This window comes from Pseudorhodobacter antarcticus (assembly GCF_900110135.1).
Taxonomy (GTDB): domain Bacteria; phylum Pseudomonadota; class Alphaproteobacteria; order Rhodobacterales; family Rhodobacteraceae; genus Pseudorhodobacter; species Pseudorhodobacter antarcticus.
Window position 1 is genome coordinate 56,987 of sequence record NZ_FOCO01000002.1, and the last position, 55,246, is coordinate 112,232.

Annotated in this window: 62 protein-coding genes and 1 tRNA gene (2 of these 63 cut by a window edge); 39 read left to right on the forward strand and 24 right to left on the reverse strand. The window is 60.4% G+C overall.

Annotation, left to right across the window (positions count from 1 at the left end; translation table 11 throughout):
- The 3 genes from BMY36_RS01255 to BMY36_RS01265 all read right to left on the reverse strand — a co-directional run.
- Nucleotides 1-282, reverse strand: partial view of a UbiH/UbiF family hydroxylase gene (locus BMY36_RS01255; RefSeq protein WP_050518786.1) — the beginning only. 918 nt of this gene lie to the left of the window's left edge; only the first 282 of its 1,200 coding nucleotides appear in the window; the start codon lies at nt 280-282; its stop codon lies off the left edge, out of view.
- Nucleotides 283-347: 65 nt separating this feature from the next.
- A complete protein-coding gene (locus BMY36_RS01260) occupies nt 348-587 on the reverse strand; it encodes a hypothetical protein (protein WP_050518785.1) in 240 nt (79 codons plus the stop codon).
- A gap of 92 nt (nt 588-679) precedes the next feature.
- Nucleotides 680-1,327, reverse strand: a complete 648-nt coding sequence (locus BMY36_RS01265) for a pyrimidine 5'-nucleotidase (RefSeq protein ID WP_050518843.1) — start codon at nt 1,325-1,327, stop codon at nt 680-682.
- Nucleotides 1,328-1,430: 103 nt separating this feature from the next.
- Here BMY36_RS01265 and BMY36_RS01270 point away from each other — a divergent pair, with 103 nt between their 5' ends.
- Nucleotides 1,431-2,066 (forward strand): GntR family transcriptional regulator, encoded by a 636-nt coding sequence (locus BMY36_RS01270; protein WP_050518784.1) that lies wholly within the window; start codon nt 1,431-1,433, stop codon nt 2,064-2,066.
- Here the strand turns inward: BMY36_RS01270 and BMY36_RS01275 are convergent.
- The gene (locus tag BMY36_RS01275) at nt 2,063-4,006 is read right to left on the reverse strand and encodes a glycosyltransferase (protein WP_082224772.1); all 1,944 of its coding nucleotides are present in this window, start codon (nt 4,004-4,006) and stop codon (nt 2,063-2,065) included. The two genes, BMY36_RS01270 and BMY36_RS01275, sit on opposite strands and share 4 nt — an antisense overlap.
- 152 nt (nt 4,007-4,158) lie before the next feature.
- Entirely contained in the window at nt 4,159-5,325 is a 1,167-nt protein-coding gene (carA, locus tag BMY36_RS01280) for a glutamine-hydrolyzing carbamoyl-phosphate synthase small subunit (protein ID WP_050518783.1), read from the reverse strand.
- Between the two features lie 181 nt (nt 5,326-5,506).
- Between carA and BMY36_RS01285 the strand changes: the two genes are divergently transcribed.
- Complete coding sequence (locus BMY36_RS01285; RefSeq protein WP_050518782.1) at nt 5,507-5,965, forward strand: GatB/YqeY domain-containing protein; 459 nt, start codon at nt 5,507-5,509, stop codon at nt 5,963-5,965.
- Nucleotides 5,962-6,354 (forward strand): hypothetical protein, encoded by a 393-nt coding sequence (locus tag BMY36_RS01290; protein ID WP_050518781.1) that lies wholly within the window; start codon nt 5,962-5,964, stop codon nt 6,352-6,354. The genes BMY36_RS01285 and BMY36_RS01290 overlap by 4 nt, the downstream gene beginning before the upstream one ends.
- Before the next feature lie 17 nt (nt 6,355-6,371).
- Here the strand turns inward: BMY36_RS01290 and BMY36_RS01295 are convergent, their stop codons facing one another.
- From BMY36_RS01295 to lipB, 5 genes are all read right to left on the reverse strand, one after another.
- Nucleotides 6,372-6,884 (reverse strand): DUF2244 domain-containing protein, encoded by a 513-nt coding sequence (locus BMY36_RS01295; protein ID WP_050518780.1) that lies wholly within the window; start codon nt 6,882-6,884, stop codon nt 6,372-6,374.
- Between the two features lie 42 nt (nt 6,885-6,926).
- Nucleotides 6,927-7,439 carry an AmiS/UreI family transporter gene (locus BMY36_RS01300; protein ID WP_050518841.1) on the reverse strand — a complete coding sequence of 171 codons (513 nt, stop codon included), beginning with the start codon at nt 7,437-7,439 and terminating at the stop codon, nt 6,927-6,929.
- Nucleotides 7,440-7,610: 171 nt separating this feature from the next.
- Nucleotides 7,611-9,287 carry a cytochrome c oxidase subunit I gene (gene ctaD, locus BMY36_RS01305; protein WP_050518779.1) on the reverse strand — a complete coding sequence of 559 codons (1,677 nt, stop codon included), beginning with the start codon at nt 9,285-9,287 and terminating at the stop codon, nt 7,611-7,613.
- Nucleotides 9,288-9,443: 156 nt separating this feature from the next.
- On the reverse strand, nt 9,444-9,857 hold the full coding sequence (locus BMY36_RS01310; RefSeq protein WP_050518778.1) for a c-type cytochrome: 414 nt from the start codon (nt 9,855-9,857) through the stop codon (nt 9,444-9,446).
- A gap of 121 nt (nt 9,858-9,978) precedes the next feature.
- Entirely contained in the window at nt 9,979-10,638 is a 660-nt protein-coding gene (gene lipB / locus BMY36_RS01315; RefSeq protein ID WP_139193903.1) for a lipoyl(octanoyl) transferase LipB, read from the reverse strand.
- A gap of 190 nt (nt 10,639-10,828) precedes the next feature.
- On the opposite strand from lipB, the gene BMY36_RS01320 reads away from it, so the two are divergent.
- A tRNA-Leu gene (locus BMY36_RS01320) sits at nt 10,829-10,915 on the forward strand.
- Between the two features lie 69 nt (nt 10,916-10,984).
- Here BMY36_RS01320 and BMY36_RS01325 read toward each other — a convergent pair.
- On the reverse strand, nt 10,985-11,722 hold the full coding sequence (locus BMY36_RS01325) for a transglutaminase-like domain-containing protein (protein ID WP_244888650.1): 738 nt from the start codon (nt 11,720-11,722) through the stop codon (nt 10,985-10,987).
- Nucleotides 11,723-11,960: 238 nt separating this feature from the next.
- Between BMY36_RS01325 and dut the strand changes: the two genes are divergently transcribed.
- The 4 genes from dut (at nt 11,961) to BMY36_RS01345 (ending at nt 15,168) form a co-directional block, all read left to right on the forward strand.
- Nucleotides 11,961-12,416 carry a dUTP diphosphatase gene (dut, locus tag BMY36_RS01330; protein WP_050518776.1) on the forward strand — a complete coding sequence of 152 codons (456 nt, stop codon included), beginning with the start codon at nt 11,961-11,963 and terminating at the stop codon, nt 12,414-12,416.
- A gap of 74 nt (nt 12,417-12,490) precedes the next feature.
- Nucleotides 12,491-13,558: a HesA/MoeB/ThiF family protein gene (locus tag BMY36_RS01335; protein WP_050518775.1), complete on the forward strand. Its 1,068-nt coding sequence runs from the start codon at nt 12,491-12,493 to the stop codon at nt 13,556-13,558.
- A 42-nt stretch (nt 13,559-13,600) separates the two neighbouring features.
- Nucleotides 13,601-14,374, forward strand: a complete 774-nt coding sequence (locus tag BMY36_RS01340; RefSeq protein WP_050518774.1) for a transporter substrate-binding domain-containing protein — start codon at nt 13,601-13,603, stop codon at nt 14,372-14,374.
- Nucleotides 14,374-15,168, forward strand: coding sequence for an amino acid ABC transporter permease (locus BMY36_RS01345; protein WP_050518773.1), 795 nt, complete (start codon nt 14,374-14,376; stop codon nt 15,166-15,168). The genes BMY36_RS01340 and BMY36_RS01345 overlap by 1 nt, the downstream gene beginning before the upstream one ends.
- Here BMY36_RS01345 and BMY36_RS01350 read toward each other — a convergent pair.
- The gene (locus BMY36_RS01350) at nt 15,165-16,064 is read right to left on the reverse strand and encodes a DMT family transporter (RefSeq protein WP_050518772.1); all 900 of its coding nucleotides are present in this window, start codon (nt 16,062-16,064) and stop codon (nt 15,165-15,167) included. The two genes, BMY36_RS01345 and BMY36_RS01350, sit on opposite strands and share 4 nt — an antisense overlap.
- The gene (locus BMY36_RS01355) at nt 16,049-16,930 is read right to left on the reverse strand and encodes a LysR family transcriptional regulator (protein ID WP_050518839.1); all 882 of its coding nucleotides are present in this window, start codon (nt 16,928-16,930) and stop codon (nt 16,049-16,051) included. The genes BMY36_RS01350 and BMY36_RS01355 overlap by 16 nt, the downstream gene beginning before the upstream one ends.
- 319 nt (nt 16,931-17,249) lie before the next feature.
- On the opposite strand from BMY36_RS01355, the gene ffh reads away from it, so the two are divergent.
- The 10 genes from ffh to BMY36_RS01405 all read left to right on the forward strand — a co-directional run bounded on the left by ffh (nt 17,250) and on the right by BMY36_RS01405 (nt 24,148).
- The gene (ffh, locus tag BMY36_RS01360) at nt 17,250-18,752 is read left to right on the forward strand and encodes a signal recognition particle protein (RefSeq protein ID WP_050518771.1); all 1,503 of its coding nucleotides are present in this window, start codon (nt 17,250-17,252) and stop codon (nt 18,750-18,752) included.
- 9 nt (nt 18,753-18,761) lie between these two features.
- The gene (locus BMY36_RS01365; RefSeq protein ID WP_139193897.1) at nt 18,762-19,055 is read left to right on the forward strand and encodes a chorismate mutase; all 294 of its coding nucleotides are present in this window, start codon (nt 18,762-18,764) and stop codon (nt 19,053-19,055) included.
- 58 nt (nt 19,056-19,113) lie between these two features.
- Nucleotides 19,114-19,491, forward strand: coding sequence for a 30S ribosomal protein S16 (gene rpsP / locus BMY36_RS01370; protein WP_050518769.1), 378 nt, complete (start codon nt 19,114-19,116; stop codon nt 19,489-19,491).
- 15 nt (nt 19,492-19,506) lie between these two features.
- Entirely contained in the window at nt 19,507-20,139 is a 633-nt protein-coding gene (bluB, locus tag BMY36_RS01375) for a 5,6-dimethylbenzimidazole synthase (RefSeq protein WP_074818360.1), read from the forward strand.
- Nucleotides 20,139-20,654 carry a ribosome maturation factor RimM gene (gene rimM / locus BMY36_RS01380; RefSeq protein ID WP_050518768.1) on the forward strand — a complete coding sequence of 172 codons (516 nt, stop codon included), beginning with the start codon at nt 20,139-20,141 and terminating at the stop codon, nt 20,652-20,654. Before bluB ends, rimM begins: the two co-directional genes overlap by 1 nt.
- Nucleotides 20,655-20,700: 46 nt before the next feature.
- Nucleotides 20,701-21,579: a hypothetical protein gene (locus BMY36_RS01385; protein ID WP_139193898.1), complete on the forward strand. Its 879-nt coding sequence runs from the start codon at nt 20,701-20,703 to the stop codon at nt 21,577-21,579.
- Nucleotides 21,580-21,620: 41 nt separating this feature from the next.
- Nucleotides 21,621-22,457 (forward strand): tRNA (guanosine(37)-N1)-methyltransferase TrmD, encoded by an 837-nt coding sequence (trmD, locus tag BMY36_RS01390; RefSeq protein WP_082224771.1) that lies wholly within the window; start codon nt 21,621-21,623, stop codon nt 22,455-22,457.
- A gap of 49 nt (nt 22,458-22,506) precedes the next feature.
- Nucleotides 22,507-22,896, forward strand: a complete 390-nt coding sequence (gene rplS, locus BMY36_RS01395; protein ID WP_050518766.1) for a 50S ribosomal protein L19 — start codon at nt 22,507-22,509, stop codon at nt 22,894-22,896.
- Nucleotides 22,893-23,114, forward strand: coding sequence for a 50S ribosomal protein L31 (gene rpmE, locus BMY36_RS01400; RefSeq protein ID WP_050518765.1), 222 nt, complete (start codon nt 22,893-22,895; stop codon nt 23,112-23,114). Before rplS ends, rpmE begins: the two co-directional genes overlap by 4 nt.
- 224 nt (nt 23,115-23,338) lie before the next feature.
- Nucleotides 23,339-24,148, forward strand: coding sequence for a division plane positioning ATPase MipZ (locus BMY36_RS01405; protein WP_050518764.1), 810 nt, complete (start codon nt 23,339-23,341; stop codon nt 24,146-24,148).
- Nucleotides 24,149-24,357: 209 nt separating this feature from the next.
- Here the strand turns inward: BMY36_RS01405 and BMY36_RS01410 are convergent, their stop codons facing one another.
- Nucleotides 24,358-24,732, reverse strand: a complete 375-nt coding sequence (locus BMY36_RS01410) for an ArsR/SmtB family transcription factor (RefSeq protein ID WP_050518763.1) — start codon at nt 24,730-24,732, stop codon at nt 24,358-24,360.
- Between the two features lie 217 nt (nt 24,733-24,949).
- Between BMY36_RS01410 and BMY36_RS01415 the strand changes: the two genes are divergently transcribed.
- The 5 genes from BMY36_RS01415 (at nt 24,950) to BMY36_RS01435 (ending at nt 27,494) form a co-directional block, all read left to right on the forward strand.
- A complete protein-coding gene (locus BMY36_RS01415; protein ID WP_050518762.1) occupies nt 24,950-25,297 on the forward strand; it encodes an AtpZ/AtpI family protein in 348 nt (115 codons plus the stop codon).
- The gene (locus tag BMY36_RS01420; RefSeq protein WP_050518761.1) at nt 25,290-26,039 is read left to right on the forward strand and encodes a F0F1 ATP synthase subunit A; all 750 of its coding nucleotides are present in this window, start codon (nt 25,290-25,292) and stop codon (nt 26,037-26,039) included. Before BMY36_RS01415 ends, BMY36_RS01420 begins: the two co-directional genes overlap by 8 nt.
- 42 nt (nt 26,040-26,081) lie before the next feature.
- A complete protein-coding gene (locus BMY36_RS01425; RefSeq protein ID WP_050518760.1) occupies nt 26,082-26,318 on the forward strand; it encodes a F0F1 ATP synthase subunit C in 237 nt (78 codons plus the stop codon).
- A 74-nt stretch (nt 26,319-26,392) separates the two neighbouring features.
- Entirely contained in the window at nt 26,393-26,935 is a 543-nt protein-coding gene (locus BMY36_RS01430; protein WP_050518759.1) for a F0F1 ATP synthase subunit B', read from the forward strand.
- A 4-nt stretch (nt 26,936-26,939) separates the two neighbouring features.
- Nucleotides 26,940-27,494, forward strand: a complete 555-nt coding sequence (locus BMY36_RS01435; protein ID WP_050518758.1) for a F0F1 ATP synthase subunit B — start codon at nt 26,940-26,942, stop codon at nt 27,492-27,494.
- Nucleotides 27,495-27,553: 59 nt separating this feature from the next.
- Here the strand turns inward: BMY36_RS01435 and BMY36_RS01440 are convergent, their stop codons facing one another.
- The 3 genes from BMY36_RS01440 to BMY36_RS01450 form a co-directional block, all read right to left on the reverse strand.
- Complete coding sequence (locus BMY36_RS01440) at nt 27,554-28,321, reverse strand: FadR/GntR family transcriptional regulator (protein ID WP_050518757.1); 768 nt, start codon at nt 28,319-28,321, stop codon at nt 27,554-27,556.
- Between the two features lie 124 nt (nt 28,322-28,445).
- The gene (locus tag BMY36_RS01445; protein ID WP_139193900.1) at nt 28,446-29,090 is read right to left on the reverse strand and encodes a YiaD family glycine zipper/OmpA-like lipoprotein; all 645 of its coding nucleotides are present in this window, start codon (nt 29,088-29,090) and stop codon (nt 28,446-28,448) included.
- A 114-nt stretch (nt 29,091-29,204) separates the two neighbouring features.
- A complete protein-coding gene (locus tag BMY36_RS01450) occupies nt 29,205-30,071 on the reverse strand; it encodes a methylated-DNA--[protein]-cysteine S-methyltransferase (protein ID WP_050518756.1) in 867 nt (288 codons plus the stop codon).
- 122 nt (nt 30,072-30,193) lie between these two features.
- Here BMY36_RS01450 and nth point away from each other — a divergent pair, with 122 nt between their 5' ends.
- The gene (gene nth, locus BMY36_RS01455; protein WP_050518755.1) at nt 30,194-30,838 is read left to right on the forward strand and encodes an endonuclease III; all 645 of its coding nucleotides are present in this window, start codon (nt 30,194-30,196) and stop codon (nt 30,836-30,838) included.
- On the forward strand, nt 30,835-31,827 hold the full coding sequence (locus tag BMY36_RS01460; RefSeq protein WP_050518754.1) for an adenosine kinase: 993 nt from the start codon (nt 30,835-30,837) through the stop codon (nt 31,825-31,827). Before nth ends, BMY36_RS01460 begins: the two co-directional genes overlap by 4 nt.
- Before the next feature lie 186 nt (nt 31,828-32,013).
- On the opposite strand, the gene BMY36_RS01465 is transcribed toward BMY36_RS01460, so the two are convergent.
- Nucleotides 32,014-32,832: a sulfotransferase family protein gene (locus tag BMY36_RS01465; RefSeq protein WP_050518753.1), complete on the reverse strand. Its 819-nt coding sequence runs from the start codon at nt 32,830-32,832 to the stop codon at nt 32,014-32,016.
- A 147-nt stretch (nt 32,833-32,979) separates the two neighbouring features.
- Between BMY36_RS01465 and BMY36_RS01470 the strand changes: the two genes are divergently transcribed.
- The 3 genes from BMY36_RS01470 to BMY36_RS01480 all read left to right on the forward strand — a co-directional run bounded on the left by BMY36_RS01470 (nt 32,980) and on the right by BMY36_RS01480 (nt 35,496).
- Nucleotides 32,980-34,557 (forward strand): DUF5928 domain-containing protein, encoded by a 1,578-nt coding sequence (locus tag BMY36_RS01470; protein WP_050518752.1) that lies wholly within the window; start codon nt 32,980-32,982, stop codon nt 34,555-34,557.
- Nucleotides 34,558-34,560: 3 nt separating this feature from the next.
- A complete protein-coding gene (locus BMY36_RS01475; RefSeq protein ID WP_050518751.1) occupies nt 34,561-34,938 on the forward strand; it encodes an HIT domain-containing protein in 378 nt (125 codons plus the stop codon).
- Between the two features lie 93 nt (nt 34,939-35,031).
- A complete protein-coding gene (locus tag BMY36_RS01480; protein WP_050518750.1) occupies nt 35,032-35,496 on the forward strand; it encodes a DUF1203 domain-containing protein in 465 nt (154 codons plus the stop codon).
- Nucleotides 35,497-35,509: 13 nt separating this feature from the next.
- Here BMY36_RS01480 and polA read toward each other — a convergent pair whose 3' ends face one another.
- From polA to BMY36_RS01500, 4 genes are all read right to left on the reverse strand, one after another.
- Complete coding sequence (gene polA, locus BMY36_RS01485) at nt 35,510-38,287, reverse strand: DNA polymerase I (protein WP_074818363.1); 2,778 nt, start codon at nt 38,285-38,287, stop codon at nt 35,510-35,512.
- A 63-nt stretch (nt 38,288-38,350) separates the two neighbouring features.
- Entirely contained in the window at nt 38,351-39,013 is a 663-nt protein-coding gene (locus BMY36_RS01490; RefSeq protein ID WP_050518749.1) for a DUF2459 domain-containing protein, read from the reverse strand.
- 4 nt (nt 39,014-39,017) lie between these two features.
- Entirely contained in the window at nt 39,018-39,200 is a 183-nt protein-coding gene (locus BMY36_RS01495) for a zinc-finger domain-containing protein (RefSeq protein ID WP_050518748.1), read from the reverse strand.
- Between the two features lie 242 nt (nt 39,201-39,442).
- Nucleotides 39,443-40,021, reverse strand: coding sequence for a DUF1285 domain-containing protein (locus BMY36_RS01500; protein WP_050518835.1), 579 nt, complete (start codon nt 40,019-40,021; stop codon nt 39,443-39,445).
- A gap of 85 nt (nt 40,022-40,106) precedes the next feature.
- Here BMY36_RS01500 and BMY36_RS01505 point away from each other — a divergent pair, with 85 nt between their 5' ends.
- The 4 genes from BMY36_RS01505 to BMY36_RS01520 are packed head-to-tail and all read left to right on the forward strand — an operon-like array spanning nt 40,107 to nt 46,863.
- Nucleotides 40,107-41,141, forward strand: coding sequence for an AAA family ATPase (locus BMY36_RS01505; protein ID WP_050518747.1), 1,035 nt, complete (start codon nt 40,107-40,109; stop codon nt 41,139-41,141).
- Nucleotides 41,138-42,022, forward strand: a complete 885-nt coding sequence (locus BMY36_RS01510) for a DUF58 domain-containing protein (RefSeq protein WP_050518746.1) — start codon at nt 41,138-41,140, stop codon at nt 42,020-42,022. Before BMY36_RS01505 ends, BMY36_RS01510 begins: the two co-directional genes overlap by 4 nt.
- Nucleotides 42,022-44,790, forward strand: coding sequence for a DUF4159 domain-containing protein (locus tag BMY36_RS01515; protein WP_050518745.1), 2,769 nt, complete (start codon nt 42,022-42,024; stop codon nt 44,788-44,790). Before BMY36_RS01510 ends, BMY36_RS01515 begins: the two co-directional genes overlap by 1 nt.
- Nucleotides 44,791-46,863 carry a DUF7408 domain-containing protein gene (locus BMY36_RS01520; protein ID WP_050518744.1) on the forward strand — a complete coding sequence of 691 codons (2,073 nt, stop codon included), beginning with the start codon at nt 44,791-44,793 and terminating at the stop codon, nt 46,861-46,863. It abuts the gene before it with no gap.
- Here BMY36_RS01520 and BMY36_RS01525 read toward each other — a convergent pair.
- The gene (locus BMY36_RS01525; RefSeq protein ID WP_050518743.1) at nt 46,860-47,558 is read right to left on the reverse strand and encodes a DUF599 domain-containing protein; all 699 of its coding nucleotides are present in this window, start codon (nt 47,556-47,558) and stop codon (nt 46,860-46,862) included. The genes BMY36_RS01520 and BMY36_RS01525 overlap by 4 nt on opposite strands.
- Before the next feature lie 141 nt (nt 47,559-47,699).
- Between BMY36_RS01525 and BMY36_RS01530 the strand changes: the two genes are divergently transcribed.
- The 7 genes from BMY36_RS01530 (at nt 47,700) to BMY36_RS01560 (ending at nt 54,325) form a co-directional block, all read left to right on the forward strand.
- Nucleotides 47,700-49,130, forward strand: coding sequence for an FAD-linked oxidase C-terminal domain-containing protein (locus BMY36_RS01530; RefSeq protein ID WP_050518742.1), 1,431 nt, complete (start codon nt 47,700-47,702; stop codon nt 49,128-49,130).
- Nucleotides 49,131-49,289: 159 nt separating this feature from the next.
- Complete coding sequence (gene glcE, locus BMY36_RS01535) at nt 49,290-50,402, forward strand: glycolate oxidase subunit GlcE (protein ID WP_050518741.1); 1,113 nt, start codon at nt 49,290-49,292, stop codon at nt 50,400-50,402.
- A gap of 2 nt (nt 50,403-50,404) precedes the next feature.
- Nucleotides 50,405-50,698, forward strand: a complete 294-nt coding sequence (locus BMY36_RS01540) for a hypothetical protein (RefSeq protein WP_050518740.1) — start codon at nt 50,405-50,407, stop codon at nt 50,696-50,698.
- Nucleotides 50,699-50,701: 3 nt separating this feature from the next.
- Nucleotides 50,702-51,991 carry a glycolate oxidase subunit GlcF gene (gene glcF / locus BMY36_RS01545; protein WP_050518739.1) on the forward strand — a complete coding sequence of 430 codons (1,290 nt, stop codon included), beginning with the start codon at nt 50,702-50,704 and terminating at the stop codon, nt 51,989-51,991.
- Nucleotides 51,992-52,053: 62 nt separating this feature from the next.
- Nucleotides 52,054-52,878: a trypsin-like serine peptidase gene (locus BMY36_RS01550; protein ID WP_139193901.1), complete on the forward strand. Its 825-nt coding sequence runs from the start codon at nt 52,054-52,056 to the stop codon at nt 52,876-52,878.
- Nucleotides 52,875-53,729, forward strand: coding sequence for a trypsin-like serine peptidase (locus BMY36_RS01555; RefSeq protein ID WP_050518738.1), 855 nt, complete (start codon nt 52,875-52,877; stop codon nt 53,727-53,729). The genes BMY36_RS01550 and BMY36_RS01555 overlap by 4 nt, the downstream gene beginning before the upstream one ends.
- A 113-nt stretch (nt 53,730-53,842) precedes the next feature.
- Nucleotides 53,843-54,325, forward strand: coding sequence for an Hsp20 family protein (locus BMY36_RS01560; protein WP_050518833.1), 483 nt, complete (start codon nt 53,843-53,845; stop codon nt 54,323-54,325).
- Nucleotides 54,326-54,373: 48 nt separating this feature from the next.
- Here the strand turns inward: BMY36_RS01560 and BMY36_RS01565 are convergent, their stop codons facing one another.
- On the reverse strand, nt 54,374-55,246 hold the 3' portion of the coding sequence (locus BMY36_RS01565; protein WP_050518737.1) for a 5-guanidino-2-oxopentanoate decarboxylase. The gene runs 687 nt beyond the window's last position; 873 of the gene's 1,560 nt are visible here — the last part of the coding sequence; its start codon lies beyond the right edge, outside the window — the gene reads right to left on this strand; the stop codon is at nt 54,374-54,376.

Genomic DNA, 55,246 nt, shown 5'->3' on the forward strand with positions numbered 1-55,246 from the left:
CACTTCACCCGGCGCGCCGCCGGCATCGACGATGCGCATGATTTGCAGGGCGGCGGCATGGGGGGACAGGCGGTCCCACAGGCCGATATCGCGGAAAAGTTGCACGGATGGCATTAAAAACGCCGTGCTGCGCAGGTCCGCGCCTGCCGCATCGCGCGCGGTGACGGGGGGTGTGGGGTCGACGCACAGCACCGAAAACCCAGCGCAGCCAAAGGCTGACGCGGCACAAAGCCCCGCCACGCCGCCGCCAGAAATCAAGATATCGATGTTTTGCCGGATCATGTCATGCCCCTGTTTTGCCCTCTACAGATAGGGCGATTTTGGGCATTCGTCCAACGGTCAAAACGTCACCCTTGGGTGATGGCGATAAAGAGGACGAACATGATGGGCACCAGCATGAGCGCGGTCATGGTCAGCGCCACGAGGCCCCATGTTTTCACCGCAATCACGACCAAGGTGACAAAAATGGCCAGCGCGTAATAAATGCTGTCCTTGTCCTTGGCGATATCGCGGGCGATTTGGCCGATGATGGGCACGGCGTAAAGCAAGCGCAGGCCCAGTGGCGCGCGGCGGGTCTGTGGTGTCATCGCAATCCTCCTGTAATCATATATTTCATATGGAGGATTGCGCGCGCCACAGGATAGGGCGGTTTGACGCGGCGTGGCGGTCTGTCGCAGTATCAGGCGGTAAGGCGGGCCAAAAACGCGGTCAGATCATCGGTGTGATGATGGATATATTCGGCGGTTTCGGCGTCTGGGGTGACGTGAACAGTGCGCATGCCCAACGCGTGGGGGGCAGCCAGATTGCGGCTGTCATCTTCAAACATCGCGCCGATTTGGGGGTTGAGGGCGTCGATGGCAAAAATCGCCTCGAACGCGGCGCGGTCGGGTTTGGGGCGGAAATCGGCGTGTTCGACGCCGTAAACCGCATCGAACAGATTGGACAGGCCGCGCGCCGCAAGCACCCGTTCGGCATAGGGCGCAGAGCCGTTGGTATAGACGATGCGCCGACCCGGAAGCGCGCGGATATGGGCCGCAAGTGCATGATCTTGCTGCAAATGATCTAAATTTATGTCATGCACATCGACCATATAACGCGTGGGGTCCATCCCATGTTCGGACATCAGCCCGGCCAAGGTGGTGCCGTATTTTGCCCAATAATGGCGGCGCAAACGGTCCGCCTCAACGCGGTTCACGTTGATGGTGTCCATCACGAATTGGGTCATGCGCACCTCAATCTGATCAAACAGACGGGCGGCGGGGGGGTAGAGTGTGTTGTCCAGATCAAAGACCCAAGCGCGGACATGTGTGAAATCATCTTTTGGCATTTGCGCAAGGTAGGGGGCATCGCGGCGCTTTGCAATGCGTTTGCGGTTGACTGTGGCGGCCCCCCCGGTAACCTGCATTTGTGTAACTTTTGAAAGAGAAGCCGTGCAAAAAGACGCCTATACCATGATCCTTGAGGCGATTGACGCTGGTGTTTACAAACCCGGGGATCGTTTGGTCGAATCGGAGCTGGCGGATCGGTTTGGCGTGTCGCGCACCCCGGTGCGTGAGGCGCTGCAGCGGTTGGAAACGCAATCCATGCTGACGCGGGATGGGCGCAGTTTGATCGTGGCATCGCTTGATCACAACCAATTGGCGGAACTTTATGCCGTGCGGACCGAGTTGGAAGGGCTTGCAGCCCGTCTTGCCGCACGTCACGCAACGCCTGAGGAAATGCGCGTGCTACGCGGCATGGTGGATGAGGATATGGCGCTGCTGGGCGGTGATCCGCGCGCGTTGAGCCGGGCAAACAAACGGTTTCACAAGCAAATCCATCTGGCATCGCACAATCGGTTTTTGGTGCAGCAATTGGATTTGGTGCATCGATCGATGGCGTTGATGGCAACCACATCCTTTGCTGCCGAAGGGCGCGATGCGATGGGGTTGGCCGAGCACAATGCGATTGTGCGCGCGATTGAAGCGCGTGACGGTGAGGCGGCATATCAAGCGCTGCGCGGGCATATTTCACAAGCGTTTGAAACCCGGTTGCGGATTGATGCGGGTGAGGTGAAAACCCGTTAACGCAGGCCTGCTTGGTCGATATGCCCGGTCTGGTCGAAATGGCCGTGGCTGGTTTTGTCCCAGTAAAACGGGTTTGTCACCATTTCCCACGCCGCCTTGTACGAGGCGAGCGCGCCGAGCGGAAAGTAAAAGTTCAGCGTTGGCACCCAAAACCAGCTGAGTTTGTGGTTGGTCATGCGCAGCGCCATGATGGTGACGGTCAGGTTAACCACCTCTGTCAACAGATAGAGCCCGATCAGAATGTGCATCATCAAAGGCGAAAGGGCGGCAGCCAGCGGGTGCGGCACCCCCAAAGGCACAAGCCAAAAGGACCACAGCACCGGGGCCAGCATAAACTGCGACAAGGTGCAAAGGAACAGAATCTGAAAGCCAAAGAATTTGCGCGGCCCGAGTTGGCGCCACAGCAGGGCAGGGTCGCGCATATGGACACACCACGTCATCATATAACCTTTGAGCCAGCGCGACCGCTGTTTGACCCAAGGCAAGGCGCGGCAATTCGCCTCCTCATACGTTGTGGTTTCCAAAATCTCGGCGCGGTAGCCGTGGCGGGCAAGGCGCATGCCCAGATCGGCATCCTCCGTCACGTTGTGCGAATCCCAGCCGCCCAACTCCTCTAACGCGGCGCGGCGGAAAAACAGGGTGGTGCCGCCAAGGGGAATGGCCATGCCAAGCCGTTGCAGACCGGGCAGGATGATGCGGAACCACGCAGCATATTCCATTGTAAAACAACGCGATAGCCAGTTGGTGCGCGGGTTGTAGAAATCCAAGACCCCTTGCAGGCAGGCGACATCGGGCCCGCGCTGGTAAAACCGGTCCACCACTTTGCGGATTTGGGCGGGTTCGGGGGCATCCTCGGCGTCATAAACCCCGATGATGGAGCCGCGACACAGATCAAGCCCGAAATTCAGCGCGCGGGGTTTGGTTTTCAAAGGTCCATCGGGGACCACGACCACACGCATCCACGGCGGCAATTCCACGGCGCGCAGGGCGTCGCGGGTTATGGCATCCTCCTCCTCTACCACCAAAAGGATGTCGAGGAGGTCGCGGGGATAATCCAATTGGTCCAAGCGGCGAATGAGGCGGGGGGCGATCTTCCCCTCTTTGAACAAAGCGACCATGATCGAGACGGTGGGCAAGCGCGCGATGATAGGGGCGGGGGGCGGCGGATCGCGGTGGCGAAGGCTTGCGAAAATGGCGCCAGCGCGCAGCCCCGTGGATAGGGCGAGTGTTACGGTCGCCCAAAAGGTAAACGCCAAAGCGACCGTGTTGGGCGACAACCACAGGCCAAGGACCGCCACCAACATCACCAGCGCCACCTTGACGGCAAGACCATCCTTGCCCCAGTCCCGGCAGCTTTCGGAGGCGCTGACGCGGGTTTCGGCGGCGTGGTTCAGCACCGCTGATCGCGCTTTCATCACCGCCGTTTGGATTTGTGACGCGGGCGCAAGCGCCATGATGACGTGGCCATAAACGCTGTATAGCCATTTGTAATGACGTGCGAAATCTTCGGGGTACGCAGTTGCGATCACCACGGCCTTGCCCGCTTGGCGCCAAGGGATCAACCCTTCGCGCAGGCAGGCTGCGGCACCGATTTTGTCAATCAAGCGCGGGTCGGGGGCGGCGGTCAGGGGGTCAACCAAGCGGACGTTCCAGTGGCGTGCTTGCGCTTTATACAGCGCGCTTTCAGTGATCAACTGGCGCGACAGCAAAATGTCGCACAGCCGCCCGCGATGACGTTTTTGCAAGGACAGCGCCAGCACCAGCGCATCGGGCGTGATTAACCCATCGCGCAGCAGGGCGACCCCCAGGCTGCGAACGGACGGGGCCGTAACCGCAATTTTGCGCCCGCCGCCCGGCAATTGCGTGACATGTGCGCCTGTATCCAGCGGTGCGATCTGTGCTGCGCTGTGGGCGGCAAAAATGGGACGTGCTGCTGTCATAAGACCCCCGGACTGGGGTTCAGATTTGGGTGACAAGGGTTAACAACGGGTTAACCACAGAGTTTTCCACAGATTTTTGGAAAATTGTCCACAAGTCATTTCAAGGCATGGTGGTACGGCAAATGCTTGTCACCACATCTAGATCAGCCATTTCAGGTAGAACGCCGCGCCTTCATCGCCTCAGCGAATCGGTCAAACAGGTAATAGCTGTCTTGGGGGCCGGGGCTGGCCTCGGGGTGGTATTGCACGGAAAACACGGGTTTTCCGGTCAAGGCGATGCCGCAATTGGAGCCATCAAAAAGGCTGACATGGGTTTCGCGCACGCCGGCAGGCAGGGTTTGGGCATCAACGGTAAAGCCGTGGTTCATCGAGGTGATTTCGACTTTGTTGGTGTCGTAATCTTTGACCGGGTGGTTTGCGCCGTGGTGGCCGTGGTTCATCTTGATGGTTTTGCCACCCAATGCCAAGGCAAGCATTTGATGCCCAAGGCAAATTCCGAAAATTGGAATATCGGCGGCCAGCACACCTTTGATCATGTCCACGGCATATTCGCCCGTGGCCGCGGGGTCGCCGGGGCCATTGGACAAGAACACACCTTCGGGGTTCAGGGCCAACACATCGGCGGCGGTGGCGGTGGCGGGCAACACGGTGACATCGCAACCAGCCGAGGCCAAGCAGCGCAAGATGTTGCGTTTTGCGCCAAAATCGACGGCCACCACGCGCAACCCATCGCCTGTGCGTTTGGTATAGCCGTCAGGCCAAGCCCACCGCATTTCATCCCAGCGATAGCTTTGCGCGCAGGTGACATCGCGGGCGAGGTCCAACCCCTCCAGCCCGCGCCAAGCGCGCGCAGCGGCGACCAGCGCCTCAATATCAAACACACCGTCTGGATTGTGGGCCAGTGCCACATGCGGCGCGCCTTGTTGGCGGATCGCGCGGGTTAGGCGGCGGGTATCAAGGCCGCCAATGCCGATGCGGCCCTTGGACAGCAACCATTCGGTCAATTCCGAGGTGGCGCGCCAATTTGACGGCTCGGTCGGGTCCCATTTCACCACCATCCCAGCGGCAACGGGCTGGGCGGTTTCATCATCTTCATCCGTCACGCCAGTGTTGCCGATATGGGGGAAGGTAAAGGTCACGACCTGACCCGCATAGGAGGGGTCAGTCATGATTTCCTGATATCCGGTCATGGCGGTGTTGAACACCAGTTCGGCCACCGTTTGGCCCGTGGCACCAAAGCCGCGCCCAAAGAACAAGGTGCCATCGGCCAGCGCAAGGCAGGCGGTGGGTTTATCGGTGTGGGGCGTGGAATGGGACATGGTACGACTCTCTGTGGCCGGATTTTGCGGACACTACGGGGCAGGGCGCGCGGGGTCAAGGCGTGGGGTGAAATGGTATATGTAGCAATTTCAATAGCTTGCGAAAATAACCGCCCGTTGCCCTTGGATTGGCTTCGGGTTAGGGTAACGAAATGCTGAAACCACTGGAAAGATCACAACCATGACTTTGCGCGATCGACTGCAAGCGGCGCTGAAAGATGCGATGCGGGCCAAAGAGGTGGAGCGGCTGTCGACGCTGCGCCTGATCAATGCGGCCATCAAAGACCGTGAGATTGCGCTGCGGGGCACCGGGGCGGAGGAAGTGGTATCGGAGGCGGAGATCACGGCGATCTTGTCCAAGATGGTGAAGCAGCGCCAAGAAAGCGCGCGAATTTACGAGGAAGGCGGGCGGTTGGAGCTGGCCGAAAAGGAATTGGCCGAAATCAAAGTGATTGAGGAATATTTGCCGCGCCAATTGGCGGGCGCAGAGGTGGATGCAGCGATTGCAGCGGCGATTGCGGCAGCGGGTGCGGCGTCCATCCGTGATATGGGCAAGGTGATGGCAGTGCTGAAGGCCAAGCACACCGGACAGATGGATTTTGGCGCGGTCGGGCCACGGGTGAAGGATATGTTAAATTGAGCGGTCGGATTGTTTTAGCGGCGGTGCTGGTGCTGTCGGGATGTGTGGCAAACAGCGTGGGGCAAGCGCTGTACCCCGGCGCGCAATCGTTTTCTTATGCGGCAGCGGCGACAGGTTCCACCAACACCTATGCTTGTGCGCCGACAGGGCCGGGTGGGGCGACCCCACAATTGCGCGCGCAGGCCATGCATCGGTTCTTTGAAACCGAAAGCGGCCGATTTGCCGATGCGCAGGTGGCGGAGATGATGAAAACCGCCGGCAGCGCGACCGAGGCGCAGATGCAGGCGGGCGGCGCGCGCCTGGATGCGGCGACGAATGCGTTTGCGGACCGGATGTTTAAAGAAGGCGACACGCGGTTTAAATGTGTTTTGGCTGCGACTGACAGCTGACGGTTTAGGCCGACAGGTTAGGCTGGCACGGTTTGCGCGTTGTGATCTCGCAGGGCTTGGCGCAATTCGCGGGCAAGGGTCACGCGTTCCTCCTCAGACAAAAACGCGCCCAGTTCCACCTCTCGGGGGCCGCCCGACAGGGTGATGTATTCCGGCACAGGCCCGCCCTTTGCGTGCAAATCGACGCGGACCCAATGGGGATTCGCCTCCCAAGTTTGTCGTTTGCCGTGGGGGCCTTGGCGGGTTAGGTGCAGTCGCGCACCGTCAAATGTTAGGGTTTCCAGAATATCGCCGTCGCGGTAATTGCGGTCCAACGCCCAATACATGCCGCCAATCGCAATGACAAAAAACGGCAGCAACCCCCACAGCACGGGCGACCCGAGAATGGCGAGCAGGGGCAGCGTGATCATAAGTGCTGTCACGCCGATAAACCCCACAAACCCGCGCTTTGGCAAGGATCGGTAGGGCCAAAGGTGCAGCGCCTTTGGTGCCTTTGCGGGCGTGTCGGTGGGGGTCCATTCATACGGCATGCCGGACAGATAGGGCGCGGATGGCAGGCTGGAAAGGGGAAATTATGACCAGCCGTTCAACAAAAGCCACCCCGGTGCCCAAGCGGTTGCGATGCCGCAAAACAAGGTGAACCACGCGGTGGCGCGCTGGATGGGGCGACCCAGCGCCAGCAGCAGAAAGTAAAGCAACCACAGCACCGCCCATGCCGCCCAACACAGGGCAATCCAATGGGCAAAAGGGGTGGTGGCCACGGCCCAAGTTTGCGCCGCGACAGGGGTGACAGTTATCGCCACAAACAAGCTGAACCAGCCAAGGCCGCGCCCGTCAAAACCGAAAATGCGGTTGGCCGCGACCCAGATATAGGTGGTGGAGAAAAGGAGGGTGAGGGCGGCAGCCTTTACCGATGCAAGGTTGGCATCCGCACCAAAGGCCAAAGCGCAGGCGACAGCCACGGTGATGGCTGCGGTGATAATATTGATCACCGCGATTTCGCGGTCACCAATCCGGCCCAGCATCCAGATGCCATTTAAGGACAAGACCGCACCGACGAAAAGAAAGGATAATCCGGTCAGCATGATGGGGTCTATGTGCAAGGATGCGCCTGCGCTTGTATAATCTGTGCGCAAGCCGCGCAATAGCTGCATTATTTTTAAGCAGTTTCTTGAATTTCGCGTAAATGCACGGCAGATCATATGCAAAAGGCCCCGGAAACTTCCGGGGCCTTTGTTCGTGTTAGGTCTGATGGGTTAGTGGGCGTGGCCCTTGTCCCAATCGGACTGTTTTGGCAACTGCTCGAACGTGTGTTCGGGCGGTGGGCTGGTCAGGGTCCATTCCAGCGTGTCTGCATATTCATTCCAGTAGTTGTTTTCGGTCACGCGTTTGCCAAAGCGCAGCGTGTAGATCACAATACCGATAAAGAAGATGAAGGACGCAAAGGACAGGAAGGCCCCAACGCTCGACCAATAGTTCCACTGGGCAAACGCCTCCGGGTAGTCGATGTAGCGGCGCGGCATGCCCTGACGGCCCAAGAAGTGCTGGGGGAAGAACGTCAGGTTGGAGCCGATGAACATCATCCAGAAGTGCAGTTTGCCTGCCCATTCCGGGTACTGACGCCCCGACATTTTGCCAATCCAGTAATAGACGCCCGCAAAGATCGCGAACACCGCGCCCAAGGACATCACATAGTGGAAGTGCGCCACGACGTAATAAGTGTCATGATACGCGCGGTCAATGCCAGCCTGCGACAGCACAATTCCGGTAACCCCGCCCACGGTGAACAGGAACAAGAACCCGAACGCCCAAAGCATGGGTGTTTTCATCTCAATCGAGCCGCCCCACATGGTGGCGATCCAGCTGAAGATTTTAACACCCGTTGGCACCGCGATAACCATGGTTGCCAGCATGAAGTAGGATTGCTGGGTCAGCGACATACCGACCGTGTACATGTGGTGCGCCCAGACGACAAAGCCCAGAACACCGATGGACACCATCGCGTAAACCATTGGCAAATAACCAAAGATCGGCTTGCGCGAGAAGGTTGCGATAACGTGGCTGATGATACCGAAACCGGGGATGATGATAATGTACACTTCTGGGTGGCCAAAGAACCACAAGATGTGCTGATACAAAATCGGGTCACCGCCGCCTGCCGGATCAAAGAAGGTGGTGCCAAAGTTACGGTCGGTCAGCAACATGGTGATTGCGCCCGCCAGAACCGGCAGCGCCAGCAAGATCATCCAAGAGGTGATGAAAATCGACCATGCGAACAACGGCACTTTGTGCAGGGTCATCCCCGGCGTGCGCATGTTCAGGAACGTGGTGATCATGTTGATTGCGCCCAAGATCGACGAGGCACCCGACAAGTGAACCGCGAAAATCGCAAGGTCCATCGAATACACGTCTTTGTTCTGGGTCGACAGGGGCGGGTAAAGAACCCAACCCACGCCCGCACCGTTTTGGCCTTCGCCACCCGGCACCAACAAGGACGCCACAGCAAGCGAGGTGCCCGCCACATACATCCAGTAGGACAGGTTGTTCATGCGCGGAAAGGCCATATCCGGCGCGCCGATTTGCAACGGCATGAAATAGTTGCCAAACCCGCCGAACAGCGCGGGGATCACGACGAAGAACATCATCAAGATGCCATGTGCGGTGATCATCACGTTCCAAAGGTGCCCGTTCGGGGTACAGACATCACCCGTGGCCGCGGCGGTAAAGCGCGCGCCTTCGAGGCACATGTATTGCACACCGGGGTGCATCAGTTCCATCCGCATATAAACGGTGAACATAACCGAAATCAGGCCAACAAGGCCGCCGGTGAACAGATACAGAATCCCGATATCTTTGTGATTGGTGGACATAAACCAGCGGGTGAAAAACCCGCGTTCGTCATGTTCGTGGCCATGAATGGCTGCGTCGGCCATGCCTGCCTCCCGCTTGAATTGATATTTCCGGCGCACGCAAATCAACAGATTCCCGCCGCCACTTGTACTGATGTTCTAGGATGCCCAAGGGGCCACGGCAATTGTAGACTTTGACGTAGATCCAGAAAAACTACGTCAAAGTCGCTATTTAGGGTGTCAGTTTGTCGCAGCCGATACGGAAACCAGATAGGCGGCGATATCTTCGACGCCTTTGGCCAGTTTGAACGACATTTTGGATTTGGCCCCGGAATCGCCCGTCACCTCAACCAAAAACTTTTTGGGATCAGCGGTGTAGGTGACAAGATTTGCCTCGTCCCAGACCAGACCTGCGGCACCAGCAGCCACCAGCGATTCGCCGTATTTGAAATCGGTGGTGCCTGCGGTGCGGCCAATCACGCCGTACAGGTTGGGCCCGGTTTTACCGCCGCGCACAATCACAGTGCCATCGGCCGCCACAACTTCGTGGCAGGATTTGCATTTGTTGAATTCTTTTTCGCCTTTTGCGGCATCGGCGGCAAAGGCGGGCGCGGCCAGAACGAGCAGGGCTGCGGCAATCATTGGCAGTTTCATAAAGCTATCCTTTTTGGACGGGTCTAACAATTTTCAGGCCTTTGTTTACCTTATTTTTCGCGCCCTTGCCAGTGGGCAACCTGTCGCGTTGACCCTGAGGGGGGCCGGGCTAACGCGCCCATCAGGATGGGGGGGCAAAGGCGGGCGCAAAGGCGTGGCGCAGGGCTGTGTCCACATCATTCATCGTCACGGGCAGGCCAAGGTCCACAAGGCTGGTGACGCCGTGATCTGTGATGCCGCAAGGCACGATGCCGGAAAAATGCGACAAATCAGGGTCCACATTGATGGAAATGCCGTGAAAACTGACCCAGCGGCGCAGTTTTACGCCAACGGCTGCGATTTTATCCTCGGCCGCTTGCCCATCCGGGCCAAGGCGGTCTGGGCGCGCCACCCAAACACCGACGCGGCCCGTGCGTCGTTCGCCGCACACGTTAAAATGGGCCAATGTGCCAATCACCCAGTTTTCCAGCGCGCAGACAAATTTGCGCACATCGCGGCCGCGTTTGTTCAAATCCAGCATCACATACACCACGCGCTGGCCGGGGCCGTGATAGGTATATTGCCCGCCGCGCCCGGCCACATGCACGGCAAAGCGGTCGGGATCGACCAGATCGGCGGCCTGCGCGCTGGTGCCTGCGGTGTAAAGGGGGGGGTGTTCCAGCAGCCAAATCGCCTCGGGTGCTGTGCCGGCGGCAATGTCGGCCACCCGCGCCTCCATCGCGGCCAAGGTTTCGACATAGGGCGCAAGCCCGTCAATCCAGCGCCATTCCACCCCGTCGATCATCTGATGTGCCGCGCTGTTCACGCCAAAATCCTTTACGCTTTGCCGTTGTGCAATCGTTAAAGGCTGGCCCACCCGGTTTCAAACGAAATCGGACCTACGGGCTGTTGGCCGCACCCCCTGCGGGTGGTGCAAAAAATCAGCTTGAGATCCCGCACAGCAATCGCTAAGACGCGTCCAGTCAAGGCTTGCGGTCGTGGCGGAATTGGTAGACGCGCAGCGTTGAGGTCGCTGTTCTTTAATCGGAGTGGGGGTTCGAGTCCCCCCGACCGCACCAGACTGTTTCCTGAAATATGGCCATCCCCTGAACATGGCAACCCGGCAGCGTTTTTTGACGCAGCGCGCTTTATTGCGGCGTCACAGTCACCGTTTTGCCAATCATCTGCGCCCAGTGTTCGGTTTCCATGAACGACACATCGCCCGCATCTTGACCCACCGCGATTATGGCTAGGCCTGATGCCATGCTCATCCCTGTCGCATCAATCAAATGCCATGCGCCGTCCAGCCAAACCTGCGCCACGGCATGAAAATCGGGCGGATCAACCGCCACGCCGTAAACAGAGGCATAGCGCGCCGGAATTCCTGCCGCCCGCGCCATGCAACACAGCACATGCGTGAAATCCCGGCAAACCCCAGCGCGCGCGGTGTAGGTGTCCATCGCCGTGGTTTCGCCGTTGGAACTGCCGGGCACATAGGCAATGGTCGCCGTTATCCAGCGCGCGATGGCTGCGATTTTCGCGCCCCCCGCCAGCGCACCAAACTGGTGTTCCGCAATGTCGCGGAACTGGTCCGATGGGCAATAGCGCGAGGGGTGCAGGTAGGGTGCAACATCATCGGGCAGCGCGTTTACGGGGCTAGCCGCAAGCGCGTCCCAAACCACATCAGGGCGGGTGATGTGCAGCATGGCGCGGTAGTGCAGATGAAACGATTGCCCCGGCACCCGAACCTGCAGGGGGGCCGATTGCGCGCGGTGCAGCGTGGCGTCTGTGATGTCCAGCGTGGCGTCCAGCACCGCTTGCCCATCGGTTTGCGCCGCCTCAATCATCAGCAAAACCACGTCATCGCGGCGAATCTGATAGTCCATGATAACATCGACGGCAAAGCGCATGTTTGGGGCCTGTTGTCAGGGGTGGGGCAGCGTATCGGGCGCCGATTGCAAGATCTGTGACGATCGCGGCGCGGGGCAAGAGCACTGGGTGTATCCCAGCCGATGGGCAGAAAGAAAGGGGTTAGTTTGGGGGGGCCGTGGGCCGTTACGGGCTTGATTGAAACCGCCGCGCCAAGCGGGTATTACCGGGCAAAAGCGGCGAAAGGGACCAGCCATGCAGATCAAAGTTCTGGACGCGCGAATTTTCGATTGGGGCCTGCCGCAGTATCAAAGCGCGGGGGCGGCGGGGGTGGATCTGTTTGCTTGCATGGATGCGCCTGTGCAAGTGCTGGCCCAAGCGCCTGCAATCTTGATCGCATCCGGGATAGCGTTGAATTTCGGTGATCTGGCGCTGGCGGGGCTGGTATTGCCACGTTCGGGGTTGGGGCATAAAAAGGGCTTGGTTTTGGGCAACAGCCTGGGCTTGATCGACCCCGATTACACGGGCGAGGTGTTGATCAGCCTGTGGAATCGCAACCCACCCGGGTCCGCACCCATCGACATTCGCCCGGGCGACCGCATTGCGCAATTGGTGTTTGTGCCCATTCTGCGCCCCGAATTTGAGGTGGTGCGCGCATTTTCACAGACCGGCGCGCGCGGGGCGGGTGGTTTTGGCTCCACCGGGGGCTAGGTGGTGGCGGGGCGTGCGTTGATTGATTTTGGGCCTAACGCCCTGCGCGGACCTGACGTTGGAAAGGTGGCTTTATGATCGGGATTATTGGCTTTGCCGCCTTGTATTTTGGCGCGCGGCGGTTGCCTGCGGGCACGGCCGTGGGGCTTGCCGCGATTTGGTGGGCGCTTTTGGCGTTCGTCCAATCGCCTTTGATTGTGCAGCCAAACCCGGTTGGCGGGCTGTTGGGTGGCAACCTGACCGGATGGTTGATTGTGGGGATGCTGGCGGTGCCTGTTGTGGGATACCGTCTGGGGCTGAAGGCGCTGCGCCGCCGTGTGGATGCCACGCCACCCCCGCCCGCGCCGCCGCGCACAGGGTTTGCAGCGGTGGAGCTGGAGCGTTACGCCCGCCACATCATGCTGCGCGAAATTGGCGGGCCGGGGCAGGGTCAGTTGCAAGCCGCGCGGGTTTTGGTGGTGGGCGCGGGGGGGCTTGGCAGCCCTGCGATGATGTATTTGGCGGCGTCTGGGGTCGGGCAAATCGGGGTGATTGACGCGGACGTGGTCGAAAATTCCAACCTGCAACGCCAAATCATTCACACGGACGACCGCATCGGCATGCCAAAGGTTCATTCGGCGGTGGCGGCGATGGGGGCGTTGAACCCCTTTATCACCTTGCGCGCTTATGATCGCCGTTTGGATGCCAGCACGGCGGCGCTGTTGGATGAATATGATCTGGTTTTGGACGGCACCGATAATTTCGACACCCGTTATTTGGTCAACCGGTTGTGCGTGGCGGCGGGCAAGCCGTTGATTGCCGCCGCGATCACCCAATGGGAAGGGCAGATTAGCCTGTATGACCCCGCGCGCGGCGGCCCGTGTTTCGAATGTGTGTTCCCCACCCGCCCGGCGGATGGTTTGGCCCCCAGTTGTGCTGAAGGGGGTGTGGCAGCGCCTTTACCTGGCGTGATGGGGGCGATGATGGCGATGGAGGCGGTGAAATATCTGACAGGGGCGGGGCAAGGGTTGCGCGGGCGCATCATGCTTTATGACGGGCTTTACGCCGAGGCGCGGGTGATCGCGGCCCCTGCGCGCGCAGGCTGTCCGGTGTGTGGTGCGCGGGCGCTGGACATTCCCGACGCGTCCGTTACTTTGCCCTGAAATTCCAGTCCCCGCCCCTTCCAACTTGTGGAGAATGATACGATGAAACTGACCTTTGCCCTTGGCCTTGTGGCCCTGCTTGCCGCCCCCGTTCATGCCGCCGATCTGCCCGATCTGGGTGGCAAGGCGATTGTTGTGGTGACCGAAAACGCCTATCCGCCGCTGCAATTTATGCGTGACGGTGTGGCGGTGGGTTGGGAATATGACGCGATGGCAGAAATCGCCAAACGCCTGAATATGACCGTGGGGTATGAGAATATCAGTTGGGATGCGATGATCCCCGCTGTGTCCGAAGGGCAGTTTGATTTGGGCATGACAGGCATCACCATCCGCGATGATCGCCGCGAAAAGGTTGATTTTTCCGCCCCCTACATGCGGTCCGAAATGGTCATGCTGGTGCGCGGTGATGAACAGCGGTTCACCGATGCCGCGAGTTTCGCCGCCAATGCCGATTTTCTGATGGCCGCCCAGCCCGGCACCACGCCGTTTTATGTCGGTGTGTACGAGGTGCTGGACGGGAATGAGGCGAACCCGCGCATCAAGATGTTTGAAACCTTCGGCGCAGGCGTGCAGGCGTTGCGCAACGGCGATGTGGATTTGGCGCTGACCGACAGCACCGGGGGTGCGGGCTATGTCGCGGCCAGCGAAGGCAAACTGAAGATCGTGGGCGATGTGCTGGGGGCAGAGGATTTTGGGTTCATCTTCCCCAAAGGGTCTGAATTGGTTGCGCCGATCAACGCAGCGATTGCCGCGATGCAGGCCGATGGCACGATGGACGCGCTGAACAGCAAATGGTTTGCGGCCTCGGGCGGCTGATGCTGCCTGCGCCTGACAGCAAGGATTTTCCCTATTGGCTGCTGATCCTGATTGGGGTCGGCGGCTATTTGTTTTGGGAGGTGCTGTCGGATGATTTGTATTCGCAGGTCCTGTCGACGCTGTCCAAAGGCATTTGGACCACCATAATGGTGACGGTGGTGGCGTTCACGTCTGCCGCCGTTTTGGGGTTGGTGCTGGCGGTGGCGGCGGGGTCGCGGTTTATGGTGCTGCGCCAAACCGCCCGGCTGTATACCGAAATTGTGCGCGGCGTGCCGATCATTGTGTTGCTTTTGTATGTCGCCTTCGTGCTGGCCCCTGCCATGGTCGCGCTGTGGAATTGGGCCACAGCGCCCTTGGGGTTTGACCCCATCCGCAACCGCGATTTTCCTTTGCTGTGGCGCGCGGTGATCGCCCTGACCATCGCCTATTCCGCCTTTTTGGCAGAGGTGTTTCGCGCAGGCCTTGCATCGGTCGACAAAGGCCAGACCGAGGCGGCCCAAGCGCTGGGCCTGTCGCGCTGGCACACCTTCCGGCTGGTGGTGTTTCCGCAAGGGTTTCGCGTGATTTTGCCACCTTTGGGCAATGATTTCATCGCGATGGTGAAAGACAGCAGTTTGGTATCGGTGCTGGGCGTGATCGATATCACCCAATTGGGCAAGGTCACGGCGGCAGGCAATTTTAAGTATTTTGAAACGTATAATGTCGTGGCGCTGGTGTATTTGACCATGACGATCACCCTGTCCATCGCGCTACGCCAGTTGGAAAAAGGGCTGCGCCAAAGGCAGGAACGTTAATCCTCTAGCAGCAAATACAGCGCCAGAATGGTCATGGCGATGCCCGCCAAAACACCCAAAGGCGGCACCCCGCGCCCCAAGGCGATTTCCCATAAAATCACCCAACAGGGCGTCAGGTAAGTATAGGCCATCACTTTGGCTGCGGGCAGGCGCATTGTGGCATATTGCATCAACACAAATGTCGCCGCACTGGCCGCAATCGCCACATAGGCCAGCGTTACCCACACAATCGCAGGCATCGCGCGCCAATCGGTGGCCCAAATCGCGGGCCAAGACCACAGCACCAACAGCAATGCCCCCGCCACCATAACGCCAAAACTGAACACCACCGCAGGTTCGCCCCGGTTCAACTTGCGCACCATTGGCGCATACAGCGCATGAGCGGCGCAGCCCCAGAAATACACCCATTCGCCACGCCCGATATGGGTGTTCAACACGGCGTGCCAATCCGCGCGAAAAATCACCCAGGCGGCCCCTGCGGCCCCAATGGTCAGCGCCAGCGCCATGCGCGGCGTGGTGATTTGGCGCAGCAAGACCCAGCCAAACCCAGCCGCCATAACAGGTGTCAGCGTGAAAACGGCGGCGGCCGATACGGGGGCGGCGGTTTTCAACCCTTCAAACATGAACACAAAATACAAAGCCAGCAACAGCCCCAGCACCAGATACCGCCACGGCGCGTCAAACGCGCTGCGCTTTATCCCAGTGGTCGCCATTGCGGCCACCCCCACGATCAACCCTGCAAGGATAAACCGCAACGTGGTCAAGGCGGCGGGGTCCACAAATGGGGCGGCCATTGCACCCAGTGAGAATGAGCCTGCAACCAAAGCGGAAAACGCCAGCATGGCAAGGTGCCCGCGCCTGCTGTCGCGCCCCGCAAAGGTTACAGCTTTTGCCATTCGATCGCGGCCCCTTTAAGATGGGCCAAAAACCGTTGCACCTTTAGGGTGCGGTGCAAATCCACATGCGTCACCAGCCACAGGTTTGCGGCCCATTCCGGGCGGGGTGGCATCACCTCAATCAGCTCGGGCATCGCAAGGGCCGCAATGCGGGATACAAACCCAAGGCCAGCGCCCGCGCGAATGGCATCATAAATTGGCGCAGGTTCGGTGGCGCGAAAGCTAAGCGCCTCGGGCGGCACCATACCGCGCAACCAGTGATAAAACGGCGCGCGGTTGTCCATATTGTCGCTGACAACAAAGCGGTGCGCGGCCAAATCCGCATCCGTTTTGGGCAGGCCATGTGCGGCGGCATAGGCGGGGGAGGCGTAAAGCGCGTGGTGCAGCACCATGAACGGTTGCACCACATAATCGGGTTCCGACGGGGCGGTGCCTGCGCGCAAGGCCACATGCGCCTCGCCGTAATCCAGCCGGAACAGGCGCTGGCCTGTCAAAAACCGCAAGGTCAGGCCGGGGTAATCCGCCTGAAAGCTGACCATCGCCGCCGTCAACTGTGGGCTGATTTCCGCGATAGAGGTGACAACCAATTCCCCCGTCACGGTTTCGCCATGGCCGCGAATCCGGTTGGCCAGTTGCGCAAATTGATCCTCGGTCGATTGGGCAACGGTCAGCAAATCGCGCCCCGCCTCGGTCGCCGTATAGCCGCGCGCATGGCGCTGAAACAGCTTTTCCCCAAGGCGTTTTTCAAGGCTGTCGATGTGGCGAATGACGGTGGCATGATGCACGGCCAACACCTCGGCGGCCCCAGATACAGTGCCCATGCGGGCCACTTGATAAGCTGTTTTGATTTCGTCCCAATTGTCCACACACACACCTATCTTACCTACTTGGTGGCAGGCTAAAGCTATTCACCGAAAGGTTGAATGGGATTTTTGCACAATTGTTTTCAACTGTGGCCGCAATACGCGGTTAACCGCAGGCGGGGCGGGGCGGGGCGGGGCTTGACTCTGGCTGCCGTGCGGCATAACCCACATCCAATTCCCGGAAGTATGATGCTTCCGGTCCCTAGGCTTTTGCCGGGATCGCCATCCGTCAGCGCGTTGCGCCCACGGGTGCTGCCTTGCATTGGTTTTTTCGCCGCTGGTTGATATACCAGTATTTTGCATCAGCCCACGGAGGCAGCCCATGTTCGAGAACCTATCAGAACGTCTTGGCGGTGTCTTTGACCGGCTGACCAAGCAAGGCGCGTTGTCGGACGCCGATATTGACACCGCCCTGCGCGAAGTGCGTGTGGCGCTGCTGGAGGCGGACGTTTCCCTGCCCGTGGCGCGCGATTTCGTAAAACGGGTGGCGGCAAAGGCGGCGGGCCAGCAAGTCACCAAATCGGTCACACCGGGCCAGCAGGTTGTGAAAATTGTCCATGATGAGCTGATTAAGATTCTGGCAGGCGACGGCGAACCCGAGCCGTTGAAAATTGACAATCCACCCGCGACGATTTTGATGGTCGGTTTGCAAGGGTCGGGCAAAACCACAACCACTGCGAAACTGGCCAAACGGTTCAAGGACCGGATGGGCAAGCGCGTGCTGCTGGCGTCGCTGGACACCAACCGCCCCGCCGCTATGGAACAGTTGGCGATTTTGGCGGGCCAAGTCGGCGTCGACAGCTTGCCGATCGTCAAAGGTGAAACGGCGGTTCAAATCGCCAAGCGCGCCAAAATCCAAGCGTCGATGGGCGGCTATGACATCGTGTTCTTGGACACGGCGGGCCGGTTGCACATCGACCAGATGTTGATGGACGAAATTCAAGCGGTGCGTGATATCGCCGAGCCGCGTGAAACGCTGTTGGTGGTCGATGGTTTGACCGGCCAAGACGCCGTGAACGTGGCGACAGAATTTGACGGCAAAGTTGGCGTGACGGGCGTTGTCTTGACCCGGATGGACGGTGACGGGCGCGGTGGCGCGGCCCTGTCGATGCGCGCAGTCACAGGCAAACCCATCCGTTTCGTCGGCATGGGCGAAAAGATGGACGCGCTTGAGACGTTTGAGGCAGAGCGTGTTGCCGGCCGCATCCTGGGCATGGGCGACATTGTGGCGCTGGTAGAGCGCGCCCAAGAAACGTTTGAGGCGGAAGTCGCCGAACGTATGGCCAAACGGTTTGCCAAAGGGTTGTTCAACATGAACGATCTGAAAGGCCAGCTGGAACAGATGATGAAAATGGGCGGCATGCAGGGCCTGATGGGCATGATGCCGGGCATGGGCAAAATGGCCAAGCAGGCGGAGGCGGCTGGGTTTGATGACATGATGCTGCGCCGCCAAGTGGCGCTGATCAACTCAATGACCAAACGCGAACGCGCCAACCCCGATTTGCTGGCGGCATCCCGCAAAAAGCGGATTGCGGCGGGCGCGGGGCTTGAGGTGCAAGAGCTGAACCGTTTGCTGAAACAGCACAAGCAAATGGCCGATATGATGAAAAAGATGGGCAAAGGCGGCGGTATGAAAGCCGCGATCAAGCAAATGCTGGGTGGCAAAGGGATGCCAGACCTATCCGGCATGACGCCCGAACAGATGGAAGAAGCGGCGCGCGGCCTAAAGCAAGGCATGGGTATGGGGCGCGGTGGTTTTCCGGGGATGGGCGGCGGCGGCATGACCTTGCCCGCGGGCCTGTCCGGCCTGATGAAAAAGAAATGAGCGCAGATCATGAATGACGTCACCCGCGCGGCCGAAGTGCTGAAAGACCACCGCGACAGCATTGATCGGCTGGACGCAATTCTGGTTTACACGCTTGCCGAACGGTTCAAACAAACCCAAGCGGTGGGCAAGTTGAAGGCCGAACACAACCTGCCCGCATCCGACCCCAGCCGCGAAGGCCGCCAGATTGAACGGCTGGAATGGCTGTCCAAAGAGGCCGATTTGGACCCAGAATTTGCCAAGAAATTCCTGACCTTCATCATTTCCGAAGTGATCAGGCATCACGAACAACTGCAGAAATAACCAAAAGGGGCGGTGGGTTACACCCACCCTACCCATAAAACCCGAAGGAGACTACACCATGTCCATGAAAATCCGTTTGGCCCGTGGCGGCTCTAAAAAGCGCCCCCACTATTCAATCGTTGCCACCGACAGCCGTATGCCACGCGATGGCCGTTTCTTGGAAAAGCTGGGCACGTATAACCCGCTGCTGGCCAAAGACTCCGAAGATCGCGTAAAGATGAACGCCGAGCGCGTGCAGTATTGGTTGAGCCAAGGCGCACAGCCCACCGACCGCGTGGCGCGCTTTCTGGAATCCGCTGGCCTGCGCGAAAAGAAGGTCCGCAACAACCCAAAAGCAGCCGTTCCCGGCAAGCGCATGACAGAATTGACCGCCAAGAAAGCCGCACGCAACGCCGCCCCGGCGGAAGCTGTGGCAGCCGAAGCAACCGCAGAATAAGCGGCGACCAGCCCCGTGCAAGGTCAGTATGGCCCGGCGTTTCGGGCCGAATTGCTGGATCTGATGCGGTGGCGGCGCGATGTGCGCCGCTTTCGCACGGATGCGATTGAGGCAGCGGTTTTGGACCGCTGCCTCTGTGCGTTTGGGCTGGCCCCGTCTGTGGGCCTGTCCGAACCTTGGCGCGTGATCCATGTTGAAACGGCCGCCGCCCGCGCTGCCGCCGTTGCCAATTTTGAGGCGGCAAACGCCGAAGCCTTGGCTGGCTATGATACACAAAAAGCCAATCTTTACGCAGGCCTGAAACTGTCGGGCATGCGCGAGGCCCCTGTGCATTTGGCCGTCTATTGCGACGATGCCACCGCCAAAGGGGCGGGTCTTGGCGCGCAGTCCATGCCCGAAACCCGCGCCTATTCCGTGGTGGGCGCGATCACGTTGTTTTGGCTGGCCGCGCGTGCCGAAGGGCTGGGGATTGGCTGGGTGTCCATCCTTGACCCTGTGCAATTGTCGCGCGATCTGGATGTGCCGGACACATGGCGCTTGATCGGATATCTGTGTGTTGGCTGGCCGGAGGCCGAAACACAAACCCCTGAATTGGAACGCGCGGGTTGGGAACAACGCAACCCCGCCTTGTTTACGGAGCGGCGATAATGACCAAACCAGACCCCAAAAACCAGCTATGTGTGGGCGCGATTTCCGGATCATACGGGGTGCGCGGTGAGGTGCGGCTGAAAAGCTTTTGCGCCGAACCCACTGCAATCGCCGAATATGGCCCCCTGTATTCCGAGGATGGCACGCGCAGTTTCAAGGTCACGCTGATACGCCCCGTGGCGGGCGGCCTTGGCGCGCGCATCGCGGGTGTTGACACCAAAGAACAGGCGGATGCGTTGAAAGGCATCACCTTGTTCGTGTCGCGCGATAAATTCCCGTCCTTGCCCGATGATGAATATTACCACGCCGATTTGATCGGGCTGGAGGTGCGTGACACGGGTGGCGTGATGCTGGGCAAGGTGACGGCGGTCCACAACCACGGGGCGGGCGATTTGCTGGAAGTTGGGGTGGCAGGGGCCACGTCGATTTTGCTGCCTTTTACCATGGCCACGGTGCCAACGGTCGATCTGGGCGCAGGCCGCATCGTTGTGGATCCGCCAGAGGGGCTGGACTAACGCAGCAAGGCTGGTAAAATTAACGCTAACAGATGGGGACAGGTTGGTGGCCAAAACGTCGCGGGTGGTAAAGGGTGCAAATGCCCTGCTGTATTTCGGCCCGCTTTTGGCCGGATTGGGTGGCTTTGGGTGGTCCGTGGTTCCGGTGTTTGCCATTATCTTTATGCTGTGGCTGGTGGTGATGCGCCCGCAGGATTTTCCGCGCCGCTGGTCTGACTGGCTGCGCGCCGCCCCGCTGGTGGCGGTGGCCGCGCGCACGGCGGTGCAACTGCTGCTGGTTTTGATGTGCTTTGGCATTGGGCGCGGCCTTGGCGGCGTGATGAACGCCATGCCACCCTTGCCCATGATGCTGCCGATTTCCCTGTCTTTGCTGGCGATTCCTTTGGCGCGTCTGGTGTGGGACCCGTGGCACGTGGAGGCGTTGGACGAAAAACTGCAAGCCGCACTGACCAAGGTAGAAGGGGGCGTGGGCGGTGATCGCGCCTATGCCGATGCGGTGTTGACCCCGCTGTTGGGCCTGCCCGACACCACAAGCGAGGCGGTGCTGGATCACCACCTGTCCGCCCTGCGCGCGCTGGTGGATGAAACGATGACGTTTTCGGTGTTGCTGGACCGGGTCGCGGCAGGGGGTGCGCCGGGGGCGGGGCGGCGGGCGTTGATGGTCATGGCGTCGGATGGTGCTGCGCTGGACCGGATGGGGATTACAAACGCGCCGGGCCGCGCGATGCAGGCCTTGGGCGCGGACCCAGAGCTGATTTCACGCATGGCCGAACGGTTGACCCATGCGCTGCGCCAAGACCCCGATATTTGGCCCGATTGCCCGTCTGTTGCCTATCTGGAAGGGTTGGCGGCCCTGTTGCCCGGCGCGGCCCCCGCCATCACAGCGTTGGAGGCCGAAATTGTGGCCCAAGCGCCGCAAACGTGACGCGCCTTTCCCTAACGGCGCAAACCGGGTAAGGCCCGTCCATGACCGATGAAACCGCCCCCCCGTCAAAATCGCATGGCCGCATTGCCGTGCAGGCCAGTGTTAAACCGCGCGACCTGATGGGCGATGTGCGCATTGTGGGCGCATGGCGGGCCAAGGTAATCACCCTGTTTCCCGATGCGTTTCCGGGCGTTCTAGGTCTTTCCTTAACGGGCAAAGCGTTGGATATGGGCCTGTGGACGCTGGAAACCATTGATTTGCGCAGTTACGGGCAAGGCCGACACAAAAATGTCGATGACACGCCTGCGGGCGGCGGTGCGGGCATGGTGTTGCGTGCCGATGTGGTGGGCGCAGCGCTGGACGCGGCGGCAGATGGCACGCCGGGACGCGCCGATTGGCCCGTGATCTACCTGTCCCCCCGTGGAAAACCGTTCGATCAATCCATGGCGCGCCGCTGGTCGCAGGCCAAAGGCATCACCATGCTGTGCGGCCGGTTCGAAGGCGTGGATGAACGCGTTTTGCACCATTACGGGGTGGAGGAAGTGTCTTTGGGCGATTTCGTCCTGACGGGCGGCGAGATTGCAGCAACGGCCTTGCTAGATGCGACCGTGCGGCTTATACCCCACGTGCTTGGGAATCAAACGTCCACCGAGGAAGAAAGCTTTTCGGACGGGCTGTTGGAATTTCCCCAGTTTACGAAACCTGCCGTTTGGATGGGGCTGGCGATACCGGAAATACTTCAATCCGGGCATCACAGCAAAATCACCGACTGGCGGCAGGCAATGGCCGAAAGGCTGACAAAGGAACGCAGGCCTGATCTCTGGCGGGCTTACTGTGCATCGCACGGTAGGGACCCGGTTGAAGACCAAGAGCAATAGGGCAGCATCACCATTACGGGCAAACCGTAAGCATATGAAAGGACCAGGTATGAACCTGCTCGCAATCCTAGAGGCGGAACAAATCGCCGCATTGGGAAAAACTATCCCGGACTTCAAAGCCGGCGACACGATCAAAGTCGGTTACAAAGTGACCGAAGGCACGCGTTCGCGCGTTCAGAATTATGAGGGTGTCTGCATCTCTCGGCGTGGTGGCGCCACTTTGGCCGCCTCGTTCACCGTGAGGAAAATCTCGTTTGGTGAAGGCGTGGAACGTGTGTTCCCACTGTATTCCACCAACATCGACAGCATCGAAGTTGTGCGTCGTGGCCGTGTGCGCCGCGCCAAACTGTATTATCTGCGCGATCGTCGCGGCAAATCTGCCCGCATCGTCGAAGATACCAACTACAAACCCCTTAAGGTCAAAGGAGCGGAAGCATGAGAGACGGTATTCACCCCGATTATCACATGATCAACGTCAAGATGACCGATGGCACCATCTTCCAGACCTTCACGACCTGGGGCAAAGAGGGCGATCAGATGTCGTTGGATATTGACCCGCTGGCACACCCTGCATGGACTGGCGGCAACTCCAAGTTGATGGATACCGGCGGCCGCGTGTCCAAGTTCAAGAACAAGTACGCTGGCTTGGGCTTCTAATCCTAACCGGTTGTTTTTCGAAAGAAACGCCGCCCCGCAACGGGCGGCGTTTTTTATGGTATCCCCGCAGATGTGCGATTTTGATAAATCGCTGGACCGTCGGCTGTTGTTTCCCCGGTCGCACTTGTCGGCTAAGGTTTGAAAACCCCTAAAAGGGGCTTCCCCTTTTGGCGCAGGATTGTCATTACACAAGGGCAAGGCCCCAAACCGAAAGCGGAACCAAAATGGCGCATATCATCGTTGTCGGGAATGAAAAGGGCGGGTCGGGCAAATCCACCACCTCGATGCACGTGGCCACGGCGTTGGTGCGCATGGGGCACCGCGTGGGCGGGCTGGACCTTGACCTGCGCCAACGCAGTTTTGGCCGCTATATCGAAAACCGCTTGGCCTATTTGGCGCGGGTGGGGCTGGACCTGCCAACCCCAGATTACCGCGTCTTGCCCGAAATTGCGCCCGAGGCGCTGGCCCCCGGTGAAAACCCCTATGACGCCCGGCTGTCTGCTGCTGTGGCGGCGCTGGAACCGGTTTCCGATTTCATCATCATCGATTGCCCCGGGTCGCACACGCGCCTCAGCCAAGTGGCGCACAGCTTGGCCGATACGCTGATCACGCCGCTGAACGACAGTTTCATCGACTTTGATTTGTTGGCGCGGGTTGATGCCGAAACCGGGAAGGTCATCGGCCCGTCGATCTATTCCGAAATGGTGTGGCAAGCGCGGCAGTTGCGCGCGCAAGCCGGGTTAAAGCCGATTGACTGGATTGTGGTGCGCAACCGCCTTGGCGCGCAGCAAATGCACAACAAGAAAAAGGTCGGTGCCGCGCTGGAGGATTTGTCGCGCCGCATCGGGTTTCGCGTCGCCCCCGGATTTTCCGAACGCGTTATTTTCCGCGAATTGTTTCCGCGCGGCCTGACCCTGCTGGACCTAAAGGACACAGGCGTCGATCAGTTGAACATGTCCAACCTTGCCGCGCGGCAGGAATTGCGCGATTTGATAATGGAACTCAAACTGCCCGGCGTGACGGCAGCATTCTGAACAACATGAACAAGAGCGGCTGCGTACCGATCTGTGGGTCAAGGCGCAGCAAACGGTTGATAAAGCTGTATGTTGTCAGGGCCTTGCGGCGCGAAAATGTCATGTCAGATACGCCTCAGCAAATCGTTGATGGAACCAAATTGCCCGCCAATCACGGCAAGATTGCGGCGGATCAACGCGGCTGATGCGCCAACTGCCGCCAGTTTGATCTAAATGCGCGCGGGTTGCGCAGCGCCGTCGCAGGCGCCGTCGTCCCCCTCATCCGCGTCCAATTCGGCCACTAAAAACCGTTCAAACGCGTCCAGATTGATCGGTTCAAACTGCCCAAACCCTTGCATCCACACAGATGCGGCCCGCAGCGCGTCGGGTTCCAGCTTGCACCAATTCACCCGCCCCCGCTTTTCTTGGCTAATCAACCCAGCATCCGCCAACGCTTGCAGATGCTTGGAAATCGCCGCCAGCGACATCGCAAACGGGGCGGCGACATCGGTCACGGCCATATCATCCTCCAGCAACATCGACAGGATGGCGCGGCGGGTCGGATCGGCAAGGGCCGCAAAGGTGGCGTTCAACGCGTTGGTCATGGGGCTGTTGTGCAATGGCGGTGGCGTATCGTCAACCATTTGGTTGAATATGCCGGGGCAGGGGCGTGCGCCGCACCCGCATGCCGCACCCGCCGTAACCCGAAAATATACAGGCAAATTCAATTGCTTGCCTTGCGACGTTCCTGCGGCGATGGCTGCTTGACTCGCCGCCTTTTGCTGCATAAACAGCCTCAACCGATGAAGGGCGTCCAAAGTGATGACGGAAGAACCCGATACCGCGCGGCTTGCGGCCCTAGAGGCCCGGATCGCATCGGTAAAAGGCAAAGCCGCCAAAACCAGCCCGGGCAGCGGCAAGGTATTCTCACAGGGTGAGGTGGCTTGGAGGATGGTGATCGAACTGGTATCCGGCTTGTTGCTGGGTCTGTCGATCGGGTTTGGTCTGGACTTTTTGTTCGGCACGCAGCCCATCTTTCTGGTGATCTTCGTTCTGCTCGGGTTTGTCGCAGGCGTGCGGACGATGATGAAAACTGCGCAAACCTTGCAGGCAGGCCCAAACAAACAACCGGCGACAGCGCCGATCAAGGACGAGGGCGATAATGGCTGAAGGCGACGCAACCGGTTTCGTGATCAAGCCGATGGACCAGTTCATCGTTAAACCGCTGTTTGGCGGTGACCATATCGCGTGGTACACGGTGACCAACGTGACCTTGTGGATGGCGATTGCAGTTGTGACCATCGCCGCGCTGTTCATGCTGGGCACCCGCCGCCGCGCGATTGTTCCCAGCCGCAGCCAGTCTGTTGCCGAACTGATCTACGGTTTTGTACACAATATGGTAGAGGAGGTGACGGGCCATGAAGGCGTCAAATACTTCCCCTATGTGCTGACCCTGTTCTTGTTCATCCTGTTTTCCAACTTGTTAGGCCTGCTGCCCGGCTCGTTCACCACCACCAGCCACGTTGCCGTGACCGTGGTGCTGGCGATGATGGTGTTCGTTGGCGTCACCGTGCTTGGTTTTGTCAAACACGGCATCGGGTTTCTCGGCATGTTCTGGGTCACCTCGGCCCCCTTGATCATCCGCCCCATTCTGGCTGTGATCGAAATTATTTCGTACTTCGTTCGCCCCGTCTCCCACTCCATTCGTTTGGCAGGGAACTTGATGGCGGGTCACGCTGTGATCAAAGTGATCGCAGGGTTTGCAACCTTGGTGGTTGCCTCGCCGATCGTGATCGGTGCTGTGACCGCGATTTATGCGCTCGAAGTGCTTGTGGCCTGCGTGCAGGCCTACGTCTTTACCATCCTGACCTGCGTGTATCTGCGCGACGCCGTTGGCGACGGGCATCACTAAGGTCTTAATTCCAAACCACTAATTCCATAAGGAGCAAAAGCTATGGAAGGCGATATCGCAGAAATGGGTAAATACATCGGCGCAGGTCTGGCAGCTTTCGGGCTTGGCGGCGCAGGTATTGGCGTGGGCAACATTGCAGGGAACTTCCTTGCAGGGGCGCTGCGTAACCCTTCGGCCGCAGCTGGCCAAACCGCAACACTGTTCGTCGGCATCGCATTTGCCGAAGCCCTCGGGATCTTCTCGTTCCTGATCGCTTTGCTGTTGATGTTCGCGGTCTGATCCACGCGTTCTGACCTTTCGGCCGGATGGGGTTCTCCTGTCCGGCCAAGTCTTTGGGATGCTGGAGAAACGACATGTCGACTGAAGCTGTTGATGCGACAGCGGCTGCCCACGGTGCAACTGCCACTGTGAAAATGCCGCAACTTGATATTTCGACATTTGATAACCAGATTTTTTGGCTTCTGGTGGCATTGGTCGCAATTTACATGATCGTAACCCGCGTGGCTGTGCCACGGATAGGGGCGGTTTTGGCTGAACGGCGGGGCACGATCACCAATGATCTGGCCGCAGCTGAGGAGTTGAAGCTGAAAGCGGTCGAGGCGGAAACCGCCTACAATAAAGCGCTGGCCACCGCCCGCGCAGAGGCTGCAAAAATCGTCGCCGCTGCAAAAGCAGATATTGAGGCCGATCTGGCCAAAGCATCCGCCAAAGCTGACGCACAGATTGAAGCGAAAACCGTTGTTTCCGAACAGCGCATCGCTGACATTCGGGCAGGTGCGATGGAAAGTGTATCCGAAGTCGCCAATGACACCGCCAAGGAATTGGTGGCCGTTCTGGGTGGCAAGGCCGATGCAAAGGCCATCACCGCCGCCGTAACCGCAAGAATGAAAGGGTAACGCCATGAAAAAGCTCATCCTTTTGGCCATAATCGCAGCCACTCCAGCTGCGGCGGCAACAGGCCCGTTCTTTTCCCTCGCCAACACAAACTTTGTGGTTTCGCTGGGGTTCTTGCTGTTCCTTGCGATCCTTTTGAAATTCGGCGTTCCCGGCATCATCACCGGAATGTTGGACAAACGCGCCGCTCAAATCAAAGCTGATCTGGACGAAGCGCGCGCGCTGCGCGAGGAGGCCAAAGCGATTTTGGCCAGCTACGAGCGTAAGAAAAAAGAAGTGCAAGAACAGGCGGATCGCATTGTCTCCTCCGCCAAGGAGGAGGCAGCTGCCGCCGCCGAACAGGCCAAGATCGACCTTGCCGCCTCCATCGCGCGCCGTTTGGCCAGCGCTGAAGAACGCATCGCATCGGCCGAAGCTGGGGCTGTGCGGGCCGTTCGCGAACATGCTGTCACCGTGGCAATCGCTGCGGCGGCCGATGTGTTGGCAAAGCAAGTGACCGCAGTTTCGGCCGCCGCGTCCATTGACGCAGCGATCAAGCAGGTCGGTGCCAAACTGCACTAACCCCTTGCGACAATACCAAAAAACCCGGCCTTGGTGCCGGGTTTTTTTATGTCCAAACCTTACCGCTGCATTTCGTGGTCCAGCCGTTGGCGCGCAATCGCCTCATGCTTTTCCGCCTTCAATTGTTCCGCCAGCGCCACCTCGACAAAATCCAGATGGGTGTTCACCGCCCTGCGCGCCGCCACCGGGTCCCGCGCCAGCAATGCATCACAAATAGCGCGATGTTGTTCCAGCAAAGCGCTGCGGGTGGTGCGGTTGCGAAACATCATGGTGCGGTTGTAAAACACCCCCTGTTTCAGCAAATCATACATCGACCGCATCATGTGCAGCATAATCACATTATGGCTCGCCTCAATGATCGCCATGTGAAAACCCGCATCCAGCTCCGCCTCCTCCGCCGATGCGCGGCGGCTGTGTGCGGCTTCCATCTTGGTGTAAATCGCTGAAATCACTGCCAAATCGGTGTCAGATGCCAGCCGTGCGGCGCGCTCTGCTGCCAACCCTTCCATGTCGCGGCGAAAGGCAAGGTAGTCAAACACCGCCTCCTCATGCTGCGAAAACAGGGTGATCAGTGCGTCTGAAAACGCCGACCCCAACACCTCGGCCACAAACACGCCAGACCCGGGGCGGCTGTCCAACAGGCCTCGCGTTTGCAAATCGGCAATCGCATCGCGCAGGCTGGGCCGCGACACGCCCATCCGCTCTGCCAATTCACGCTCCGCAGGCAGGCGGTCGCCGGGGCGCAGGATGCCGCGCAAAATCAACTGCTCAATTTGGCGCACCACGGCTGTGGACAGCTTTTCAGTGTGGACAGGTTCAAATGGCATATCGGGCCTCACGCACGGGGATTGGTCAAATCTTAAGACCAAATCCCCCCATCCTCAAGCCGGAACCGCGCATATGCAAAAGGGCGGGGAAATCCCCGCCCTTTCGTCCTCCATCACCGATATATCAGTTCGGGCGGATGATGATTTCCACGCGGCGGTTTTGCGCGCGGCCCTGCTCGTTCAGGTTCGACGCGACCGGCTGGTCCTCGCCCCGGCCAATCGCCACAATCCGGCCACCCGGCACACCATTTGCTTGCAACACCGATGCAACAGCCCCCGCGCGCCGCTGCGACAGGTCTTGGTTATAGGCCGCAGCCCCGGTGTTGTCGGTGTGACCGACCACTTGCACGGTGGTGTTGGGATAGTTCATCAAGCTGCGCGCCACAGCCTGCATATCTTGGTTCAAATCGCCGCGCAGCGTGGCGCTGTCGGTGGCGAACAAAATATCTTGCGGCAGGTTCACAATCAGCGAATTGCCCGTGTTGGTGATGCTGACGCGGTCATTACCAATCGAATTGCGCAATTCGGCCGCTTGCGCGTCCAGCGACGACCCGATGGCCCCACCGATCAACGCGCCAACGCCCGCCCCAAGCGCCGCTTTGGCCAGTTTGTTATCGCCATTGGAATTGGCCCCCAACGCGCCCCCAATCAGCGCGCCCGCAACAGCGCCCGTCTGGGTGCGGCGGTTTTCTTCGGTCGCTTGCGGCACAACGCAGCCCGCCAAAGTGAACGCGCCCAAAGTCAGCATCAGTGCAGATGTTTTCATCATAATCAATTTCTCGCCTCGCAGGGGTGACCCATTATCAGGGACTGTGCCCACGCATACACCGTTCCGCCGCCCCCTGCATATGGTTGCGTGGCCCGTTCGGCGGAAATTGGCCAATTACCCCTCGATTGTTTCGCGATCGTGATCAGCGCGCGCGCCTTCCCAGGCCAAAAGCGCGCGTTTGACGGGCAATCCCCAGTGATATCCCCCCAAGGCCCCCGATTTGCGCAAGGCGCGGTGGCACGGGATCAACCAACTGACCGGGTTGCGCCCTACAGCGGTGCCCACCGCCCGCACCGCGCGCGGATGCCCAATGGCCGCGGCAATTTCGGAATAGGTGGTGACATGGCCGGACGGGATGCGCAGCAACGCCTCCCACACTTTGATTTGAAACGGCGCGCCGATCATGAAAATAGGTGTTTTCAGGTCGCTGGCCTGCGCGCCAAACGCCGCCAACACCCAAGGGCGCAGGACGGCCGCATCTTTTGTAAACGCGGCATGCGGCCAGCGTTGCACCAAATCCTGCATCGCCTCCGCCTCGGTGCCATCACCCAAAAACCCCATGCCACAAATCCCGCGTGCGGTGCCCATGACCAAGGCGGGGCCAAAGGGGCTGTCAAACCACCCCCAGGAAATCTGCAACCCCGCACCACCGCGCGCATAATCTCCGGGGCTCATCGCCTCCCAGCGCAGGAACAAATCATGCAACCGCCCCGCGCCCGACAGGTTGGCGGCATGGCTGGTGTCCAGCACGGTAAACCGGTCCGCCAGCAAGCGCCGCGCATGGTCCAGCGTCAGATATTGCTGATAGCGTTTGGGCGACACCCCCACCCATTGCGAAAACAAGCGTTGAAAATGTGCCCCGCTCATCCCCATCTCTCGCGCCAAATCCTCCAGCGCCACGGCGCCGTCGGCCGCGTCGATCACATCAATTGCGCGGCGCATGACGTGGAAATGGTAACTGTCGCTCAGGTCTTTGGTCATCGCATGCCTCCCCGCTTGCCCCCAGTCTACCGCGCGCACCCGCCCGCAGCGACCCGTTTCTTGCGCAATTGCGGCTGACCAATGCCTTGCAGCAGGCGACAGTTTTCGGCATAGGGTGCAGTATGGCAAAACAGCTCGACTATCACCTCATGCGCGCAATTTTCACCCGGTTTCAGGCAGCGGAGCCGGAACCGAAAGGCGAATTGCACCACACCAACGCCTATACCCTTCTGGTCGCCGTGGCGCTGTCGGCCCAAGCGACCGATATTGGCGTGAACAAAGCAACGATGCCGCTGTTTGCCACCGTCGACACCCCGCAAAAAATGCTGGATTTAGGGCTGGACGGGCTGACCGACGCGATCAAATCCATCGGCCTTTTTCGCACCAAGGCCAAAAACGTGTTCCGCATGGCGCAGATTTTGGTCGATGATTACGCAGGCATTGTCCCTTCCAGCCGCGCGGCGCTGCAATCATTGCCCGGCGTGGGGCGCAAAACCGCCAATGTTGTGCTGAACATGTGGTTCCACATGCCCGCCCAAGCGGTCGACACCCATATCTTTCGCATCGGCAACCGCACGGGCATCTGTCCGGGGCGCGATGTAGATGCGGTGGAACGCGCGATCGAAGATCACATTCCGTCCGAATTTCAACACCACGCGCATCATTGGCTGATCTTGCACGGCCGCTATGTCTGCATCGCGCGCAAACCCAAATGCGGTATCTGCTTGATCCGCGACCTTTGCCCATATGAGGATAAAACGATATGAAACAGTTTCATGTGGTCGGTATCGGCAACGCGATGGTCGATGTACTGGCCCAAACCGACGACGCTTTCTTGGCCGACAACGGCATTGGCAAAGGCATCATGCAACTGATTGACATGAACCGCGCGGTCGATCTTTACAATCGCATCGGGCCTGCCAAGGAAATCTCGGGCGGGTCCGCCGCCAACACCATCGCAGGCATCGCCCATCTGGGCGGCCGCACCGCCTATGTCGGCAAGGTCAAGGATGACCAGTTGGGCGCAATTTTCGCCCATGACTTGCGCGCGCAAGGGGCGGTGTACGAAACCCGCATGGCCCCAAAGTCTGAAGCGCAAGAAACCGGGCGCTGCATTGTGCTGGTCACGCCCGATGGCGAACGCTCGATGAACACCTATCTCGGCGTGACCGAATTCCTCACCCCAGATGACATTGACGAAGGCCAAATGGCGCAGGCTGAATGGATCTACCTCGAAGGCTACCGGTTCGACGGCCCCGAAAGCCATGAGGCATTCGCCCGCGCAATTACCGCCTGCAAAGGGGCAGGGGGCCGCGTCTCGCTGACCCTGTCTGATGCGTTTTGCATCTCGCGCCACCGCGATGCGTTCCGCAACATGATCGTAACGGATGTGGACCTGCTGTTCGCCAACCGCGCCGAAATCTTGTCGATGTATGAAACCGACGATTATGAAACCGCCCTGCACGCCGCCGCAAAGGATGTGGCCATCGTCGCCTGCACCGATGGTGAAAACGGCGCGCATGTGCTGTCAGACGGCCAGCATTGGCATGTGCCCGCCGTGCCCACCCAAATCGTCGATGCCACTGGCGCGGGTGATCTGTTCGCAGGCGCTTTCCTTTGGGGCATCACCAACGGCCACGACCTGCAAACCGCCGCAAAAATGGGCAACATCGCCGCGTCCGAGGTGATCAGCCACATCGGCGCTCGCCCCGAATCCGACCTGCGCGCCTTGTTCAAACAGCACGGCTTGCTCTAACGCGGGAACCGAACGGGCGCGCGGCTAAAGCCCCTCTGGGGCCCGCGCCGCGCGCCGCTAACGCGCCTGCTGCATCACCGCCAAACGTCATTCGTCTTGGTTAAAATACCTCGCCAGGGGGGAATTCGCGGCAAAGCGCGAAGGGGGGACCGCGCAGGTCCCCCGCCACCGTTTCCCAAAGCCAGATCATTCCCCCAGCTTGGCGTGAACCTCATCCAAATCAATCGCACCAATTGGCATCTTATTGCCCGGATTTTCAAAGTCATATTTGAACAGCTGGAAATCGCGCTTGTAGATTTCCCACACCAAATGCATCGACAGATCGTCGAAATAATCCTCCACGGGATGCGCACGTTTGGGCCCATGCCCTTCGCTTTCGTTGAACTTCGGGATCGCTTTCAAATCCACCTTATGCGGCGTTTTGATTGCGGCCAACACATCGGCCATCCCGTCATTGAACGTCTCGGTATAGAAAATCTTGTTATACCGCCCGCCATTGGCAATAAACGTCGACACATGGCCCGACATCGCGGACCAATGGATGTCCGGCTCCATCGGTTTGCGCCACCGAATACTGTCGCGGGCAAACAGCAAAAACCGCCGGAAACTCTGGATCTGGTCGAACTCGGCCTTTCCGTCGTCGCCGCCCACTTCAATCCCGTATTTTTGTACCAGCAACGGCACCATATTGCCGCGATACCGTTTGCCATTGCGCTGAATCCCGCAAATCTTGTCGAAAAACGATGATAAAATGCGGGTGTAAGGGTTACGCACGCAAGTGAATGCATAGGTGTTTTGCGCTTTCACCCGCCGTTCGATCAGCGCTTGGCTGCCCTCTTGCGCCCATTTGTGTAGCCTAGCGGTCGAATCGTGGATGTCACCCTCAAAAAACCGACCGTGGTCGGAATAAAACATGATCTGCCCAATCGTCGAACACGCACATTTCGGCACAACCCGATAGATGACGCTTTCGCTTTCTGTCATCCAAGTACCCGGAAAACCCATAAACCATTGCCTCCATAGCCATTCCCCCCGTGTATCGACAGTTTGGGAAGATTTCATTGCTAAAAAGCAAAGAAACTCTGTCTTTTCAATGACCGATAAAGGTATTTAGGGAAACAATACCCCAAAACAGGGCAAAGAGTTTCTAAAATGGCCAAAATTGCCTACATTCTACTATGCCACAAAGACCCTGAAGGGATTATCGCGCAGGCCGAACGCTTGACCGATGGCGGTGATTACATCGCCATCCATTTCGATGCCCGCGCGCGTGCCAGTGATTTTGACCTTATCCGCGCCCGCCTGTCCGGCAACCCTTCGGTCACGTTCGCGCGCAAACGCCTAAAATGCGGTTGGGGCGGGTGGAGCTTGGTCGCCGCCACCTTGCTTGCCGTGCGCGCCGCCGTCGATGCTTTTCCCCGCGCCACCCATTTTTATATGCTGTCGGGCGATTGCATGCCCATCAAATCCGCCGAATATGCTCACGGTTTTTTGGACCGTGAGGATGTGGATTACGTCGAAAGCGTCGACTTCCTGAAATCCGATTGGATCAAAGCGGGCATCAAAGAAGAGCGTTTGATCTATCGCCACTATTTCAACGAACGCACCCACAAATGGTTGTTTTATGCCTCTATGCAGGTGCAGGGCCGCCTTGGCCTCGCGCGCAAAGTGCCCGCTGATTTGCAAATTCAGATCGGCAGCCAATGGTGGTGCCTGCGCCGCCGCACGATGGAGGCGGTTTTGGGTTTTTGCGACACCCGCCGCGATGTCATGCGGTTTTTCAGCACGACCTGGATCCCGGATGAGACGTTTTTCCAAACCCTTGTCCGCCATCTGGTGCCCGAACACGAAATCCGCGCACGCTCGCTGACATTTCTTCTGTTCACCGATTACGGCATGCCCGTCACGTTTTACAACGACCATTACGACCTCCTCCTCAGCCAAAATTACTTGTTCGCGCGCAAAATTTCTGTGGATGCGGTGGAATTGAAGGCGCGGCTGGGCAAACTTTATTCCGCCACAGGCCAACATTTCCCCATCTCGAACGAAGGCAGCAGCCTGTTCCAATTCCTCACCGGGCGGGGCCGCATCGGCCGCCGTTTTGCGCCGCGTTTTTGGGAAACCGAAAGCAGTCTGGGCCGCGAACGCACGTTACTGATGGTGATTTGCAAAAAATGGCATATCGCAAAGCGCCTTGTGGACCGCATGCGCAGCGTCACGGGCCTACCCGCCGTGGATTATCTGTTCAATGAGGCGTCGACCGTCTTGCCCGATCTGGGCGGCATCCAATCCACGTTGGGAAAACGCACACGCCACCGCCGCGCTTTGGTGCGCATGTTGTTCGATTATTGGCAAACCGACACGCTTATCGTCTGTATTGACCCCGCAAATGTTGAATTGATGCAAGATTTCGCCGCTGACAAATCTACCGTGCGTTTGCTAGAGGTGGAATGTGATTTCTCCGACAGCTATCTCATCGGCCACGCCCGCCGCGTGGGCCTTGCTGGCGATCGCACCCCGCAAGACGTTCTTGACCGCTTGCTGCCCACCATCCGCTATGACGTGCGGTTTGAAAGCGACAAAATCCGCGACGCCGATTTCAGCAAGCTGATGCGCATCCGCGAACTAGCCCCCGCCGCTGAAAATGCGGTGGCTTTGGCGGATTTCCTTGATATATCTTTGGAAAAAGCGCGGGAAATCGCGGACACCCCCCATTTGTTTTTGGATTGACCCATGCCCTATACCTATGACGACCAAAACATCTTTGCCCGCATTTTGCGCGGTGAAATCCCCAATAAAACCATTTTGGAAACGGGGCATACGCTGGCGTTTCACGACATTGCTCCCGCGGCCCCTGTGCATGTGCTGGTGATCCCCAAAGGGCCTTATGTCACCTTCGACCATTTCTGCGCGCAGGCATCGGATGCCGAGCTGGTGGATTTTCACCGCACCGCCGCACAGGTCTGCGCGATGCTGGGCCTTACCCTTGATGCGGGCGAAGGTTTTCGCGCCATAACCAACGCAGGCGACCACGGCTTGCAAGAGGTGCCGCATTACCACCTGCACATCCTTGGTGGTCGCCCGATGGGCCGGATGGTCGAAAAACCTTAACGCGCGGCGCGGGGTCAAATTGCGCAAGAAACGGGTCGCAGGGCCGCCCAGATCGGGGCAGGGTGCTTTATTTCCAGTCTCAAAAGGCATCCGATGACCATCCATTTCACCCCCATCCCCACCGAAACCGTCCGCGCCTACCGCGCAGGGGGCCTTGATGCCAACGGCCAACCGCCCGAACGCGCAATCGCCGCTGGCGCAGGCTACCCCTGCCGCCATTGTCTGGATATGATCCCGCAAGGGGCGGCGATGCTGGTGCTGGCGCATCGCCCGTTCCCCATGCCCCAACCTTACGCCGAAATCGGCCCGATTTTTTTGTGCGCAGATGATTGTGCGGCAGGCGGCGGGCCAAACCTGCCCGCTTTCCTCAATTCCCCGGCCTATATTCTGCGTGGTTATGGCAGCGATCACCGCATCCTTTACGGCACCGGGGCGGTCACGCCCACGCCAGATATCCCCGCCCGCGCGGCGTTGCTGCTGTCAGACCCAAACGTGGCTTACGCCCACGTCCGCTCCGCCAGCAACAATTGTTTTCACGCGGCGATCAATCGGGCCTAACCCCCGCAGGCGCTTAATGCGCCTGCGCCCAATTCGCCCCTTGGCCTGCGTCCACTGTGATCGGCACCGACAAATGCACGGCGGGCAGTGCGGCCCCTTCCATGATGCCGCGCGCCGCCGCAATCAGCGCGTCGACCGCATCCTCCTGCACTTCAAACAGCAGTTCATCATGCACTTGCAGCAGCATTTTTGCATCAATCCCTGCAATCGCATCCGGCATCCGCACCATCGCACGCCGAATAATATCCGCCGCCGTCCCTTGGATCGGCGCGTTGATCGCCGCCCGCTTGGCAAACCCTGCCGCTGGCCCTTTGGCGTTAATCTCGGGCGTATGAATGCGCCGCCCGAACAGCGTTTGCACATAGCCGTTGTCGCGCGCAAACTGCACCGTGGCGTCCATATATTCGCGAATACCGGGGAACCGTTCAAAATAGCGGTCAATAAACCCCTGCGCCTCCGCCCGTGGTATTCGCAAATTCCGCGCCAACCCAAAGCCGGAAATCCCGTAAATCACACCAAAGTTAATCGCCTTGGCCTGCCTACGCACCATGGGGTCCATCCCCTCCACAGGCACGCCAAACATCTCGGCTGCGGTCATGGCGTGAATATCAATCCCATCCTTAAACGCTTGTTTCAAAGCGGGAATATCGGCCACATGCGCCAAAATCCGCAGTTCAATCTGGCTGTAATCAAGGCTCACTATCACGCGGCCTTTCGGTGCTACAAACGCCTCACGAATCCGGCGCCCCTCATCCGACCGTACCGGAATGTTCTGCAAATTCGGATCGGTGGATGATAACCGCCCCGTCACCGCCCCCACCAGCGAATAAGACGTGTGCACGCGCCCGGTTTCCGGGTTGATATGATCTTGCAGCGCGTCCGTGTAGGTGGATTTCAACTTGGCCAACTGCCGCCAATCCAGCACGCGGCCGGGCAATTCATGCTCGGTCGCCAAGTCCTCCAGAATGTCGGCACCCGTGGCATAGGCCCCGGTTTTGCCCTTCACCCCGCCTTGCAAGCCCATTTCATCAAACAAAATCTCGCCTAACTGTTTGGGTGAACCCACGTTAAACGGTCGCCCTGCCAGCGTCTGAATCTCATCCTCCAGCGCCGCCATTTTCTGCGCAAACGCGTTTGACATGCGCGACAGCGTATCGCGGTCCACTGCAATCCCCGCCATTTCCATCTGCGCCAATACGGGCACCAGCGGGCGCTCCAGCACCTCATACACGGTCGTCACCGATTTGCGGTGCAGCTGTGGTTTGAACAACTGCCACAGGCGCAGGGTCACATCCGCATCCTCGGCGGCGTATTTCACCGCCTCCTCCAACGGCACGAAATCAAACGTAATCTGCGCTTTGCCCGCGCCCAGCAACTGCTTAATCGGAATGGAGGCGTGCCCCAAATACCGCTCTGCCAAAGTGTCCATACCGTGGTTGTGCAGCCCCGCAAACAGCGCCGAGGACATCAGCATCGTGTCATCAATCGGGGCCACATCCACCCCTTGGCGCGCAAAAATCTTGGCGTCATATTTCATGTTTTGCCCGATTTTCAGGATGCTGGCATCCTCCAACATGGGCTGCAACATCGCCAGCGCGCGCTCCAAGGCCAACTGCCCCGGCACCAATTTCGCCGCGCCAAACAAATCCCCGCCGCCCGCCTTATGCGCCAGCGGGATATAGCAGGCTTGCCCCGCCTCCACGCACAGCGACACACCCACCAACTCAGCGCGCATTTCATCCAGACTGGTGGTTTCGGTGTCCACGGCCACAAAACCGCGCGCATAAATTCGGTCAATCCAAACCTGCAACGCGCCCTCATCCGTCACCATGTCATACTTGGAATGGTCAAACGGCACCGCCTGCGCCTCAACCGCCTCCGCCTCCACCAACACCGCCACTTTCAGGCTGTCGGCCACGCGCTTGGTCAGGGTGCGAAACTCCATCTGGTTCAAAAACGCCATCAACGGCTCGGCATCGGGCAGTCGTACCACCATGCTTTCCAGCGTCACGTCGAGCGGCGTCTCGCAATCCAGTTGCACAAGCCGTTTGGAAATGCGGATCAAATCGGCATTATCTTGCAAACTTTCGCGCCGTTTGGGTTGCTTAATCTCACCCGCCCGCGCCAGCAGCGTTTCCAAATCGCCATATTCCTGGATCAACAGCGCCGCCGTTTTAATCCCAATCCCGGGTGCGCCCGGCACGTTATCCACCGAATCGCCCGCCAGTGATTGCACATCCACCACCCGGTTCGGGGCCACGCCAAATTTCTCAAACACCTCGTCGGGGCCAATCAGCTTGTTCTTCATCGGGTCCAGCATCCCCACGCCGTCCCCCACCAGCTGCATCAAATCCTTGTCGCTGGAGATAATGGTCACTTGGCCCCCCGCATCGCGCGCGCGGCACGATAGCGTCGCGATAATATCATCCGCCTCAAACCCCTCCGTCTCAATGCATGCAATGTTGAACGCGCGGGTCGCATCGCGGGTCAGCGGGAATTGCGGGCGCAAATCCTCGGGCAATTCGGGGCGGTTGGCCTTGTAGGCGGGATAGATGTCATTGCGAAAGGTTTTGGATGAATGGTCAAAGATAACGGCCACATGCGTCGGCGCATCGCCTGTCTTGTTGCCTTCCAAATAGCGAAACAGAATGTTGCAAAACCCCGCAACCGCGCCCACGGGCAAGCCATCGGATTTGCGCGTCAACGGTGGCAGCGCATGATAAGCGCGGAAAATATAGGCCGACCCGTCGATCAAATGCAGGTGGTGGCCTTTGCCAAATGTCTCGCTCATATGCACTCCTTGGCTGTTGCGCCTTTGTGGCACGGCCCGCGCAAGGAATCTAGGGGAAGGGGGCTAGTCCAGCGCCAACCCCGTTTGCCCCAATGACAACCGAATGGACTGCGGGAACGGCGTCCAACGCCCAAACGGCAGGCCCGCCGCCCGCAGCATATCGCCCAGCCAGACGTTGCACGTGTTCAACAGGTTAAACCGCTCCCGCGCGGGGAAAAACGCATCCCGGCCCGTAAAACCGGGCAGGGGCAAGGCCTGCGTCCCGTCAAACGACCCCAAAACTGCATCCAGCAGCGCATAAATCTCGGCCTGCGTCAGCGCAATCAAGGGGATGGCGCCAAAATCGTCAATCCGCCCCACCGCCTCCAGCCGCATCACGGCCGCGTCCCCCACCGCCGCGCGCCACGCCACGGGCAGGCTTATATCCGCAAGCCCCGGCGTTTGCGTGTAAAACCCCTGCGCGCCCCACCCCACCAACAGCCATTCCGCCCGGTCCAGCGGCACAGCCGCAGCCGTGGCAAACGCAAAACGCGGCCGAATATCATCATGCAAAGGGATCAACAGATCATAATGAAGGGGCCCTGCAACCAACCCGACCCGGTATTCGCGCGCCCCGTCGATGCGCGGCCCCCCGGTCAAGGCAACACCGCCCACCAGCCCCGCCGCAAAATAAAGCAGCGGCAAGGTCACAGCCAAAAACGCCGTCCAGAAAACTCCGCGCCGCACCCGGTTATTTCACCTGATCTGCCATGCTGTCATGCACATACCGGCGGTCGCAATAGCCACATTCCACAAAACCGCGATCCTCTGGGATGGTCAACCACACGCGCGGATGCCCCATAACAGGTCCATCGCCATCGCAGGCAATTTTCCACTGGCTAACGATTTTGGTTTCCGGGGCGGGTGCGCTCATGGCTTTGGTCTTTCTGAAAGGTCTAAAAGTGTCGTGCGCGTACCATAGCGATCCCCGCGCGCGCGGCAAGACGCGGCAAGGCTTGGGCAAACGATTAGCGATTGGCCTCAAAACCGCGAGGTTTCCCCCGATCTGCGGCCAACCTCGCCAAACAAGGGCCACTCCCGCCATGCGTTGCCTTTTGCGCCCCGCAAAAAGCACCTTATCCTTGGGCCGCACAGCGCTTTTGCAAAGCGCTGCGATCACGCAAGTTCCGCGGCCGGGATGAACGGGAAAAACACGCCCCCCGACCACAGGCCAAACCACTCCGCCCCCTCATGCGCTACACAAACCCCCAAATCCACCAGCCGGTAAAACGACTTGCGGTCAATCAGCGCCTCCAACCCGTCCCGCACCATGACATAGGGTGACGGCTCGCCGCTTTCTGCATCGCGCACCACGCGCAGGGGGTGGTCCGCCCCCGCCACCACCCGGTCGCCCACATGCGTCACAAAGGTCAACCGCTGCGCATCCCCCACACCCGCCGCTTCAAAATCCACCGCCACAAACGGCGCGTCATCCACGGTGATTCCCACCTTCTCCACCGGGGTCACAAGGTAATACCGCCCCCCCTCCAGCTTCAAAATGTTGGAAAACATCCGCACCATGCCGGGCCGCCCAATCGGCGTGCCTTCATGGAACCACGTCCCGTCCCGCGCAATCCGCATATCCAAATCGCCACAAAACGGCGGGTTCCACAGATGCACCGGGGCAGGGCCCGCCCCTTTGCCCACCGCTTGCACCGACGCCATCACGCCTTCTGCACTTGGTTTCACAATCAATTGTCCGTCATTCCCTTTTGCCATTTGAACCTTGCGACATAAATCGGTCTAATAGGCCCAATATAACCCGTGCTTGAGGATTGTCATGCCCCAGACTCCATCCACCAGTCCAGATACCACCGCTAATGCCGCCCAATTGGTCACCGACATCGAAACCTTGGGGGAAAAGCTGCGCGCGGCAAAGGCCTCGATCAACCAGCGGTTCATCGGGCAGGGGCAGGTGGTGGACCTTGTGCTGGCGTCCTTGCTCTGCGGCGGCCATGCGCTGTTGGTGGGCTTGCCGGGCCTTGGCAAAACCCGCCTTATTGATACGCTGTCCACCGTGATGGGCCTGCACGGCAACCGCATCCAGTTCACCCCCGATCTGATGCCCGCGGACATTTTGGGGTCTGAGGTGCTGGATGGCACCGACGGCACCCGCGCCTTTCGCTTTATCGAAGGGCCGATTTTCTGCCAGCTTCTGATGGCGGATGAAATTAACCGCGCCAGCCCCCGCACCCAATCCGCGCTGCTGCAAGCGATGCAGGAACGCGAAGTCACCATCGCAGGCAAACACCGACCCCTTGGAACCCCGTTCCACGTCCTCGCCACCCAAAACCCGATTGAACAAGAAGGCACCTATCCCCTGCCCGAAGCGCAGCTTGACCGCTTCCTTGTCCAAATCGACGTGGCCTACCCCGATCGCGCGACAGAACGTGACATCCTGCTGGCGACAACCGGCGCTGATGAGGCGCAAGTGCACGGCGTTTTCACCGCCACGGAACTGCTCGCCGCCCAATCCGTGCTGCGCCGCATGCCCGTGGGCGATCAAGTGGTGGAAGGCATCCTCGATCTGGTCCGCGCCTGCCGCCCCGATGAACCCGAAGGCGCGGCCTTGCGTGGTCAGCTTTCTTGGGGCCCCGGCCCCCGCGCGGCCCAAGCCCTCATGCTCACCGTTCGCGCGCGCGCGCTACTCGATGGTCGCCTCGCGCCCTCGATCGCTGATGTGGCCGCCCTCGCGCGCCCCGTGCTTATCCACCGCATGGCGCTGTCCTTCGCCGCCCGTGCCCGCGGCGAAAGCCTTGGTGGGTTAATCGACGCCACCGTGACCCGCACCTTGGGACTTGAGGCTGCTGCGTGACACCGCAACTCGCTCCCGATCTGCGATCAAGGGCCGAAGGGCTGGGTGCAGCACTGCCCGCTCTGTTGGCGCAGGCCGAACACCTGTCGGCCACCGTAATCTTGGGCGAACATGGGCGCAGGCGTGCCGGCATGGGCGATGAGTTTTGGCAATACCGCCCCGCCTCCGCGGGTGATAGCGCAGGCTCAGTCGATTGGCGCCGTTCCGCGCGGTCCGATCAGCATTTCGTGCGCGAACGCGAATGGCAAGCCGCCCAAACCGTGGCCCTGTGGGTCGACCCCTCCCGCGCCATGCAATTCTCGGGCGACCCATCGCGCGCGCCCAAAACTGATCGCGCGCATCTTCTCGCCCTCGCCCTCTCCGTCCTGCTGCTGCGCGGTGGCGAACGCGTCGGCCTTGCAGGCGGCGACACCCGCCCCCGCGCAGGCCGCGCGCAAATTTTGCACCTGATGCAAGGCCTTACCACCGCCGCGCAAAACCCCACCGATTACGGCAGCCCCGATGTCGCGGGCCTCACCTCCCACGGCCGCGCCGTGTTTTTCTCCGATTTTCTCGGCAATCCCGAAGATGTGGAAACCGCCCTCGGTATGGCCTCCGATCGCGGCGTGCGCGGCGCTTTGGTCCAAATCCTCGACCCGGCGGAGGAGGAGTTTCCCTTCGACGGTCGCACCATTTTCGAATCGATGGGCGGGTCTTTGCGCCATGAAACCCTGCGCGCAGGCGATCTGCGCACCCGCTACCTCGACCGTTTGGCCGAACGCAAAGCACATATCCAATCCCTCGCCCGCGCGTCCGGCTGGCATTATCTGTGCCACCACACCGGCCAATCCGCGCAATCCGCCCTTCTCTGGCTCTACGCCGCACTTGAGCGGGGCCGCTGATGTTCATGCTCGGCCCCATTGGCTTCACCACGCCGCTTCTCCTCCTCGGCCTCCTCGCGCTGCCTATCCTCTGGCTGCTCCTGCGCGCCGTCCCACCCGCCCCCATCCGCCGCCGCTTTCCCGGCGTGGCGCTTCTCTTGGGGCTAAAGGATGCGGAGGCTGAAACCGACAAAACCCCGTGGTGGCTCCTCCTGTTGCGCATGATTGCCATCGCCGCCGCCATCATCGGTTTTGCGGGCCCCGTCCTGAACCCCGACCAGCGCGAAACCGCCAGCACAGGCCCGCTTCTTATCCTCATGGACGCCTCATGGGCCGATGCCCGCGACTGGCCCCGCCGCCTTGATCGCACAACCGCCCTGTTGGATGAAGCTGCGCGCACAGGCCGCCCCGTGGCCCTCATCCGCCTCACGGATGCGCCGACCGCCCCGGTGTTCCAAGCCGCTGGCGCGCTGTCGCAAACCGTGGCAGGCGTCACCCCAAACCCATGGACCCCTGATTTTGCCGCATGGGCCACCGCCCTGCCGCCCGGCGATTTCGCCAGCTTTTGGCTGTCGGACGGCCTCGACCACCCCGGCCGCGCCACCTTGCGTGACGCGTTGCAATCGCGCGGCCAACTCACAGTTTTCGAAAGCCCACGCCCCATCATCGCCCTGCGCCCCGCCCAATTTGCGGACGGCGTCATCCAACTTTCCGCCACCCGCCTGCCCGCCACCGACAACCAAACAATCGAAATCTCCGCCCGTGGCCTCGACCCCGCAGGGATTGAACGCGAACTCGCCCGCATCCCCCTCACCTTTGCGGCAGACGACCAAAACGCCACCACTGACCTGTCGCTGCCCCCTGAACTGCGCAACCGCGTCAGCCGCTTTGAACTGGCAGGCATCCGGTCCGCCGCCGCCGTCACCCTCACCGATGACAGCCTGAAACGCCGCAAAGTTGCCCTGATCTCCAACACCGGCGAAGATGAAGCCCTCCAACTCCTCTCCCCCACCCATTACCTGCGCCAAGCGTTGGACCCCGTAGCCGAACTGATCGACGGCTCCGTGTCCGACATCATCCTCGCCAACCCCGATGTGATCGTGCTGGCCGATGTCGCCACCCTGTCGCCGCTCGAATCCGACCAAATGCTGGATTGGCTCGACACGGGCGGTCTGCTGCTGCGCTTCGCAGGCCCCCGCCTCGCCGCCTCCGACATCAGCCGCGATGCCGAGGATGCGCTGCTGCCCGTCCGTCTGCGCGCGGGCGGCCGTAACGTCGGCGGCGCGATGAGCTGGGGGGAGCCGAAATTCCTGGCAGGTTTCGCCGAAGGTTCGCCCTTTTTCGGCCTGCAAATCCCTCCTGATGTGACCGTTTCGGCCCAAGTTCTGGCGCAACCCGACCCCGATCTGGCCGCCCGCACCATTGCGGCGCTGGCCGATGGCACGCCCTTGGTCACACGCAAACCCGTGGGGCAGGGGCAGGTGGTGCTGTTCCACGTCACCGCCAACGCGGAATGGTCCACCCTGCCACTGTCGGGCCTGTTCGTGCAAATGCTTGAACGCCTTGCAGTCTCCACCCGCCCCGCCGCCCCGGATGCCGCCGATCTGGCAGGCCAAACTTGGGTGCCCCAAGTCGCGCTTGATGCCTTTGGCCGCCTGAATGACGCGGGCGAGGTGGCTGGCGTTGACGGGCAAACCCTTGCCACGGCGCTGTCCACCACTGGCCCCTCAGCGGCCCTGCCCCCCGGCCTTTACGCAGGCGATGATCGCCGCGTGGCGTTGAATGTGACCCGCGCCGATACCACCTTAACCCCAGCGGCATGGCCCGCGACCATCACACGCGAAGGGTTGGATGTGCAAACCGAACAAGCCCTGAAAGGCACAGCGCTGGCCACAGCACTCTCGCTGCTGCTGATCGACATCCTCGCAGCCCTCGCGCTCTCGGGCCGCCTTCTCGGCACAATGCGCAACGCCGCCATGATCGCCACCGCCCTTCTGCTCCTAAACCCCCACCCATCCCACGCGCAAATCCCTGATGATCTAAGGGCGATTGAGGCGACATCCGCCCTGCGCCTCGGCTATGTCGTCACCGGCGATGCTCGTGTCGATGATATCTCGCGCGCAGGCCTCGCGGGCCTTGGCCAACGCCTGTTTGAACGCACCACCATCGAACCCGAATCCCCCCTCGCGGTGAACCTCGAATCCGATGAACTGCTGTTTTTCCCCTTCCTTTATTGGCCCGTCACCGTCGATCAGCCTATGCCCTCGGCCGCCGCCTACGCCGCCCTGAACCGCTATTTGCGCACGGGTGGCATGATTTTATTCGACACCCGCGATGGTGATATCGCAGGCGCCGCCCAAACCCCGGCCGCGCGAAAATTGCAACTCCTCGCCGCCCCGCTGGATATTCCTCCTTTGGAAATCCTGCCCGAAGATCACGTGCTTACCCGCAGCTTCTACCTCCTCCAAGATTTCCCCGGCCGCCACAATCACCGCGATCTGTGGGTGGAGGCGTCCCCCCCAGACGCCGAACTGGCTGAAGGGATGCCCTTTCGCAACCTCAACGATGGCGTGACCCCCGTGGTGATCGGTGGCAACGACTGGGCCGCCGCGTGGGCGCTCGATGCCCGCGGTGCGCCGATGTTTCCGGTGGGCCGCGGCTTTGCAGGCGACCGCCAGCGCGAAATTGCCACCCGCTTTGGCATCAACCTCATCATGCATGTCCTTACCGGGAATTATAAATCCGATCAGGTCCATGTCCCTGCCTTGCTGGAAAGATTGGGCCAATAAATGACCAACCTAATCTTTGATCCCTTGATCCCGCTTGCCGCCCTCTATACCCTCGCGGGGTTTGCGCTTGCCATCACCGCCTACGCCCTATGGCGCGGCCTCTCGGGCTGGGCCTTGCGCGGTCTTGGCTCCATCGCGCTGCTGGCCGCCCTCGCCAACCCCGCGTTCCAGCGCGAAGATCGCGAACCTTTGTCCGACATCGTGATCGCGGTGGTTGATGAAAGTGCCAGCCAACGAATCGGCACCCGCCCCGATCAATCCGCCACAGCCCTTGCGCGGGTCCAAGCTGAAATCGCGGCCCTGCCCAACACCGAACTGCGCATCCTGCGGCTGGGCGATGGTGACGGCGACACCGGCACCCAACTGATGACCGCGCTGGCCGAAGGCATCGCCGAAGAACCCCGCGCGCGCATCGCCGGTGCCATCCTGATCACCGATGGCCAAGCGCATGATTTGCCGCTGGCCCCCGATCTGCCCGCCCCCCTGCACGTCCTTCTCACGGGCCAATCCACCGATTGGGACCGCCGCCTGATCATAAAAAACGCCCCCGCCTTTGCCATTCTGGGCGAATCCATCACCCTGACCCTGCGCATCGACGATCAAGGCGCGGTGCCCGCCGACATCGCAGGCAGCGCCAGCATCTCCATCGCGGTGGACGGCGGCGACCCCCAATCTTACCGCGTTCCGGTGGGCGAAGATCTCGAACTCCCCGTAACCCTCCCCCACGGCGGCATGAATGTGCTGCAATTCCAAGTGGATGTGACGCCCGGCGAGCTGACTGACCGTAACAACGCCGCCGTGGTGCAAATCAACGGCGTGCGCGACCGTCTGCGCGTTTTGCTGGTCTCCGGCGAGCCGCACACAGGCGAACGCGTCTGGCGCAACCTTCTAAAATCCGACCCCTCGGTGGACCTCGTGCATTTCACCATCCTGCGCCCGCCCGAAAAACAAGACGGGATTCCGGTGTCCGAACTCTCCCTCATCGCCTTTCCCACCCGCGAATTGTTCGTGGAAAAAATCGACGAATTCGACCTGATCATCTTTGATCGCTACCGCCTGCGCGGCATCTTGCCCACCGCCTATTTTGACAGCGTGCGCGATTACGTCAAACGCGGCGGCACAGTCCTTATCGCCGCTGGCCCCGAATTTGGCTCGGCCGACAGCCTGTGGCGGTCGTCGCTTGGCGAAATCATGCCCGTCACCGCCACCAGCCGCGTGTTTGAACAAGGGTTTCGCCCCGAACTTACCGATCTGGGCCGCCGCCACCCCGTCACCCAAGGGCTAGAGGCATCCGCCCCCGAAGGCGGTTGGGGCCAATGGTTCCGCCAAATAGGCATCACCCAAACCTCCGGTCAGGCGGTCATGTCGGGCATCGACGGGTCGCCCTTGCTAGTGCTGGACCGGGTGGACGAAGGGCGCATCGCCGTCCTCGCCTCGGACCATATGTGGCTGTGGGGGCGCGGCTATGACGGCGGCGGCCCGCAGTTGGAACTGCTGCGCCGCCTCGCCCATTGGATGATGAAAGAGCCGGAGCTGGAGGAGGAGGCGCTGGTCGCCACCGCCACAGGCCAACGCCTCACCATCACCCGCCGCACCATCGGCGATGCCCCCGGCCCGGTCACGATCACCGCCCCCAATGGCACCACAACCGAACTTATCCTGCCCGAAACTGGCCCCGGCCGCTACATGGCGCAATATGACGCGCCCGAAATGGGCCTTTATAAATTCACCCAAGGCGACCTTTCGACCGTCATGGCGCTCGGCCCCTCCGCCCCGCGCGAATTTGAGGAAACGATCGCCAGCGAAGACCCGTTGACCCCCATAGTGGCCCCGATGCGCGGCGGCTTTCAAACCATCGCGGATGGCACACCGGATATTCGGACCGTGGGGCAGGGCCGCGTGGCGTCCGGTCGCGGCTGGATCGGCATCACCCCGCGCGGAGCGTATCTGACCCAAGATATCCGCGTCTCACCTTTGCTGCCCGCATGGGTCTGGCTCTTGCTGTCGGTCGCCCTCATCCTCGCCGCGTGGTTGATTGAGGGGCGCAGGGGCCGCAAAACCACCCCGGTTTAGGTCCCGTACCCCTGCATCACAATCAACCGCGACTGACTGATAAACTCCCGCCGCACCAACACGGCGGCGGTGACACAGGTCGTAAACAACAGCGCATAGGGCCCCAGCAACCACCCCAACGCGCCCAAAGCAAAGTAAATCGACCGCAACCCGCGGTTAAAACTGCGCGCCGCGGTGATGTTAATCTCGGCGGCAGCATGCGCGCGGGGCAGGGCGTCTGGCGCGTCTTGGGCATTGGGCACCGCCGCCATCATAATCGCACAATAGCCGAACAACCGATGCGACCAGATGAATTTCAACAGCGCATTGGCGACGAAAATCATCACCAAAACCACCTTCAGCTCCAGCACCATCCCCGGCACCTCCAGCGTCAAATCCGCCGCAAAACTGTCCAATCGGTCACTGTTGCCAATCACCGCAATCCCGCCCCCCAGCGTGATCATGCAGGCCGATGCAAAAAACGCCGTGCCTTGGCGCAAACTATCCAGCACCGCCGCATCAAAAATCCTTGGCTGGCGGCTGATGAATTGCACCATCCAATCGCGCCGATACTGCGCCATCAACACCGACACCGACGGGCGGCGCGCAGGCGGATGTTCCACCATCCATCCAAGGCCCCCCCAAGCCAGCAGCAGAACCGCCACCGCCGCCATGTCAAACATCGTAAAAGCCGTTAGGATTTGGGGGGTGGTCATCTTTTGCCTGTCTGTCAAATGCACCCCCATGCGCTAAGGGAAATCACAGCAGCGGGCAAGGAAGGCTTGATTTTAGGTGTAATTGGTTATATATATTTACCAGTTGACTCACATCGGGGTCGCATTGGGGGGAACCAGCCTATGGAAATGCCAAAAATCGACGCGTCAATTGTCGCGCGCAAACCCGCCATTGTCGCGGCCTTGCTGCAAGTTTTGCCCCCAGATGCCGTGATCTATGACGAAATCGAAGTGCGCGCCTATGAATGTGACGCGCTGACCGCCTATAAATGCCCGCCATTGGTGGCCGTTCTGCCCCGCACCACCGCCGAGGTTGCCGCCGTCCTGCGCATTTGCCACCAAATGGGCGTGCCCGTGGTGCCGCGCGGGTCGGGCACCAGCCTTGCGGGCGGCGCGCTGCCCACAGGCGATTGCGTGATTTTGGGCGTGGCGCGCATGAATGATGTGCTGGAAACCGATTACCCCAACCGCTACATTCGCGTGCAATCGGGCCGCACCAACCTGTCGGTCACGGGGGCGGTGGAATCGGATGGATTTTTCTATGCGCCGGATCCGTCCAGCCAGCTGGCTTGCGCGATTGCGGGCAATATCGCCATGAATTCCGGCGGGGCGCATTGTCTGAAATATGGGGTCACGACGAATAACCTTTTGGGCGTCACTATGGTCCAAATGGACGGCACAATCCTCGAAATCGGCGGCGCGCATCTGGATGCGGGCGGCCTTGATTTGCTGGGCGTGATCTGCGGGTCCGAGGGGCAATTGGGCGTGGTGACCGAAGCCACCTTGCGCATCCTGCCCAAACCCGAAGGCGCGCGCCCGGTCCTGATCGGGTTTAACAGCAACGAGGTGGCGGGCGAATGCGTGTCCGACATCATCAAAGCAGGCATCCTGCCCGTGGCGATCGAATTCATGGACCGCCCGTGTATCGAGGCGACCGAGGCGTTCGCCAAAGCCGGCTATCCAAAATGCGAGGCATTGTTGATCGTGGAGGTCGAAGGGTCACGCGCCGAAATCGACGAACAACTGGCCCTGATCGTGGCCATCGCCCGCCGCCACAACCCGGTTGAAGTGCGCGAGGCGGCGGATGACGACCAAGCCAAACGCATCTGGCTGGGCCGCAAATCCGCCTTTGGCGCGATGGGACAAATCAACGATTACATGTGCTTGGACGGAACCATCCCGGTGTCCAGCCTGCCTTACGTGTTGCGCCGGATAGGGGAGTTCAGCAAACACTATGGCCTTGATGTCGCCAACGTGTTCCACGCGGGCGATGGCAACATGCACCCTTTGATTTTGTATGATGCGAACAAACCGGGCGATTTGGAGCTGTGCGAGGCGTTCGGCGCCGATGTGCTGCGCCTGTGCGTGGAGGTTGGGGGTTGTTTGACCGGAGAACACGGTGTGGGCATTGAAAAGCGCGATTTGATGAAAGTGCAATTTGCCCCCGAAGATATGGAAGCGCAATTGATGGTCAAAGATGTGTTCGACCCCAAATGGCTGTTGAACCCGGCCAAGGTGTTTCCGCTTGACGTGACAGCAAGCCGCCGCGCGTGATGCTGGGTTAGATGGCGAAAGCTGAGGGGCTGTCTGCCCCCCCCGACGACACAAAAGGCTGGGGGGCTGTCTGCCCCCCCGACGACACAAAAAGCTGGGGGGCTGTCTGCCTCCCAGACCCCCCGAGGATATTTTTAAACAGAAAAAGGGGCGATGCGTATGACGCCTGCGAACGAGAGCGAATTGGCGGAAGTGATTGCAGGGGCACAAGGACCGTTGCGCATTGTTGGTGGCGGCACGCGCGGGTTTGGGCCGGATGGCGGGGGTGAGGCGCTGCACATATCCGCGCTGACAGGGATTTCGCTGTATGAACCGGGTGCGCTGACCATTGTTGCAGGGGCAGGCACGCCGTTGGCAGAGGTGGAGGCCGCGCTTGCGCAAGGCGGGCAGCGGTTGCCGTTTGAAGTGCCGGATTTTCGGGGCCTGTTGGGGCGGGATGGGGTGTCGACCATTGGCGGGGTGGTTGCGGTGAACGCATCGGGGCCACGACGGATTCAGGCCGGGGCGTGCCGTGACAGCTTGATTGGCGTGCGTTTTGTCGATGGGGCAGGGACCATTTTGAAAAACGGCGGGCGGGTGATGAAAAACGTCACCGGCTATGACTTGGTCAAGCTGATGGCAGGGTCTTATGGCAGTTTGGGTGTGTTGACCGAGGTGGCGTGCAAAGTTCTGCCGCGCCCAGAGGCGGAGGCGACCTTGATCTCGGGGCCGTTGGATGGGGAGGCGGCGGTGGCCGCGATGTCGGCAGCCCTTGGATCACCGTTTGAGGTGACGGGGGCCGGTTATGTGGGCGGCCGCGTGCGGTTGCGGATCGAAGGGATGGCGGGGTCGGTGGCTTACCGCACCGGGCAATTGACCAAGTTGATGGGCGCGTGGGATGTGGTGACGGACGCGGACAGCGCGGCTTTGTGGGCCGCGTTGCGCGATGTCAGTGATTTCGCCGGGCAGGCGGGGGCTGTGTGGCGCGTGTCGGTGAAACCATCCGATATGCCGGGGGTGTTGGCGCTGTTGCAAGATGCCCAAGTGATGTGTGATTGGGGCGGCGGGTTGATCTGGGCGCAGGTGCCGGACTTTGGCGATGCGCAGGCCATCCCGTTGCGCGCCCATATCGCAAACATTGGCGGCCATGCAAGTTTGATGCGCGCGGGGGCCGATACCTATGCGCAAGTGCCCGCATTTCATCCCGAAGCGCCCAGCGTGGCCGCCTTGACCGCCGCGTTGCGTGCCAAATTTGACCCGCGCGGGATTTTGAACCCCGGCAGGATGGGCTGAATATGGGCAGTCTTTTTGCGCTGGGCACCGTGCTGGTGATCTATGTCTCGCTTGCGACCCTGCCCAAAGGGCCACCCGCCGTGATGGGTTTGGTGCTGGCGGGGGGCCTGATTTTGTTGGGCTATCTGATCGCGCCTAACGCGGGTCATATCCTGACGCTGGCCTTGGTCGGCGCGGGTATGGCTGCGGCGGCCCAAGCCATGCGCAGGTTTATCCCGCAGCGCCTTTACTTGCCGCTTTTGGGCGTTTTGCCCTTGCTGCTGCTATCCGTCCTTTTGGTGATCACCGGAGCTTGACCCATGCAAACCACCTTCACCCCCGAGCAGCTTAAAGACCCTGCAATTCAACGCAGCAACGAAATTTTGCGCAGTTGCGTGCATTGCGGCTTTTGCACTGCGACCTGTCCCACCTATGCGGTTCTGGGTGATGAATTGGACAGCCCGCGCGGCCGGATTTATCTGATCAAGGATATGCTGGAACAGGGCCGCCCCGCCGATGCCAAAACGGTGAAACACATTGACCGCTGCTTATCGTGTCTGGCCTGCATGACGACTTGCCCCAGCGGCGTGCATTACATGCATTTGGTGGATAACGCGCGGGAATATATTGAAAAAACCTATAAGCGCCCGCTGATGGACCGCCTGCTGCGCTGGACCTTGGCGCAGATTATCCCGCATCCCACGCGCTTTCGTCTGGCGCTGTTTGCTGCAAAACTTGGGCGGCCCTTTGCGTTTTTGATGCCCGATGCACGGCTGCGTGCGATGCTGGAAATGGCCCCCAAAACCATCCCCCCCGTCAGCCGCAACGATGACCCGCAAACATTTGCCCCCACCGGCCCGCGCAAATTCCGTGTGGCATTGATGACGGGTTGCGCGCAAAAGGCGCTGAACACCGACATCAACGATGCCACCATTCGCATTTTGCAACGCTTGGGGTGTGAGGTGGTCGTGGCAAAGGGCATGGGCTGTTGCGGCGCATTGACCCATCACATGGGCAAGGCGGACCAAGCCCACGCTTCCGCCGCCGCCAATATCCACGCGTGGATGGGGGAAAAGGCCAATGGTGGCCTGGACGGCGTGGTGATCAACACCTCCGGCTGCGGCACCACGATCAAGGATTACGGCCATATGTTTCGCAATGACCCGCTGGCGGCGGATGCGGCGGCGGTATCGGCCATGGCGATGGATATTTCCGAACTGCTGGTCAAAATCGGGCTGCCCGAAGGCGCACCTAAGGGCATCAAAGTCGCCTATCACGCCGCGTGCAGCTTGCAACACGGCCAGCAAATCAAAAACCACCCAAAGGATCTGCTGAAACGCGCGGGTTTCACCGTGGTCGAACCCGCCGACAGCCATCTGTGCTGCGGATCAGCCGGCACCTATAACCTGCTGCAACCCGAAATCAGCCAGCAACTCAAAGCCCGCAAGGTCCAAACGCTGGAGGCGAAAACCCCCGATATCATCGCCGCAGGCAATATCGGCTGCATGATGCAAATCGGGTCGGGCACCAAAATCCCGATGGTCCACACCGTCGAACTGCTCGATTGGGCCACAGGCGGGCCAAAACCGCGCGCCTTAACCAATGATTAACAAACTGCCATAAAACCGCCTCAAACGCCCCTTACGCCGACCCTCCTATACCCGGAGGTTGAATGACTGTGATAAAAACCCTGTCCCGGATCGCCCTGTGCATCATGCTGGTGTTCGCCGTGCGTGGTGCGGCCTATGCCCAAGATGCGTCGCTGCACCGCCTGAACACGGGCGATGAAAGCCGGGGCTGGGATGCCGTGGGCCGCTTGAACATGGGCAAACGCAGCTTTTGCACGGGCGCGTTGATTGCGCCAAACCTTGTGCTAACGGCCGCGCATTGCCTGTTTGACAGTAAAACCGGGGTGCGCATCGACCCCGATCAAATCGAATTTCTGGCGGGCTGGCGCAATGGCCGCGCCGCGGCGTATCGCGGCATCAAACGCGCTGTGGCCCACCCCGAATACGTCTATGGCGGCGGCGACAGGCTGACCCGCGTCGCCTTTGATCTGGCGCTTTTGGAACTCGACCACCCCATCCGCATCCCCTCCATCCAACCTTTTGAAACCGACCCCTTACCCGCCAAAGGGGATGAGGTGGGCGTCGTCTCCTACGCTCTCGACCGCGCCGAAGCGCCCAGTTTGCAAAAACTGTGCCACGTCCTGAACCGCGATGAAAAGCTGCTCGTCCTCTCTTGCTCTGTCGATTTCGGCTCCTCTGGCGCGCCCGTTTTCTCTATCCGCGATGGCGTGGCCCGCGTGGTGTCCGTGGTGTCGTCCAAGGCCGATTATGATGGCGATCAAGTTGCCCTTGGCACCACGTTACAAGGGCCGCTGGAAACCCTGCGCGCGGCGCTGGCCGATGAATCCAGCCCCTTTCAAAAAGCTGACCCCGCCTTGCGCGCGATGGAAGCGGGCGCAGGCAGCACCGCCAAGTTTGTAAAACCATGATCCGCGCCCTCACCCTCACCCTCGCCCTCCTGCTCGCCACCCCCGTTACCGCACAAACGGGGGCGCAAACTGGCGCGCAAACCTCCAGCCTCGAGTCCCTCACCCGCCGCGATCAAGTGCTGGGCTGGGAGGCGGTTGGCCGCATCGACATGGGCAACGGCGGCTATTGTACAGGCACCCTGATCGCCCCCGATCTGGTGCTAACGGCGGCGCATTGCCTGTTTGACAGCCGCACGCAGGCCCCATACGACCCTGCCCAAATCCAATTTCGCGCGGGCCTGCGCGATGATAAAATCATCGCCACGGGCCGCGTGCGCCGCGCGGTGGCCCATCCCGGCTACCCTCCCTTTAGCCCTGTCACCACCAACAGCATTGCCCATGATGTTGCCCTGCTGGAACTGTCCGAACCCATCCCCGCAGGCCGCGCCGCCCCCTTTGCCATTGCCGCCGCTGCCACCGGCGCACAAATCAGCGTGGTGTCTTACGCCCGCGCGCGCGATGATGCGCCGTCTTGGCAACGCTCGTGCAACATCAGCAAACAAGACGCCGCCATTTTGTCCTTTGATTGCGATGTCGATCACGGTGCCTCTGGCGCGCCCGTGTTCGATTTGTCCATGGGCAGGGCCAAAATCATCTCCATTATCTCCTCGGGGCGTCGGGAAAAGACAAGAACGGTCAGCTACGGCATGCGCTTGCCCGACCATGTGGACACGCTCAAGGCAGCACTCCGGTCCGGCAAGGGTGTCATCCTTGCCAAAGGTGATGCGCCCTTGGCCCAAATCCGGCGCATCGGCGTGGGCACGCAAACGGGCACCAGCGCGCGCTTTGTCAAAGCCCGCACCACCCCTTGAAACCCGCCCAAACGCATCCCAAATTTGGTTAGCAGGTGCCGCAACGGGCCTGCACCCAACCCGTGGCCCGTCCAAAACCGGAGGGCCGCACGCATCGCTTTACGGAGGATGATATGCGTAATTTCGACCTAACGCCGCTTTACCGCGCCACAATCGGCTTTGACCGCGTGGCCGATATGATGGACCGCGCGCTGACCGCCGATTTGGCCCAGCCCAGCTATCCCCCCTATAACATTGAAAAGACTGATGAAAATGATTACCGCATTTCCATCGCCGTCGCAGGCTTCACCCCGGACGAATTAAGCGTGGAGGTGCGCGATGCCACTTTGATCGTCGCCGCCCGCAAAGGGGATGAAGATGCGCCGCGCCAATTCCTGCACCGTGGCATCGCCACCCGCGCCTTTGCCCGCCGTTTCGCGCTGGCCGATCATATGCGCGTCACGGGTGCCGTGCACGAAAACGGTATGCTGCACATCGAACTGGTGCGCGAAATGCCCGAGGCGTTGAAGCCCCGCCGCATCGAAATTGCGCGCAGCCCGCAGCGGCCTATCCAGCCACGCATCGCGAACAATCTGCCGGAAACCGTTGAAACCTAACTTAAAACCGGGCGCGCCTGCCTCTTTCATCAAGGGCGGGGCGCGCCCTCAATAATCGCGAATTTCAATCAGTCGCGGCCCGCGCGCGCCCACCGCCGCCGCCAACTGCGCCGCATCGGGTGCAATGCAAACATAGGGCAAATCACAGGCCCGCGCGAACGCCTCCAATCCCAGCGGTGACGGTGCGCAGCCAATCACCTCCGTGCCCGCCGCCCGCATCGCATCGGCAATTTCCCCATATCCGGCGTTGTTCCAAACCAAATAGGTGATGTCCAACCCCTCATCCACCGCCACGCGCAGCTCTGCTGGCGAAAACTGCAACCCGCCATCGCCAATCAGGCAAAACACGCGGGCATCGGGGGCCGCAATCGCTGCCCCCACCGCCGCCCCCGTTGCAAACCCCAGCGCGCCATATCCCGTGGCCGCGTTGAACCAACCGCCCGCGCGGTCGTGGTCATACAGCAAATTCCCCGCATAAACCGGCTGCGTGCTGTCGCCCACTACAATCGCGCCCGGCACGGCGTCCCGCAGCGCTTCCAGCATCGCAATCTGCCCCGGCATGGCCGCGCCAAGGCCCGCCACCTCTGCCCGCGCCGCCGCCAAACTGGCCTGTGCCCGCGCCGCCCCATCGCCGCCCGCGCGCGCAGGCAAACCCGCAATCAGCGCCGCCACCACCGCCGCCGCATCGCCCTGAAGGACCACCCGTGCCTGATGCCGCGCCAGTTGCTGACCACAAATATCCACGCGGATCATCCCCGACACATCGGGAAATCCGCCCCGCACATACATGTCATAATCGGTCGGCCCAAATTCGGTGCCAATCGCAAGCACTTGATCGGACGCCGCAATCAACGCCCGCACCGCATCCAAACTGGGCGATGCCGCCACCGACAGTGTCCCTTGGCAAATCCCGCGCCCGTT

Bases quoted from the DNA above. Each gene is read 5' to 3' on its own strand.
- BMY36_RS01260 (WP_050518785.1), bottom strand. From the start codon at position 587: ATGACACCACAGACCCGCCGCGCGCCACTGGGCCTGCGCTTGCTTTAC.
- BMY36_RS01265 (WP_050518843.1), bottom strand. From the start codon at position 1,327: ATGCCAAAAGATGATTTCACACATGTCCGCGCTTGGGTCTTTGATCTG.
- BMY36_RS01275 (WP_082224772.1), bottom strand. From the start codon at position 4,006: ATGACAGCAGCACGTCCCATTTTTGCCGCCCACAGCGCAGCACAGATC.
- carA (WP_050518783.1), bottom strand. From the start codon at position 5,325: ATGTCCCATTCCACGCCCCACACCGATAAACCCACCGCCTGCCTTGCG.
- BMY36_RS01285 (WP_050518782.1), top strand. From the start codon at position 5,507: ATGACTTTGCGCGATCGACTGCAAGCGGCGCTGAAAGATGCGATGCGG.
- BMY36_RS01295 (WP_050518780.1), bottom strand. From the start codon at position 6,884: ATGCCGTATGAATGGACCCCCACCGACACGCCCGCAAAGGCACCAAAG.
- BMY36_RS01300 (WP_050518841.1), bottom strand. From the start codon at position 7,439: ATGCTGACCGGATTATCCTTTCTTTTCGTCGGTGCGGTCTTGTCCTTA.
- ctaD (WP_050518779.1), bottom strand. From the start codon at position 9,287: ATGGCCGACGCAGCCATTCATGGCCACGAACATGACGAACGCGGGTTT.
- BMY36_RS01310 (WP_050518778.1), bottom strand. From the start codon at position 9,857: ATGAAACTGCCAATGATTGCCGCAGCCCTGCTCGTTCTGGCCGCGCCC.
- BMY36_RS01325 (WP_244888650.1), bottom strand. From the start codon at position 11,722: ATGGACTATCAGATTCGCCGCGATGACGTGGTTTTGCTGATGATTGAG.
- dut (WP_050518776.1), top strand. From the start codon at position 11,961: ATGCAGATCAAAGTTCTGGACGCGCGAATTTTCGATTGGGGCCTGCCG.
- BMY36_RS01335 (WP_050518775.1), top strand. From the start codon at position 12,491: ATGATCGGGATTATTGGCTTTGCCGCCTTGTATTTTGGCGCGCGGCGG.
- BMY36_RS01340 (WP_050518774.1), top strand. From the start codon at position 13,601: ATGAAACTGACCTTTGCCCTTGGCCTTGTGGCCCTGCTTGCCGCCCCC.
- BMY36_RS01345 (WP_050518773.1), top strand. From the start codon at position 14,374: ATGCTGCCTGCGCCTGACAGCAAGGATTTTCCCTATTGGCTGCTGATC.
- BMY36_RS01350 (WP_050518772.1), bottom strand. From the start codon at position 16,064: ATGGCAAAAGCTGTAACCTTTGCGGGGCGCGACAGCAGGCGCGGGCAC.
- ffh (WP_050518771.1), top strand. From the start codon at position 17,250: ATGTTCGAGAACCTATCAGAACGTCTTGGCGGTGTCTTTGACCGGCTG.
- BMY36_RS01365 (WP_139193897.1), top strand. From the start codon at position 18,762: ATGAATGACGTCACCCGCGCGGCCGAAGTGCTGAAAGACCACCGCGAC.
- rpsP (WP_050518769.1), top strand. From the start codon at position 19,114: ATGTCCATGAAAATCCGTTTGGCCCGTGGCGGCTCTAAAAAGCGCCCC.
- rimM (WP_050518768.1), top strand. From the start codon at position 20,139: ATGACCAAACCAGACCCCAAAAACCAGCTATGTGTGGGCGCGATTTCC.
- trmD (WP_082224771.1), top strand. From the start codon at position 21,621: ATGACCGATGAAACCGCCCCCCCGTCAAAATCGCATGGCCGCATTGCC.
- rplS (WP_050518766.1), top strand. From the start codon at position 22,507: ATGAACCTGCTCGCAATCCTAGAGGCGGAACAAATCGCCGCATTGGGA.
- rpmE (WP_050518765.1), top strand. From the start codon at position 22,893: ATGAGAGACGGTATTCACCCCGATTATCACATGATCAACGTCAAGATG.
- BMY36_RS01405 (WP_050518764.1), top strand. From the start codon at position 23,339: ATGGCGCATATCATCGTTGTCGGGAATGAAAAGGGCGGGTCGGGCAAA.
- BMY36_RS01410 (WP_050518763.1), bottom strand. From the start codon at position 24,732: ATGACCAACGCGTTGAACGCCACCTTTGCGGCCCTTGCCGATCCGACC.
- BMY36_RS01415 (WP_050518762.1), top strand. From the start codon at position 24,950: ATGACGGAAGAACCCGATACCGCGCGGCTTGCGGCCCTAGAGGCCCGG.
- BMY36_RS01420 (WP_050518761.1), top strand. From the start codon at position 25,290: ATGGCTGAAGGCGACGCAACCGGTTTCGTGATCAAGCCGATGGACCAG.
- BMY36_RS01425 (WP_050518760.1), top strand. From the start codon at position 26,082: ATGGAAGGCGATATCGCAGAAATGGGTAAATACATCGGCGCAGGTCTG.
- BMY36_RS01430 (WP_050518759.1), top strand. From the start codon at position 26,393: ATGTCGACTGAAGCTGTTGATGCGACAGCGGCTGCCCACGGTGCAACT.
- BMY36_RS01435 (WP_050518758.1), top strand. From the start codon at position 26,940: ATGAAAAAGCTCATCCTTTTGGCCATAATCGCAGCCACTCCAGCTGCG.
- BMY36_RS01440 (WP_050518757.1), bottom strand. From the start codon at position 28,321: ATGCCATTTGAACCTGTCCACACTGAAAAGCTGTCCACAGCCGTGGTG.
- BMY36_RS01445 (WP_139193900.1), bottom strand. From the start codon at position 29,090: ATGATGAAAACATCTGCACTGATGCTGACTTTGGGCGCGTTCACTTTG.
- BMY36_RS01450 (WP_050518756.1), bottom strand. From the start codon at position 30,071: ATGACCAAAGACCTGAGCGACAGTTACCATTTCCACGTCATGCGCCGC.
- nth (WP_050518755.1), top strand. From the start codon at position 30,194: ATGGCAAAACAGCTCGACTATCACCTCATGCGCGCAATTTTCACCCGG.
- BMY36_RS01460 (WP_050518754.1), top strand. From the start codon at position 30,835: ATGAAACAGTTTCATGTGGTCGGTATCGGCAACGCGATGGTCGATGTA.
- BMY36_RS01465 (WP_050518753.1), bottom strand. From the start codon at position 32,832: ATGGGTTTTCCGGGTACTTGGATGACAGAAAGCGAAAGCGTCATCTAT.
- BMY36_RS01470 (WP_050518752.1), top strand. From the start codon at position 32,980: ATGGCCAAAATTGCCTACATTCTACTATGCCACAAAGACCCTGAAGGG.
- BMY36_RS01475 (WP_050518751.1), top strand. From the start codon at position 34,561: ATGCCCTATACCTATGACGACCAAAACATCTTTGCCCGCATTTTGCGC.
- BMY36_RS01480 (WP_050518750.1), top strand. From the start codon at position 35,032: ATGACCATCCATTTCACCCCCATCCCCACCGAAACCGTCCGCGCCTAC.
- polA (WP_074818363.1), bottom strand. From the start codon at position 38,287: ATGAGCGAGACATTTGGCAAAGGCCACCACCTGCATTTGATCGACGGG.
- BMY36_RS01495 (WP_050518748.1), bottom strand. From the start codon at position 39,200: ATGAGCGCACCCGCCCCGGAAACCAAAATCGTTAGCCAGTGGAAAATT.
- BMY36_RS01505 (WP_050518747.1), top strand. From the start codon at position 40,107: ATGCCCCAGACTCCATCCACCAGTCCAGATACCACCGCTAATGCCGCC.
- BMY36_RS01515 (WP_050518745.1), top strand. From the start codon at position 42,022: ATGTTCATGCTCGGCCCCATTGGCTTCACCACGCCGCTTCTCCTCCTC.
- BMY36_RS01520 (WP_050518744.1), top strand. From the start codon at position 44,791: ATGACCAACCTAATCTTTGATCCCTTGATCCCGCTTGCCGCCCTCTAT.
- BMY36_RS01525 (WP_050518743.1), bottom strand. From the start codon at position 47,558: ATGACCACCCCCCAAATCCTAACGGCTTTTACGATGTTTGACATGGCG.
- BMY36_RS01530 (WP_050518742.1), top strand. From the start codon at position 47,700: ATGGAAATGCCAAAAATCGACGCGTCAATTGTCGCGCGCAAACCCGCC.
- glcE (WP_050518741.1), top strand. From the start codon at position 49,290: ATGACGCCTGCGAACGAGAGCGAATTGGCGGAAGTGATTGCAGGGGCA.
- BMY36_RS01540 (WP_050518740.1), top strand. From the start codon at position 50,405: ATGGGCAGTCTTTTTGCGCTGGGCACCGTGCTGGTGATCTATGTCTCG.
- glcF (WP_050518739.1), top strand. From the start codon at position 50,702: ATGCAAACCACCTTCACCCCCGAGCAGCTTAAAGACCCTGCAATTCAA.
- BMY36_RS01550 (WP_139193901.1), top strand. From the start codon at position 52,054: ATGACTGTGATAAAAACCCTGTCCCGGATCGCCCTGTGCATCATGCTG.
- BMY36_RS01555 (WP_050518738.1), top strand. From the start codon at position 52,875: ATGATCCGCGCCCTCACCCTCACCCTCGCCCTCCTGCTCGCCACCCCC.
- BMY36_RS01560 (WP_050518833.1), top strand. From the start codon at position 53,843: ATGCGTAATTTCGACCTAACGCCGCTTTACCGCGCCACAATCGGCTTT.